Below are 52,835 nucleotides of genomic sequence, written 5' to 3' on the forward strand. Positions count from 1 at the left end.
ATCCGTGCGGACTTTCCGATCCTCGGCATGCAGGTGCACGGCAAGCCGCTGGTCTATCTCGACAACGCGGCGTCGGCGCAGAAGCCGCAGGCCGTACTGGACCGGATGAACCAGGTCTATACGTCCGAATACGCCAACGTGCATCGGGGGCTGCATTATCTCGCCAACGCCGCCACCGAGGCCTATGAGGGCGCCCGCGCCAAGGTGGCGTCGTTCCTGAATGCCGAAAGCCCTGAGCAGATCATCTTCACGCGCGGCGCCACGGAAGCCGTGAACCTGGTCGCGCAGACCTTCGGCCGCGAGCGGATCGGGCCGGGCGATGAGATCGTGCTCTCGATCATGGAGCACCACGCCAACATCATCCCCTGGCATTTCCTCCGGGAGCGCCAGGGCGCGGTGCTCAAATGGGCTCCTGTCGACGACGACGGAAATTTCCTGCTCGACGAATTCGAAAAGCTGCTGACGCCGCGCACCAAGATGGTGGCGATGACGCAGATGTCGAACGTGCTCGGCACGGTCGTGCCGGTCAAGGAGGTCATCCGCATCGCGCATGCGCGCGGCATCCCGGTGCTGATCGACGGCTCGCAGGCCGCCGTGCACATGGAGGTCGACGTCCGCGATCTCGATGCGGATTTCTATTGCATCACCGGCCACAAGATCTACGGCCCGACCGGCATCGGCGCGCTCTATGGCAAGCGCGAGCTCCTGGCGTCGATGCCGCCGTTCAACGGCGGCGGCGAGATGATCCGCGAGGTTTCGCGCGACTGGGTGACCTATGGCGATCCGCCGCACCGCTTCGAGGCCGGCACGCCGCCGATCGTGGAAGCCGCCGGGCTGGGGGCTGCGATCGACTACGTCGCCTCCATCGGCAAGCAGCGCATCGCCGCGCATGAGCATGATCTCGTCGCCTACGCCACCGAGCAGCTGCGCGAGATCAACTCGCTGCGCATCATCGGCAATGCCGCCGACAAGGGGGCGATCGTCTCGTTCGAGATGCAGGGCGCGCATGCGCACGACTTCGCCACCGTCATCGACCGCTCCGGCGTCGCGGTCCGCGCCGGCACCCATTGTGCCATGCCGCTGCTGGAGCGCTTCGGCGTCACCGCGACGTGCCGGGCGTCGTTCGCGATGTACAACACGCGGGAAGAGGTCGACGTGCTGGTGCGGGCGCTGAAGAAGGCGCAGGAATTCTTTTCGTAGAGGCGCCTTTTCCTACCCGCAGTGATCGCGAAGAAGCGCTGCTCGTTGATGCGCCCTCTCCCCTTGTGGGAGAGGGCAGCACCGCTACCAGCCCTGGAATCGCTCGGGTGAGGGGTCGTCTCCGCGAGCCATGACCTTCTGAGTGCGCCGAGAGACCCCTTACCCGGCTGCCTTCGGCCTCCCCCCTCTCCCACAAGGGGAGAGGGTGCACCGAGTTCGCCGCGATACGCGCGATCAATCAAAGCAGCAATCAAACAACCAAACCTACGCTGCCGCCGCGAGCGCCGCCTGGGCGTCGGCTCTGATGCGGCTCACCATCGAGCGGAAGCCGTTGGAGCGCTGCGGGGTCAAATGCTCGCGCAGGCCGAGTTTCTCGAACAGCGCGATCGGATCGGCGGCCAGGATCTCGGATGCGGTGCGGCCGGACACCATCGCGAGCAGGATCGCGACCAGGCCGCGGACGATGTGGGCGTCGCTGTCGCCGATGAAGTCGAGCGCCGGCACTGCGGCGTCGTGCCGCACCGTGGTGGCAAGCCAGACCTGGCTGGTGCAGCCCTGCACCTTGTTGCCATCATTGCGGTCGGTATCGGGTAGCGGCGGCAGGCCGCGGCCCAACTCGATCACGTAACGGTAGCGGTCGTCCCAGTCGTCGAGCAGCGCGAAATTCTCGACGATGTCCTCGATGTCCGGTGCCCCCGGCGTCGCGGTCTGGGTCATCTTCAACATCATCCCCTCCTCGTCATCGGCTGATCTCCGTGGATACCAGGGCCAGCTATGCCGTCAGGCCCGGCTCGCTACCGCGCCGCGCCAGCACGGAATCGACCGCGTGCGTGACGCCGTCGAAGGTGATCGGCTTGGCGATGATGGCTTCCGCGCCCTGCCGCAGGCCGGCCAGCGCGAGCGGCGACTTGGTCGATCCTGCGACCACGATGATGCCGGCCTGATGCATCGTCCTGGCGAGCATGCCGACGGTCTCGGCGCCGTCGTCCTCCAGGATGCTCATCCCGATGAGGACGGCGTCGGGCGTGGTCCGTGCGGCCTTGGTCAATGCGTCGGCGGTCTCCGCGAAGGTGAAGGTCTCGTGACGCTCACTGAGAATGTAGCCGAGCGCCGAGCGGATCACCTGATCGGCTTCAATGACAAAGACGCGCGTCTTGATTGCCATCAATAGTACTCCTGCTGGCCCGTTCGAAAGCGGGTTTGATCTACATCAAGCAAACTCCGTACCGCCGCTCCTGGCCGGCCTCACGCGAGCGCTCCCCGGTGTTCTCTACGGAAGCGCCGCTCGGAGCCGCGGCGGCATGTGTCGTTTCGGACAGCACGGCGCGGCAGCGTCGGGTGAAAACCCCCGATGTCGGATTTGCAACAAGTACATCCTAGCGCCGAGCTTGGCCGCATCTCTTTCAAAACATGGCCTTTTTAACGATTCCAAAGCTCTGGCACAGCCGTTGCAAAACTGGACTCAGGCAAAGGTTGAGGGCTGAGTGCACGCCGACGCTTCGGACGAGCGATGCTCTCCTTCCCAATAACCCGTCTGCCGGTTCTGGAGAGAGGACGCGGTCTCGCGATGCAAGGTGCATGCGAGACATTGGCAATCGGTTGATGGAGAGCATCATGGCAGCGCTGCGACAAATCGCATTCTACGGCAAAGGCGGCATCGGCAAGTCGACGACGTCACAAAACACCCTCGCGGCACTCGCCGAGATGGGACACCGGATCCTGATCGTGGGCTGCGATCCGAAGGCGGATTCGACCCGCCTGATCCTGCACGCCAAGGCGCAGGACACCATCCTCAGCCTGGCCGCTGCCGCGGGCAGCGTCGAGGACCTCGAGATCGAGGAGGTCATGAAGGTCGGCTATCGCGACATCCGTTGCGTCGAGTCCGGTGGTCCGGAGCCGGGCGTCGGTTGCGCCGGCCGCGGCGTCATCACATCGATCAACTTCCTGGAAGAGAACGGCGCCTATGAGGACATCGACTACGTGTCCTACGACGTGCTCGGCGACGTGGTCTGCGGCGGCTTCGCGATGCCGATCCGCGAGAACAAGGCGCAGGAGATCTACATCGTGATGTCCGGCGAGATGATGGCGATGTATGCCGCCAACAACATCTCCAAGGGCATTCTGAAATATGCCAACTCCGGCGGCGTGCGCCTGGGCGGCCTGGTCTGCAACGAGCGCCAGACCGACAAGGAGCTGGAGCTGGCGGAGGCGCTGGCGAAGAAGCTCGGCACCCAGCTGATCTACTTCGTGCCGCGCGACAACATCGTGCAGCACGCCGAGCTGCGCCGCATGACGGTTCTGGAATATGCGCCGGACTCGGTCCAGGCCGGCCACTACCGCTCGCTGGCGCAGAAGATCCACGCCAACGGCGGCAAGGGCATCATCCCGACCCCGATCACGATGGACGAGCTCGAGGACATGCTGATGGAGCACGGCATCATGAAGGCGGTCGACGAGAGCCAGATCGGCAAGACCGCCTCCGAGCTCGCCGCCACGGCGTAACCGCCACCGGTCATCCGGCCCATGATCTCTAAGGGCCGGATGACCCCCGCAACCGATCATCGAGGAAAAGCCAGATGAGCGTCATCGAGAAACAAAGCGTGGCCGAGATCAAGGCACGCAACAAGGAACTGATCGCCGAGGTCTTGAAGGTCTATCCGGAGAAGACTGCCAAGCGTCGCGCCAAGCACCTCAACGTGCACGAGAACGGCAAGTCCGACTGCGGCGTCAAGTCGAACATCAAGTCGATCCCCGGCGTCATGACCATTCGCGGCTGCGCCTACGCCGGCTCCAAGGGCGTGGTGTGGGGCCCGATCAAGGACATGATTCACATCAGCCACGGCCCGGTCGGCTGCGGCCAGTACTCCTGGGCGGCGCGCCGCAACTACTACATCGGCACGACCGGCATCGACACCTTCGTGACGATGCAGTTCACCTCCGACTTCCAGGAGAAGGACATCGTGTTCGGCGGCGACAAGAAGCTCGCCAAGATCATGGACGAGATCCAGGAGCTGTTTCCGCTGAACAACGGCATCACCGTGCAGTCGGAATGCCCGATCGGCCTGATCGGCGACGACATCGAGGCGGTCTCCAAGGTCAAGTCGAAGGAGTATGACGGCAAGACCATCGTTCCCGTCCGCTGCGAAGGCTTCCGCGGCGTGTCGCAGTCGCTCGGCCACCACATCGCCAACGACGCGATCCGGGACTGGGTGTTCGACAAGATCCCGGCCGACGCTGCGCCGCGCTTCGAGCCGTCGGACTATGACGTCGCGATCATCGGCGACTACAACATCGGTGGCGACGCCTGGTCGTCGCGCATCCTGCTCGAGGAGATGGGCCTGCGCGTGATTGCCCAGTGGTCGGGCGACGGCTCGCTGGCCGAGCTCGAGGCAACGCCGAAGGCGAAGCTGAACGTGCTGCACTGCTACCGCTCGATGAACTACATCTCGCGCCACATGGAAGAGAAGTACAACATTCCGTGGTGCGAGTACAATTTCTTCGGGCCGAGCAAGATTGCCGAATCGCTGCGCAAGATCGCCAGCTATTTCGACGACAAGATCAAGGAAGGTGCCGAGCGCGTCATCGCGAAGTACCAGCCCCTGATGGACGCCGTGATCGCCAAGTACCGGCCGCGCCTCGAAGGCAAGACTGTGATGCTGTTCGTCGGCGGTCTGCGTCCGCGCCACGTGATCGGCGCCTATGAAGACCTCGGCATGGAGGTCGTCGGCACCGGCTACGAGTTCGGCCACAACGACGACTATCAGCGCACCGCCCAGCACTACGTCAAGGATGGCACGCTGATCTATGACGACGTGACCGGCTACGAGTTCGAGAAGTTCGTCGAGAAGGTCCAGCCGGACCTGGTCGGCTCGGGCATCAAGGAAAAGTACGTGTTCCAGAAGATGGGCGTGCCGTTCCGCCAGATGCACTCCTGGGACTACTCGGGTCCCTACCATGGCTATGACGGGTTCGCGATCTTTGCCCGCGACATGGACATGGCCATCAACTCGCCGGTCTGGAAGATGGCAAAGGCGCCCTGGAAGCAGGTGCCCAAGCCGTTGCTCCAGGCTGCCGAGTAACACCACCACCCACGGCCTGGCTCTCCTTCGGCGGAGAGCCAGCGCTCCCTGATCGACACAGGAAAATAGAGAGGGTTATCCCATGACGCAGAGTGCCGAACATGTGCTCGATCACTTCGAGCTTTTCCGTGGTCCCGAATACCAGCAGATGCTGGCGAACAAGAAGAAGATGTTCGAGAATCCGCGCGATCCCGCCGAGGTCGAGCGCATCCGCGAATGGGCCAAGACGCCCGAATATCGCGAGAAGAATTTTGCCCGTGAGGCGCTGACGGTCAATCCGGCCAAGGCCTGCCAGCCGCTCGGCGCCGTGTTCGTCGCCGTCGGCTTCGAGAAGACGCTGCCGTTCGTGCACGGCTCGCAGGGCTGCGTGGCCTACTACCGCAGCCATCTGTCGCGCCACTTCAAGGAGCCAAGCTCCTGCGTGTCGTCGTCGATGACCGAGGACGCAGCGGTGTTCGGCGGCCTCAACAACATGATCGACGGCCTCGCCAACGCCTACAACATGTACAAGCCGTCGATGATCGCGGTCTCCACCACCTGCATGGCGGAAGTCATTGGTGACGACCTCAACGCCTTCATCAAGACCTCGAAGGAAAAAGGCTCGGTTCCGGCCGAGTTCGACGTGCCCTTCGCCCACACGCCCGCCTTCGTCGGCAGCCACGTCACCGGCTACGACAACGCGATGAAAGGAATCCTGGAGCACTTTTGGGACGGCAAAGCCGGCACCGCGCCGAAGCTCGAGCGCGTTCCGAACGAGAAGATCAACTTCATCGGCGGCTTCGACGGCTACACCGTGGGCAACATCCGCGAGGTCAAGCACATCTTCGAGGAAATGGGGATCGAATACACGATCCTCGGCGACAACTCGAACGTGTTCGACACCCCGACCGACGGCGAGTTCCGCATGTATGATGGCGGCACGACCTTGGAGGACGCGGCCAACGCCGTCCACGCCAAGGCGACCATCTCGATGCAGCACTATTGCACCGAGAAGACCCTGCCGCTGATCAAGAACCACGGTCAGGAAGTGGTCTCGTTCCACCATCCGGTCGGCGTCACCGGCACCGATGCCTTCGTGATGGCGCTGTCGCGCATCACCGGCAAGGAGATCCCGGAATCGATCGCCCTCGAGCGCGGCCGCCTGGTCGATGCGATCGCCGACTCCAGCGCGCACATCCATGGCAAGAAGTTCGCGATCTACGGCGACCCGGATCTCTGCCTCGGCCTCGCCGCGTTCCTGCTCGAGCTCGGCGCCGAGCCGACCCATGTGCTCGCCACCAACGGCAACAAGGAGTGGGCCGAGAAGGTGCAGGCCGTGTTCGATAGCTCGCCGTTCGGCAAGAACTGCCACGTGTATCCCGGCAAGGATCTGTGGCACATGCGCTCGCTGCTGTTCACCGAGCCGGTCGATTTCCTGATCGGCAACACCTACGGCAAGTATCTGGAGCGCGACACCGGCACCCCGCTGATCCGCATCGGCTTCCCGATCTTCGATCGCCACCACAAGCACCGCTATCCGGTGTGGGGTTATCAAGGCGGCCTGAACGTGCTGGTCACGATCCTCGACAAGATCTTCGACGAGATCGACCGCAACACCAACGTGCCGGCCAAGTCGGACTACAGCTTCGATATCATCCGCTGAGTGACGGCGCGGCGGCCTTCCGGGGCCGCCGCGTTTCGATGTTGGGAGCAGGGCTCAAGGGGAGGCATGTCGTGCCTGAGCCTTGTCTTTCGAAAGACGCGCAATCGGTCGTCAACAGGAGAAGCCAATGAGCTCGCTTTCGGCCACGATCCAGAACGTCTTCAACGAGCCGGGTTGCGGCAAGAACGCCAACAAGTCCGAGGCCGAGCGCAAGAAGGGCTGCACCAAGCAGCTGCAGCCGGGCGGCGCGGCCGGTGGTTGCGCCTTCGACGGCGCCAAGGTCGCATTGCAGCCGCTGACCGACGTCGCGCATCTGGTGCACGGACCGATCGCCTGCGAAGGAAATTCCTGGGACAACCGCGGTGCAGCCTCGTCGGGCTCGCAGATCTGGCGCACTGGTTTCACCACCGACATCAACGAGACCGACGTCGTGTTCGGCGGCGAGAAGCGGCTGTACAAGGCGATCAAGGAAATCATCGAGAAATACGATCCGCCGGCGGTCTTCGTCTACCAGACCTGCGTGCCGGCCATGACCGGCGATGACATCAACGCGGTCTGCAAGGCGGCCTCGGCGAAGTTCGGCAAGCCCTGCATTCCCGTCAATTCGCCCGGCTTCGTCGGCCCGAAGAATCTCGGCAACAAGCTCGCCGGCGAGGCGCTGCTCGATCACGTCATCGGCACCGTCGAGCCTGAGGTCACCACGCCCTACGACCTCAACATCATCGGCGAATACAATCTGTCCGGCGAGCTGTGGCAGGTGAAGCCGCTGTTCGGCGAGCTCGGCATTCGCATCTCCGCCTGCATCTCCGGCGACGGTCGCTACAAGGATGTGGCGTCGTCGCACCGCGCCCGTGCGGCGATGATGGTGTGCTCCAAGGCGATGATCAACGTCGCCCGCAAGATGGAGGAGCGTTACGGCATTCCGTTCTTCGAGGGCTCGTTCTACGGCATCCAGGACTCCTCGGACTCGCTGCGCGAGATCGCGCGCCTGCTGGTCGAGCGCGGCGCGCCGGCCGATCTGCTGGATCGCACCGAGGCCGTCATCGCCCGTGAGGAGGCCAAGGCGTGGGCCGCGATCGAGCCGTTCAAGCAGCGGCTGACGGGCAAGAAGGTGCTCTTGATTACCGGCGGCGTGAAGTCGTGGTCGGTGGTCGCGGCGCTGCAGGAGGCCGGCATGGAGCTGGTCGGCACCTCCGTCAAGAAGTCCACCAAGGAGGACAAGGAGCGCATCAAGGAGCTGATGGGCCAGGACGCGCACATGATCGACGATATGGCGCCGCGCGAGATGTACAAGATGCTCAAGGACGCCAAGGCCGACATCATGCTGTCCGGCGGTAAGTCGCAGTTCGTGGCGCTGAAGGCGGCGATGCCCTGGCTCGACATCAATCAGGAGCGCGCCCACGCCTTCATGGGCTATATCGGCATGGTGAAGCTGGTCGCGGAGATCGACAAGGCGATCTATAACCCGATGTGGGCGCAACTGCGCAAGCGCGCGCCCTGGGAGACCGCGGACAACAACTGGCAGACCAGGGCGATAGCGCAGGCGAATGCGGAAGCAGCGGCACTTGCCGCCGATCCGGTCGCTGCGGAAGCCGCGCGCCGCGCCAAGAAGATCTGCCACTGCAAGTCGGTCGATCTCGGCACCATCGAGGATGCGATCAAAGCGCATTGCCTGACCGACGTCGCCGGCGTCCGCACTCACACCAACGCCTCCGGCGGTTGCGGGGCATGCGCCGGCCGGGTCGAGGACATCCTGGCGGCGCAGAAGGCGCCGGCCGAGCTGCTGCAGGCGGCGGAGTAGGCGACGCTCATGGCCAAGGTCACCATTGGGAAGAAGGCGTGCGCGGTCAACCCGCTCAAGATGAGCCAGCCGATCGGCGGCGCGTTCGCCTTCCTCGGCCTGCGCGGGGCGATGCCGCTGCTGCACGGCTCGCAGGGCTGCACCTCGTTCGGGCTGACGCTGTTCGTGCGCCACTTCAAGGAAGCGGTGCCGATGCAGACGACGGCGATGAGCGAGGTCGCCACCGTGCTCGGCGGCTATGAGAACGTGGAGCAGGCGATCCTCAACATCCATAAGAGGCAGAAGCCGGAGATCATCGGCATCTGCTCGACCGGGGTGACCGAGACCAAGGGGGACGACGTCGACGGCTACATCAGGCTGATCCGCGAGAAGCATCCGGAGCTCGCGACCTACCCGCTGGTCTATGTCTCGACGCCCGATTTCAAGGATGCGTTCCAGGATGGCTGGGACAAGACAGTCGCCAAGATGGTCGAGGTGCTGGTCGACAAGCCGACCTCGACGCGGCGCGATCCGGCCCGCGTCAACGTGCTGCCGGGCTGCCATTTGACGCCGGGCGACATCGAGGAGCTCAGGACGATCTTCGAGGATTTCGGCCTGGAGCCGTCGTTCCTGCCGGATATCGGTGGCTCGCTCGACGGTCACATTCCCGACGAGTTCACGCCGACCACGATCGGCGGCATCGGGCTCGAAGAGATCGCGACCATGGGCAGCGCGGCCTGGACGATTGCGATCGGCGCGCAGATGAAGCGCGCGGCGGAGGCGATGCAGGCCAGGACCGGCGTGCCGTACCGGCTGTTCGAGCGGCTCTGCGGGCTGTTGCCGAACGACGAGTTCATGACGTTCCTGAGCGATATCTCGGGGCGTCCGGTGCCGGCAAAATATCGCCGGCAGCGCGGCCAGCTCGCGGATGCCATGCTGGATGCCCATTTCCACATCGGCGGCCGCAAGCTTGCTGTTGGCGCCGAGCCGGATCTGCTGTTCGATGTCGCCAGCATGCTGCATGACATGGGTGCGCAAATTGCCGTGGCCGTCACCACGACCCAGTCGCCGGTGCTCGAACGCATGCCGTGCGAGGAGGTGCTGATCGGCGATCTCGAGGACCTGGAGACGCTCGCCAAGGCGCGCGACTGCGGTCTCATGATGACGCATTCGCATGGCCGCCAGGCTGCGGCGCGTCTCAAAATCCCGTTCTATCGGATCGGCTTCCCGATGTTCGACCGGCTCGGGGCAGGGCATTTGCTGACGGTCGGCTATCGCGGTACCCGCGACCTCGTCTTCGCGCTGGCCAATCTCATCATCGCCGATCGCGAGGACAACCATCAGCCGACGCCTGACACTTGGCTCGATCCGTGGAAGGACGTCCAGCAGGCATCGATCGACTCCGCCGTCGTGGCGCCACTGCATTGACGTTTCAGGAGAAAGGACCGACGACATGAAAGTCGCATTCGCTACCCAGGATCTGAAACGCGTCGACGCCCATTTCGGCTGGGCCAAGAACATCGCGATCTACGATGTCGACACTGCGGGGCATCGCTTCGTCGAGACCGTCGAGTTCGACGGCGATCTCAAGGAGGACGGCAACGAGGACAAGCTGGCGCCGAAGATCGAGGCAATCAAGGATTGCGCGATCCTCTATGTCGCCGCGATCGGCGGCTCCGGCGCCGCGCGTGTCGTCGCCAACAACATCCATCCGATGAAGGTCAATCAGCCCGAGGAGATCAGCGATCTCCTGGGCAAGCTGCAGGCCGTTCTGGCCGGCACGCCGCCGCCCTGGCTGCGCAAGGCGCTCGCCAAGGGCCAGGAACGCGTTCTCGATTTCGAGGAATGAGGAAACTAACATGTCCGATACCGCGGTAGCAGTCGAAACGGTACCCGCCGAGCAGCGACCCTTCGTCAAGGAACTCATCAAGGTCTGGCGCGCCCAGGACACCCACGGCGCCTGGGAGGGCAAGAAGGACATCGACCTGCTCGAGCCCTACATCCTGGACAAGGAGAAGCGGCGGGCGCTGCCGATCATCGGCGATCCCGATCCGGAGACGATCTGGCGGCTCGAACTGTTCTTCAACGCGATCGCGCTGTCGATCGAGAAGGCCACCGGCGTGATGATCTCGCCGATGCTGAAGATGAGCCACGAGGGCTTTGGCCGCATGGTGCTGATCGGCGGCCGGCTGATCGTGGTCAACAAGCAGCTGCGCGACGTGCACCGCTTCGGCTTCGACAATCTCGGCAAGCTGGCCGACGAGGGCGACAAGTTCGTCAACGCCGGCGTTGAGATGATCGAGAAGTTCAAGGACGTCGCAAACTACTAACGGCGAGGATGGAGACAATGAGCGACCTGGACACCCTGAAGGCCGAGATCAAGAAGCTGTCGGCACGTGCCATGGATGCCAAGATGAACCTGCACGACTTGTCGGAGGAGCTGCCCATCAACTGGGACCAGATCCTGCCGACGGCGCAGAAGGCGCATGAAGCCTTTGCCGAGTTGGAGAAGAAGCGGACCGAGCTGAAGAAGCTCGAGACCGCGTAGGCTTACATAGGACCCGTCATCATGTCCAATTCAACCCGTGACGGCCGCGACTGGCGGCCGGACTATCTGGTCGCCATCGACGCCGGAAAGTGTATCGGCTGCGGCCGCTGCTACAAGGTCTGCGGTCGCGAGGTCATGACCTTGAAGGGCATCAACGACGAGGGCGAGTTCGTCGAGCTCGATGACGACGAGGATGACGAGGTCGAGAAGAAGATCATGGTCATGCACGACACCGGCGCCTGCATCGGCTGCGGCGCCTGCGCCCGGGTCTGCCCGACCAACTGCCAGACCCATTCGCCGGCGGCGTGAGATCAGCGAGCGTGCTGTCATGGAGCGGATGGAGGCAAAGTTCACGATCGGCCAGGTGATACGGCACCGCGTCTACGACCTGCGCGGTGTCGTGTTCGACGTCGACCTGTCATTCTCGGAAGAAGAGGGCTGGCGCGCCATCACCATGGACACCAGGCTCGACAAGGAGCAGCCGTTCTACTACCTGCTCGCCGAATGCGGCGACAGCAGCTACATCGCCTATGTGCCGGAGCAGAACTTGGTTGCCGATGCTTCGGGTGAGCCGGTCAAGCATCCCGATATCGGCGAGCTGTTCGACGTCGATGACGAGGGTAGCTATCGCTACCGCGGGCGGCTTTTTCAGTAGCGTATCCACCGCCAGGGCCGTCATTGCGAGGAGCCGCAGGCGACGAAGCAATCCAGAGTTTTCGCGCTGCCCTGGATCGCGTCGCTGCGCTCGCGATGACGGCGATGGATTGGTAGGGTGGGCAAAGGCGCCTGGGCGGTTTTTCCACGCCGATTCAGCCAATGCGCCGTGCCCACCATTTTTCGGCGTGCGGGACGAAGATGGTGGGCACGCCATCGGACGCCGCTGCGCGTCGCCTGCTGGCTTTGCCCACCCTACGAATCAATGCCTACTCGATCCCCTGTTCCCGCGCCTTCCACATCGCGGCGATCCGGAAGCGCTCGTTGATCGCGGCGGGGTTGGCGAGGATTTCGGCCTGGGCCGCAGCGAACGCACCCTCGACGGTCGCGGCCTCGTCCTTGGTCAAAGTGATGCGGCCGGCCATGTGGGTCGCGTCGGGCGCGGCCTCCCAGATCTTGCGTCGGTTCGGATGCAGCTTGACTTCGACCAGCTCGAACGCCTCGAGCTCGCCTTCGAGACAGATTGCCAGCCCAATCACCTCGACCTTGCGGCCGTCCTGCGTGGTCTTGACCAGGGTTCTTGCCATGCTCGTGCTCCCGTCATTCGTCTGTGCACATCACGCCGCCACCGCCGTGTCGTCGAGCTGGCTCCATTCCGCCCAGGACCCGTCGTAGACGGCAACATCCGGACGTCCCAGCCGATAGAGCGCCAGCGCCAGCATGCATGACGTGATGCCCGAGGCGCAGGTGGTGACGATCGGCTTCTCCAGATCGACGCCGGCACTCGCGAATCGGGCTGCGAGCGCGTCGGGCGCCATGAGCACGCCCGTGTCCGGGTCGACCAGATCGGCCCAGGGCAGATTGATCGCGCCGGGGATGTGGCCCTGGCGCTTGAACGTGAACACGTCCGCTTGGGTGCCATCGAACTTGCCGGGCCCACGGGCGTCGACCAGCTGCGCGCCGCCACTCTGCACGGCGGCCGAGGTGGTCACAAGCTCCGGCCTGAAGCTTGCGCTGAAACTCGCCGGCACCGGGCGCACCGGCGTCATCTCGGCCGGCCTCTTCTCCTTGGTCCATTTGCCGAAGCCGCCGTCGAGCAGGGCGACGTTGTCGTGCCCGAACACGCGGAACATCCACCACACGCGGCCCGCGGCGGAGCCGCCATAGTGGCGGTCATAGACGATGACGCGGTCGGTATTGCTGATGCCGAGCAGCCCGACCTTGTGGGCGAAATCCTCCGCTGACGGCAGCATGTGCGGCAGCGGGCTCGACTTGTCGGCGACCTGGTCGATGTCGAAATGCACCGAGCCCGGCAGATGCCGGCCGCGATATTGCGTACGGCCATCGAGATTGGTGCTCGGATGATGCCAGGTGCAGTCGAGGATCTTGGTGGCGGGATCGGTGAGATGTTGCGCCAGCCATTCGGAGCTGACCAGGGCGTCAGAGAAGTCTGTGCTCATGCATTCGCTCGCGATGTCGTTAAACCAACAGGAGGGACCTGGTCCAAGGCGTGACGGCGTCCGCCGTCACAGCGTCTTCGGCATCGGATAGCCCGGGCGTGGATGCGTGTCGTAGTATTCCGGACGCTCTGGCCAGCCGCCTTCGGCGATGATCTTGAAGGTCGCGACCGTAACCGGCGCGCCGGGCGAGCATGACACTTCGGTGAACTTGATCTCGCGCTCGCCTGGGCCGGCGGAGAAATCGGCGACAGTGGTGCCGTCCGCCTTGCGGGCGCGCGCAAAGCCGGGCGTGCCGACGGTGGCCGCCGGCACGGACGTCGCGACGAAGTTCGGCTGCTCGAGGCCATCCACCGCGGGGCCGAAGGCGGGCGAGCCGAACGTGAAGGTCGCGAGCACGCCGCTGCGGTCGACCGGCTTGTCCGCGGTGATCGGACGCGCCACCGAGTAGACCGTCAGCGTGCCGCCGTCCAATGCCGTCTTGATGTCGTCGAGCGAGCTCTCGACGAATTCCAGTGCCACGTTCATGTCGATCTCCTTACAAAGCCGGACTTGCAGGAGAAATTTTCAAGTTCTGTGCCAGTCTCTCGCAGCAGCGAAGAAAGCCAGGCGGACGGGCGGAGTTGCGCGAATCTTGCAACGCGTTCCGCAGGCGAGCCGACCGCCGCTCCCGCTGCGCTGAAGCGGCCGTGTCGGAGATGCGCCAGACATCGATGAGGCCCGACATGACGACCGACGTCGCTTACGCCATCTGCAGCTTCAACGACATCCCGAGCCGCCGCGCCATGGGCTTTCAGCTTATGATCGTAGCCGAGGACGGAACGCAACGTCCGTGGCCGATCTTCGTGATCCGCTGGGGCAAGCAGGTGTTCGGATATCTGAACATGTGCCCGCACGACAAGGTCAATCTCGACTGGGAGCGAAATCAGTTCCTGGACGGCAACGGCCTGCGCATCCTGTGCGGCAAGCACGGCTCGCTGTTCGAGATCGGCACCGGGCTCTGCGTCGACGGCCCGTGCAAGGGCGAGAGCCTGACGCCGGTGGCGTTGAGCGTCCTCGATGGCGACATCTGCGTGACCGGCGTGACCTTGGTCGAGGATGAAGAGGATGAGGACGAGACCGGCCTGCAATGCGAGGAAGGCTGAGGCTGCGATCCCGGCGAAGTCCCGACGGCAACTGCCGGGACTTCATCTTGCATATGAAGAAAAGGACGATGTCAGACAGGCCGGTTCTCGTTGCGGTTCTTGACCGGCTCCATCCTGGCCAGTGCATCCGCGTAAGGCACGAGATCGTAATTCTCACTGAAGTCCTTGGCGGTGTCGAGCACGTAGTCGAGCTTGCCTGCGGTATCGAGCTTCTTGATATCATTCTTGTCGATCGACAGCAGGTCCAGCATCTCCTTCCACACCGTGGATTCGTCGCAAGGCAGGACATAGAACGTCACGTCGCCCATCTTGATGCGATACTTCGCCAGGAGGTCGATGTTGTTGCAGAACATGAAGTACTTGCCGTTCGGCTGCAGCTGGCTCTTGAGCACCTCGACCGCCGTCTCGAGATAGGCCAGCGAGTGGATGTAGCCGACCAGCACCGGAATGGTCGCCTCGCCGTCGTTGACGATCGTCAGCACCTGCTCGATCGAGAAGTCCGGCGGCCGCTTCTCGTCGGCGACCTGGGTCTGGAATTTCAGCGCGATGTCGCCGCGGAAGCCGAACCGTCCCGGCTTGGTGGTCGGCGCCTTGAGGACGGCGTTGAGCAGCCGTCCTTCCTTGTCGAGCTGCGCGAGCGCGGTGGTCTCGATCGCAACCGTCTTCTCCAATGTCGTCATCAGCAATCCCCTCGCATGTCCTGGTGAGCCGTCTCGCCGCACGGCGCGGTCGAAAAAGGCTGGAATGCAAATTGTCTGCCGATGTGTGCTGCGTCTTGATTTACTTGGTCTTTCGCCCGCGACCTCAGAGCATTGTCGGGTTTCCGCCGCGACATCCTTTCGGCACGTCCGAGGCCGGCGCAAATCATCCGTGTCGGAAACCCGACATGCGTCGGAAACGCCACAGCGACTTTGCGAAAAGCCGTGTCGTTTCAGTTAATTGCTGCATGGCATGAGACTTGCCATTCCTGTTCGCAACAGCCGAATGGGAAAGGCAAGACGATGATGATCAACCTGACCGACAGCGCCATCAATGCGGTTCGCAACGCGATCACGACCTCCGACAAGCCGGTCGACGGCCTCAGGATCATGGTCGAAGCCGGCGGCTGCGCCGGGCTCAAATACAATATGGGCCTCGTCAGCGGCAGCGAGCCGGAGGACACCGTGATCGAGCGCGAGGGCGTGCGCGTGCTGGTCGATCACAAGAGCCTCGAATATCTCGAAGGCACGACGATCGATTTCGTCATCGCGCTGGAAGGCTCCGGCTTCACCTTCGAGAATCCGAATGCCAAGTCAAGCTGTGGCTGCGGCAAGTCGTTCGCTTGATTCTTCGCTCGATCATTCAACACGCGAGAAGTGAAACCATGCTGGTCGAATCCCAGGGCATCGTCGAAGCGCCGTCGCAGATGAGCGAGCGCGAGCGGATCATCCGGGCCGTGATCGAGGAGGTCCGTCCGAACCTCAAGCGCGACGGCGGCGATTGCGAGCTCGTCGAGATTGATGGCAACAAGATCATGGTCAAGCTCGCCGGCGCTTGCATCTTCTGCAAGCTCGCCAGCGCGACGCTCGAGGGCATCCAGGCGCGCATGATCGAAAAGCTCGGCGAGTTCGTTCGCCTCGTTCCGGTGGCCGGCGCAGCCAAGGCGCGGCATTAAGGAGCGGCCTTGCGTCCGGTCTATCTCGACAACAACGCCACGACACGAGCCGATCCCGCAGTCGTCGCGGCGATGTTGCCGTTCTTCTCGGACCAGTTCGGCAATGCCTCGTCCTCGCATGCGTTCGGCAGCGAGGTCGCCGGCGCCGTCCGCCAGGCGCGCAAGAGCCTGCAGGCGCTGCTCGGCGCCACGTTCGATCACGAGATCGTCTTCACCTCGGGCGGCACGGAATCCGACAGCACGGCCATCCTGTCGGCGCTGGAGACGCAGGATGGCCGTGATGAGATCGTCACGACGGCGGTGGAGCATCCCGCAATCCTGTCGCTGGTCGAGTATCTCAGGGATAAGCGCGGCCTCACGGTGCATCTGATCGGCGTCGATGCGGCCGGTTGCCTCGATCTCGAGGCCTACAAGCGCGCGCTCGGGCCCCGCACTGCGATCGCCTCGGTGATGTGGGCCAACAACGAGACCGGCACGCTGTTCCCGATTCCGGAGCTGGCGAAGCTCGCACATGACGCCGGTGCGCTGTTTCATACCGATGCCGTTCAGGCTGTCGGCAAGGTCGCGATCGATTTGAAAGCTGCCGGCGTCGACATGCTGTCGTTGTCGGGCCACAAGCTGCACGGCCCCAAGGGTATCGGTGCGCTGTATGTCAGAAAGGGCACGCCGTTCGCGCCGCTGCTGCGCGGCGGCCCGCAGGAGCGCCGCCGCCGCGGCGGCACCGAGAACGTGCCTGCGATCATCGGTCTCGGCAAGGCGGCCGACCTCGCCGGACAACATCTCGCTGACGAGCAGGGCCGGGTGCGCGCGCTGCGCGACCGGCTGGAGCAGGGCATCATCCAGGGCGTCGGCCATTGCGCCGTGCTGGGCGATATCGAGCACCGACTGCCCAACACGTTGAACATCGCCTTCCAGCATCTCGAAGGTGAGCCGATCGTGATGCGCCTGAATCAGGCGGGCATCGCGGCTTCGCTCGGCTCGGCCTGCGCGTCCGGCTCGATGGAGCCGTCGCATGTGCTGCGCGCGATGAACGTGCCGTCGGATCTGCTTCGCGGCGCCGTCCGCTTCTCGCTATCGCGCGACACCACCGGCGACGACATCACGCGCGTGCTGCAGGTCCTGCCCGACATCGTCGCCAGGCTGCGTGAGACCTCGCCGGCCTGGCTGCAGCATCATCCTTCACAATCGGCGGACCCCCTTCGATCCACGGAGCTCACGTAATGAAAGTCATGATCCGCCGCTCGCCGGAAACGGGCCTGTCGATCTACGTCCCCAAGAAGGACCTCGAGGAACCCATCGTCGAGTCCGAGCACGAGTCCTTGTGGGGTGGCTGGATTCGCATCGCCAATGGCTGGGTGCTCGAACTGCCGCAGATGGCCGCCGACACGCGGCTGCCGATCACGATCAATGCGCGCAAGCGCGGTGGCGAAGGGGACGAGTGATGAATGCGCCGCTTCCTCATATCGACATCGTCAGACAGGCTGATGCCGAAGCCCTGCTCAAGGACGTCGTGGCCCGGCTGAAGGCCGGCAAGGTCGTTCCGTATCTCGGTCCCGGCGTCTCGGAGCAATCCGGCGCGGCGGTGCCGATGAATCCTGAAGCGCTGGCCGCGTTCTTCGGCACCAAGGTGGCGCTGCCGCGCCGCGCCAAGGGCAATGCGTGGGCTTCCGCGCAGCACATCGAGAGCACGCGCCACCGCTCGACGGTGACGGCGCTGATGGCTGAAGCCTTTGCCGCGCCCGTCGCGCCGACACCGCTGCAGCAGTATCTGGCGTCGCTGCCGCTGCCGATGGTCGTCGACAGCTGGTATGACGGCGCGATGCGGACGGCGCTCGCCGGGCGCGGCGATTGGGGCGAGGTGCAGGGCATCACGCGGGCCGGAATCGGCGAGGACCGCTGGTATCGCTTCTACGACGCTGCGGGCGCCGAGAGCGATCGCGAGAAGGCCGGAAGCTGGACCACGCTGCTCTACAAGCCGCATGGCGGGACCACGCCAGCCAAGAACTTCCTGATCACCGACGCCGACTATGTCGAGGTCCTGACCGACATCGACATCCAGACGCCGATACCCGATACGGTCAAGGACCGGCGCACCGACCGAAGCTTCCTGTTCATCGGCTGCCGCTTCAACGACCAGCTGCTGCGCACCTATGGCCGTCAGGTGATCAAGCGCTCCGGCGCCGAGCATTACGTCCTGGTCGAGCCTGACTCATTGTCGAAGAACGAGTTGAAGTTCTTCATCGCCGAGCGGCTGACGCCGATCGCGATTCCGCTGGCCCGCGCGACCGAGATCATCATCGGCGGCTGAGCGAAACCACGACACCGGAAATCGAACAGCGCGGCCGCAAGCTGCGCTGTTTTGTCGTTCGTTCCTGTGTCCCAATTCGAGTCTGTAACGTTTCTAACAACGCCCGAAACGAGAGCCTTTCGCATGTTGGCAAGGCGACAGGCGCGAGGATCTGGCTAAGGCGTTGATAGTCTGACGAAATGATCTTGTCCGCGGCGTGGCACGCGAGTTGCTGAACTCTAGCCCAAGGCGGTTTGCGGCTCGCCAGCAACGTAAGGAGCGGACATGGACGCGTCAGTGCAGCACGAACAGGCGACGATACCGGACGGCGACAAGCTGAGCTCGGTGATGCAGACCATCGCGGAACACAAGGGCTGCGGCACCTCGGGCGGCAGCGGCAAGGCGAGCTGCGGCTCGGGCGCCGGCGAGAACGACCTGCCGCCGGAGATCTGGGAGAAGGTGAAGAACCATCCCTGCTACAGCGAGGAGGCGCATCATCACTACGCGCGCATGCATGTCGCCGTCGCGCCCGCCTGCAACATCCAGTGCAACTACTGCAACCGAAAATATGACTGCGCCAACGAGTCGCGTCCGGGCGTGGTCAGCGAGAAGCTGTCGCCGGAACAGGCCGCCAAGAAAGTGCTCGCTGTCGCCTCGACCATTCCGCAGATGACCGTGCTGGGCATTGCCGGTCCGGGCGATCCGCTCGCCAATCCGGAGAAGACGTTCAAGACCTTCGAGCTGATCGCCCGGACTGCGCCCGACATCAAGCTCTGTCTCTCGACCAACGGCCTCGCACTGCCCGACCATGTCGACACCATCGCCGGCTTCAACGTCGACCACGTCACGATCACCATCAACATGGTCGACCCTGAAGTCGGCGCCAAGATCTATCCCTGGGTGTTCTGGAAGCACAAGCGCTACACCGGCGTCGAAGCCGCCAAGCTGCTCACCGACAGGCAGCTGCAGGGCCTGGAGATGCTGACCGAGCGCGGCATCCTCTGCAAGGTCAACTCGGTGATGATCCCCGGCGTCAACGACAAGCACCTCGTCGAGGTCAACAAGGCGGTGAAGTCGCGTGGCGCCTTCCTGCACAACATCATGCCGCTGATCTCCTCGCCGGAGCACGGCACCGTGTTCGGCCTGACCGGCCAGCGCGGACCGACCGCGCAGGAGCTGAAGGCGCTGCAGGACGAGTGCGAAGGCGAGATGAACATGATGCGGCATTGCCGCCAGTGCCGCGCCGACGCCGTGGGCCTGCTCGGCGAGGACCGCTCCGCCGAATTCACCACCGACAAGATCATGGCGATGGATGTGAACTACGACATCGACAGCCGCAAGGCCTATCAGGAGGCGGTCGAGCAGGAGCGTGTCGCCAAGGTCGTGGCGAAGCAGGAGGAGCTCGCCTCGCTCGCCGGCCAGTCCAGCGACATCAAGCTGCTGATCGCGGTTGCGACCAAGGGCTCGGGCCTGATCAACGAGCATTTCGGACACGCCAAGGAGTTCCAAGTCTACGAGCTTTCCACGGCCGGAGCCAAGTTCGTCGGTCACCGCCGCGTCGACCTGTACTGCCAGGGCGGCTATGGCGACGAGGACAGCCTGGAGACCGTCATCCGCGCCATCAACGACTGCCATGCGGTGTTCGTGGCCAAGATCGGCGGCTGCCCGAAGAGCGACCTGCAGGCCGCGGGCATCGAGCCGGTCGATCAGTTCGCCCATGAGTTCATCGAGAAGTCCGCGATCGCCTGGTTCAAGAGCTACCTCGACAAGGTGAACAGTGGCGAGATCCAGCACGTCGTGCGCGGTGACGCCGAAATTCGCCAGGGCGCCCTGATCTCGGCAGCGTGACATCAGACCCCGGCGGCGCCGTCGCGTCGCCGGGCCCCTTCGACAGGAGCCTTTGATGACCTTGAAGATCATTGCCTCGCAGTGCACGAGCTGCTCGGCCTGTGAACCCGAATGTCCGAACGTGGCGATCTCGGAGAAGAACGGCACCTTCGTGATCGATCCGAAGAAGTGCACGGAATGCATCGGCCATTTCGACGAGCCGCAATGCGCGGCGGTCTGCCCGGTCGACAACACCTGCGTGATCGACAATTCGTTCCCGCGCTATCAGCCGCCGGCTTGAGGGAGACCGAGATGAACTTCACGCTCACGCCAGCCGCGCAGAAGTTCATGCGCATGATGCTGCGGGCTGACGGCACTGCGGGCTCTGGTTTCCGTCTCGCGGTGTCGCCCGGCGGTTGCTCGGGACTTGCCGCCGATATCACCGTCCTCGCGACGCCGCAGCCCGGCGATGCGGTGGTTGAACGCGATGGCGTCAGGCTGTTCCTGCCGGCGGAGAGCCGTTTGCTGCTCGACGGCGTCACCATCGACTTCGCGGATACGGCGACGCAGACCGGCCTCGTGTTTCATGATCCGAAGCAGGTCTCGTGCTCGACCCATGCCTTGAAGGCGCTGGAGCACTAGGACAGCTCGCCATGCCCACCGACGCCCGGCCCAGCTCTCAGACCGCCATCGAGGACGCGCTGCTTGCCGACGCGCTGCTCGGCGGCGGCCTACCGGAGGAGGCCGAGTATCATCTGTGGCAGGCGGGCCAGAGCTATCATCTCGACGATGTCGCGGAGACGCATCTGAAAAAGGCGGAAGCGCTGGCGCCTGGGCATGCGGCGGTCCTGATCGGCTTCTATCGGTTCTATTTCTACAAGGGACGGCTCGCTGACGCGTTGCGCATCGCCAAGCGGTGCCTCGCCAAGGCGGCCGTTGAGAACCGCTTGCCGCCGCATTGGCGCGACGTTCGCGCCGGTCATGCCGAGTTCGGCAGCTATGACAACATGCTGCCGCGTTTCTTCATGTTCACCTTGAAGGGATACGCCTATTTGCAGATGCGCCTCGGCAATCTCGTCGAGGGACGGCTCGCGGTGCAAAAGCTGCTCGAGCTCGATCCCAGCGACAAGATCGGCGCACGCGTCCTGCTCGAGGTGGTCGACCGGGTGGAGCTCGACGATGAATGACGACATCGACGAGGCCATCGACTGGCAGGGCAACGAGATCAGTTGTGCGGGCTGCGAACACGCGCAGCTCAACGCATCGGGTGGCTGTCGCCTTCGGCACGCCTGCGTGCACGACCGCTACGCCCGCCGCATCGACCGCTTCTTCAACTGGAATCCGGCGCTCGCCAACGGCTACGTCAAGCATCCGCACTTCGAGGTGCGTGCGATCGCGGCGAAGCATGCCAGTCCGTTCTTTCTGCCGCCGCTGCTCGATGATCCCGAGGAGACGGTGCGCTGGAATGCCGCGCGGCGGCTGCCGAAGCGGCTGGTGCTGCGGCTGCGCCATGATCCGCATCGCGAGGTCCGCATCCGGATCGCGACGGTGCTCGATCCGGAAGATCTGATGCCGATGATGATGGACGACGACTATTACGTCCGTCTCGTCGTGGCGCGCCGCATCGTGCCGTCCGTGCTGGGCCGCATGATGGGGGACCCGGAGGCCGAGGTCCGCCGCGTCGTCGCGCGGCGCATCCCGAGCGACTGGCTGCTTGGCATGATCAGCGACCCAGATCCGCGGGTGCGGCTCGAGATCGCCGAGCGCCTCGCGCCGGATCTCCTCACCGCGATGCGCAAGGACGCCGATTGGCGGGTGCGTCACGAGGTGGCGAGCCGGATCGCGCTCAGTGAGCTCGCGGAGCTGGTGCGCGACGAGGACCCGCTGGTGCAGGAGATGGCGCGCGGCCGGCTCGCGAGCCGCTTCGGAGCTGCGATGGAGAAACCGGCATGAGCAACATCGTTCGTGACAGCGAGGTCGTGGAGTTGTCGGCGCCGCCGTATTTCACGTTTGGCGAGAAGGTCAAGGCGAAGCGCACGATCCGCAACGACGGCACCTATGCAGGCAAGGAGATCGGCGAGGTCCTCGCGAAGAAGGGCGAGATCGGCTACGTCGTGTCGATCGGGACCTTCCTGCAGCAGTTCTACATCTACGGCGTCGAGTTTCTCGAAAGCGGGAATCGCGTCGGCATGAAACGCAAGGAGCTCGAGTCCACCGTTCCCCGCGGGGAGGCCGAGGACGAGCTGCCGCTGCCGGGAGCATACAAGTCATGATCGAGCCGCGCCTGCCGAAATATCAATGGGGTCAGCGCGTGAAGGCGCTGATCGATCTCGTCAACGACGGTTCGTTCCCGAATGCGCCGGCCGAGGCCAAGCTCGTCGGCGTTGGCGACTTGGGCGAGATCGTCCAGGTCGGCACCCATACGGAAGCGAATATGCCGATCTATCTCGTCGAGTTCGGCGAGCAGCTCGTCGTAGGCTGTCTCGAAGAGGAGATCGTCCCGGTTTGAGGGGCGATGATCAGCCATGGCCGCAACCGCGCTCCAGCCCAGCCTCGTCCTGCCTGCGCATCCCAACGAGCTGGATCGCAAGCGGATCGCGCGCGCGCTGAAGTCGCGCAAGCGCTACCGCTACGTCGAGCCGACGGTGTTGCCGGCGAACGAGGGCTATCACGTCCAGAGTCCGTGCTGCTCGCGCAACATCGACAAGGACGGCGGGGTGATCGACGTCGCGCTGCTGCGTCACGATCCAGCGAATGCGATGTGGAAGCTGTTCTGGAGAGATCACGCTCACGAGACATGGGAGCTGCACAGTGTGCACAGGCGGCTGACCTCGGCGGTCGACGAGCTGAACGCCGACCCTGAACGGATATTCTGGCAGTAGCAAAGAGGACGGGTGGCATGGCGCTTGCCGAGCAGGAACTGAATGAGATCGAGCAGGTCCTCACTGGACCCGATGCCGGCAGCGCGGCGTTCGGCGAATTGCGCCGTCGGTTTCCCAAGCTGGCGCTGACGCGATGCGATGCCTCCGATGTTACCGAGGCGCCGTTCCGCAGCTATCCGGCGTTCGATCTGCATCTGCTCGACGCCAGCGAACATTGCGCTGGGGTGACCGACGATCCGGCGAAGGCCACCGGCCTGATCCTCGCCAAGCGGAGCTGATCATGATCAATCCCGTTCTGGTGCACGATGCCGATCGACAGGAGCAGGACGAGGCCGAACTTACGCCGGTCGGCTCCGGCTTCATTCCGCTGTCCGATCCCGACATCACGACGGCGGAGATCGCGGCCGTCGAGGCGACTTTGCGGTCGCCGCGGCTGTCCTGCGGTCCGCTCGTCGAGGAATTCGAAGCGGCATTCGCGGCCTATCTCGGCCGCAAATATGCCATCGCGGTGCCGAGCGGGACGCTGGGCCTGGTGCTCGTCCTCAAGGCTATGGGGATCGGCCCCGGCGACGAGGTGATCGCGTCGTCCTATTCGTTCCGCGAGGTCGCGCACGCGATCAGTATCGTCGGCGCTAAGCCGGTCTTCGTCGATATCGACTACTATTCGGGCACGCTGGCGCCAAGCAAGATCGGGGCGCGCCTCACTGAGAAGACCAAGGCAATCCTGGCCGGCAACACCAACGGGCATCCGGCCAAATGGTCGGAGCTGCAGGCGATCGCCAAGGCGCACAATCTGCCCCTGATCGAGGATTCGACCGAGGCGATCGGCTCGAAATATCAGGGCGCGCTGGTCGGCACCTTCGGCGTCGCGTCGGTGTTCGACTTCTCGCAGCCTTTTGCATTGACCTGCGGTGAGGGCGGCATGGTCGTCACGGATGACGTCGACATTGCGGTCGCCGTACGCCGCCACCGCTTGCACCGGCTGGACGAGCGCGGTTCGGTCGTGGTCAGCAGCAGCCCGTCCCACCAGGCTGTCATGAGCGACGTGACGGCGGCGCTGGGCCTCGCACAGCTGAGGCGAGTCGACGAGATCCTCGAACGCCGCAAGCTGATCGAGCAGATCTATTATAGCCAAGTGCAATCGTTCGAGGGAATCAAGGATCCCTATGTCGGGCCTGATGTCACCGACGTGAACTGGTTCCTGTATCAGGTGCATCTGGGCACGCGGTTCTCGAAGTCGAGCCGCGATTCGATCGTCGAGGATCTCAGGGTCGAACAGGTCGAGGCGATCGCTTATTCCAATCCGCTGCATCTGCAACGACACTATTTCAACATGGGCTATCGGCGGGGCGACTATCTCGTGACCGAGAAGGTCGCCGATCGCGTCGTAGCCCTGCCGTTCCACGTCCACCTGACCACGGACCAGATCGCCTTCATCGTCGCGACCATGAAGGACGCATCGGTCAATGTCGGAGCGGGCGCGGCGATCTACTGACGAGTTCTGATCTCAAACTGGAAGAGGAGAATCCAAGTGGCGACATTGACGGTAATGCCATCAGGCAAGACGATCGAGGTGGGCGAGGGCACCACCATTCTCGCGGCGCTGCTCGGCGCCGAGGTCGACATCCAGCACAAATGCGAGGGCCAGGCGAAGTGCGGCTCCTGTCACATCTTTCTGCAGGAGGGACGCAAGGGCGTGTCGAAGGTCTCCAAGCTGGAGAACGAGAAGCTCGACACCATCGTCGGCGTCGGCTCGAAATCCCGGCTCGCGTGCCAGGCGACCATCCTGGGCACCGAGAACGTCAAGATCGAGTTGCTCGGCTTTGGCTCGGGTCTGTAACAGGAGGATCAGATGGACAATGTGACGCTCCATGTCCGCTTTGCCAATGACGGCACGGTGGCTGAAATCAGCGAGCGGCCGGTCGGCCTGACGCCGCAGCAATGGTTCGACAAGTTGAGTGAGGCGATCGGAATGAAGGCCTATCAGACCTTCGCCGGCGGTCGCGGCGTATTCAAGGTGGCCCGAGACCAGATCGAGGCCCTGAAGACCGCAGCCGTCTCGTGACGGCAGCGTTGCCGACCTTCGACGCGCGCGGCAGCATGAGCACCGATGCGGGACGGGAGTGTCGATTCTTCGTCTCGTACACGGGCGTCAAGCTGCCGCTGCGGCTGGTCACCGCGATTGCGCCGGAGCAGCTTTCGAACCGCAACACGTTCATCCGCGGCTATTTCGATGCCGCGGGCGTGCTGACCGGATTCGAGAAGATCGTCTATGGCGAGATCGAGCTTACGCACAGCTACAGCTACCATGCCAGCGGGGCGTTGAGCCGGGCCGAGATCGTGATGCTCGACGAGGATCCGGTGACGCTGAATTTTGACGAGACCGGCGCGCCCATCGCCGGTCAGGATGCGTCAGTGAAGGAGGCCTCGTGACTGTCGCCAAGCTGATCGAGGCTCTTGCCAGCATGCCGAAGGACGCTATCGTGTTGATGGACAGCGGCGGCGGATTGTCGCGCGTCGATACGCTGGAGCTTGTGGACGAGCAGGGACCTGGCGCCCCGGCTGAGGTCATCCTGCAGCCGAGCTCGGACGAGTAGAGACAGGAACGGCCGGATGGCGGATGCTGGGACTTCAGAGACTGGAACTCCGGGTGCAGGGCCGGTCGCGACCCCCTATGAGCGGATCGGCGGTGCCGTCGTGGTCGACCGTCTCGTCGAATCCTTCTACCATCGAATGGATACTTTGCCCGATGCCAAGGGCATCCGCGCCATGCACGGCAGCAATCTCGGGCCTATCAAGCAGATCCTGAAGCGCTATCTCTCCGAATGGCTTGGCGGCCCCAAGCTGTACTCGCCGGAGAAAGGCCATCCGCGGCTGCGCCAGCGTCACATGGGCTTTGCCATCGGCAATGCCGAGCGCGACGCCTGGCTGCTGTGCATGCGCGGCGCGCTCGAGGAGACGGTGACCGACGTCCAGGCGCGGCACGACGTCGACGCCGCCATGACGAAGCTCGCCGACTGGATGCGCAACCAGGCCGGCAACCCGCACGATGCTCGCGCGGCGCGGCCATAGGCCTGCGGTTGCGTCATTGCGAGGAGCTAAGGCGACGAAGCAATCCAGAATCGTCGTGTTGCGCTAGATTGCTTCGCTGCGCTCGCAATGACGGAGACTGCGCGGCGCGTAGGGTGGGCAAAGCGAAGCGTGCCCACCGCGACTCCATCAGCCGATGACAGCCGATGGAATGGTAGGCACAGCGAGCTTCGGGCAAGCCTAGCAATTGCCGCCGGTGGCGCCTTTGCCCACCCTACGGCTCTGGAACGGCCGAGCTAATATAATGGCACGCCGAAGAAGTTCTCGTCGTCGCCGCCCCAGGCGCGGTGTAGCGCCAGGGCGTTCTGCCATTGCATCATCTCGGCCTCGCTGGCATTGCGATGCGTGATCCTGCCGTCCGGCACCTCGGCGAGCAGAAAAGGCTTGCCGTTGCGGATGAAGCGGTTGAGATCCTTGGTGTCGTTGGGGCGCACGACGCAACGTGGCCGCTCGTCGATGAGGATGGTGGTCGGCAGCATCGCGGCGCTCTCACTCCATCGGATTGTCAATCAGCCGGCGGCCCCATGTCGTCGTCGGCTTTCTTCTTCTTTTTCTTGTCGGTCTTGGCGAGCGCGTAGGCGCCGGCGTTCTTCAGCGTGATCGGCGGCTGCCCGACGACATATTGCGAGATCCACGCCAGGGTCCGGTCATGTGCCAGCGCAGTTGCGGATTCATCATAAGTCTCGCCGTCACCGTCGAACGCATGCGCGGCATTCGGATAGGAGAACGCGCTGACCTCGGGATGATAGGCGCGGAACATGGTCACCTCCGCGAACGGCACGACGATGTCGGCCTCGCCGAAATGGAGCAGCGTCGGAATCTTGCGCTTGGCGCCGGCCGCGTTGACGACACCCGTCGCGTAGTAACTCACCGCGCAGGCCACACCGGAGACGCGGTTGGCCGCGTCGTAGGCGAGACCGCCCCCGGCGCCGAAGCCGACCACCGCCACCTTGCCGCATTCCTTGACGCTGTCGACCGTTGACTGGATCTCGGCGAGCAGCGGCGCTGCCGGGTCCGGCACGGTCTTGGCCGGCTCGCCCTCCGTTGCCGCGTCGATCGCCGCAGGAGGCGACAGCTCCGGCGCAATCACGACATATCCGCTGGCCGCAAAGGCATCGGCGACCTTGCGCAGCTTGCCGGCAGCGCCGGTGCCATCCGGCAGGACGACGATCGCCCCCTTCGGCGCATCGGCTGGATCGGCACGAAACGCCTGAAAGGTATGGCCGTCGCTGGCGGTCAGCTTGATCGTGCTCTCCGTAGGCATGTGATGCTCCTGCTCCTGTTGGCGCGGCTCGCGCGCGTTACAACAAACCCAGCTCCAGCGCGGTCTCTTCGGACATGCGCGACTTGTCCCATGGCGGCTCGAACACGAGCGCGACTTTCACCGACGCGACGCCGTCGACGGCCTGTACGGCGTCCTCCACCATGCGGACGATCTCGCTCGCGACCGGGCAGCCAGGCGCCGTCAGGGTCATGTCGATCTCGACGACGCCGCCGCCCTCGTGCGCGATTCGATAGACCAGGCCGAGATCGTAGACGTTCACCGGAATTTCCGGGTCGTAGACCGTCCGCAACGCGGCAATCACGCTCTCGGCGGCATTCCGGGAGCCGCTCGCTACGGCGTTCTGTGCCGGGGAAGGAGAGGGCGGGGCGTGCATCGTCATCATGCGTTGGTTCCTCTCATGATCCTGGTTCGCACCGGGGGATGGTCGTTGGAATTCGTGTCATGTTCGCTCTGCTCATGCTTGGCGTCGCCTCAATCCGAACCGAGCCCCTCGGCCAGCGCGGCGACGACCGGCCATCCGACGGCGCCGGCGGGATCGAGTCGCCGCAGCGCCGCGAGCATTTCGGCAGCCCCCTCGGAATCAGTCTTGCGCAGATGAATGAAGGCGAGTGCCTTCAGTGTGTAGAGCGCGAAGCGGCCGGCGCCATCCGGCAGCGGATCATGCGGCGTCCAGTGCCGCCAATCACGTGGCCAGCCGGCTTGGCGCGCCGCTTCCGCAAGGCCCAGCTCGGCGACCGCCTCTGCCTCGTCGAGATGGCCTTGATAGGTGTGAATCTTGTACAGACAGAAGTAGGTCGGCAGCTGCTGCGGAGCGGTCGCCAGCGCCTGGCGAAACAGCCGGTCCGCCTGCGCGTGGTCGCGGCGGTACGCCGCCACGCCCTGTTGCAGCAGCGCATCGATCTCCTGCGGCAGATCGCCGAAGTTGATCGTGTCGGGTTCGCTGACGAGTTCGAGCATCTGCATTGACCTCGATCAAATCACTGCAAGACGCGGACCGTTTTCGAGCGGGTGCAGCGGCGCCAGAGTCGGTACAAGGCGGGTGGAAGAACGGGCCGATGTTGGATTTTGAACGCGGCCTCTTCGCTGCCCCGTGGCTGATGTAGCAAAGACGACGCAACGCGGGCGGTTTGGCCTGGGCAAGTCGTCAGATGCCGACGAGCCGGCGATTGCCGCCCGCAAATGACTGGTTCGGAGCTTGCATGAGGCCTTCATCAATCCAGCGGGAGTGGCAGCGATGGCGATGGCAGCAACGGATATCGAGCGTCTGATCAAGGAGGCGTTCCCGGATGCCGTCGTCCTGATCGAGGATCTGGCAGGCGATGGCGACCATTATTCGGCGCGCGTCACCTCACAGGCTTTCGTTGGAAAGAGCCGGGTGCAACAGCATCAGATGGTCTATTCGGCTCTCAAGGGCCAGATGGGCGGCGTGCTGCATGCGCTGGCGCTCGAGACGTCATTGCCGAAGTGATCGTTGCGATCCGGCTGATCGGTCGCATTCAGGGAAAGGATCCAGTCTATGTCGACATCCGAACGCATTCAGAAGCTGATCGACAGCAATGATGTCGTGCTGTTCATGAAGGGCGTGCCGGCCGCGCCGCAATGCGGCTTCTCCGCCGCGGTGGCGCAGATCCTGGCCAAGCTGGACGTGGCTTACGAGAGCGTCAACGTGCTCGCCGATCCCTTCATTCGCGAGGGCATCAAGGAGTTCTCCAGCTGGCCGACCATTCCGCAGCTTTATGTGAAGGGCGAATTCGTCGGCGGCTGCGACATCGTGCGCGAGATGTTCCAGGCCGGCGAGCTCGCGACGCTGCTCGCCGACAAGGGTATCAAGGCGCCTGCGTCATGAGCGATTCTGATGTTGCCGAGGCGGATGATTCATTCGAGATTCCGCAGCTCTACAAATACCACGCCTTCGTCTGCCTGACGCAGCGTCCGCCCGGACATCCGCGCGGCAGCTGCGGCGCGCTCGGCGTACAGCCGCTGTGGGATCGGCTGACCAAGACCATCGAGGCGCAGCGGCTGACGGACATCGGCGTCACCGCGGCCGGCTGCTTCGGCTTCTGCAGCGCGGGACCGATGATGGTGGTCTATCCAGACGGCGTCTGGTATCGGCCGACCAGGCCCGAGGATATCGACGAGATCGTCGAATCCCACTTCAAGCAGGGCAAGCGCGTCGATCGCCTGGTCATGGTGTTGAAGCGCTGAGCTTGCAGAACGGAGCCGCTCAACGCGGCTCCGGACAAGGTGTCGACCCCTCCGGACGCGTGCAGCCCTGGACATCGTCCAGATCGTCGCCCTGCCGGAGCAGCGAGATCACGGGTTCACGATCGAAGCCGGCGCAGCACCGGCCGCCGGCTTCGATCAATGGCCGACGGATCAGCAGCGGATCCTCGAGCATCAGGTCGATCGCTGCGACGGCTTCGATTGTCTCTGGCTCGATCGCTCCCGATTTCACGCGCGGCGAGGCTGGATTGAACCAGCTCCAGACGGGCGTCCCGGCGAAATACGCCCGCAGCCGCTCGCCGGTCCAGGGCTCGGTCAAGAGATTCCTGGCGACGACATCGTGGCCGGCGCGTGCCAGCATCAGCTTCTGCCGGGCGTTGGTGCCGCAGCCCGGCTTCTCATAGAAGACGACGGTCGTCACGTCAGGCGCCGCCGAGCTGGACCAGCTGCGCGCCGCCGGCGCGGCCGAGAATGGTGTCGACCTTCTTGCGCACCGACTCGATCGTGAGCGGCTTGACCACGGCGCCATGCGCGCCGGCCTTGAGACCTTCGATCGCGATCGCCTCGTCGGCCTTGGCGGTCACGATCAGAATCCGCACGCCTTTGAACTTCGCCAGGATCTCGCGGACGAGCTCGGGGCCGCGTTGCTTCAAGAAGGAAACCCCGAGCAGCACCACGTTCGGTGCCAGCCAATCGACACCCTTCTCATACGCCTCCTCTGGCGTCGCCAATTCATGTGTCTCGATTTCATCGTGCAACATGAACTGCAGGGCCGCGCGCGTGATCTCGTCGTCATCGATCACGAACACGCGCCGCTGGTCCACCGCCTTGGCCGTTTCCACTCCGATCTGCATTGCATCCTCCTCAACGTTGTCAGCGTCTGTGCCGCAGGGCTGCGGAGGGGATCTAGCAAATCTCGTTCCGGGTCCTGCACGGCTGAAGCGGCGCAGCCGTTGTGTCGTTTCAGACAGGGCTGCGTGTCGTCGCATCTTGCGAAGCATTCCGATGTCGGGTTTGCAACAACCCGCAATCGCGTCCGGATTGCTCGGCATCTCCTTTGAAACATGATCGTTTTGGCGCTGTGCGCGTGCTGGCACAGCGGTTGCAAAACTGCGCTCAGGCAATGGTTGAGGGCTGAGTGCACGCCGACGCTTCGGACGAGCGATGCTCTCCTTCCCAACAACCCGTCTGCCGGTTCGGACACAAAGAGGACGCGGTCACGCTCTGCTGCAAGCGGGCGCGACATAGGCAATCGGTTGATGGAGAGCAGAATGTCATCACTGCGACAAATCGCATTCTACGGCAAAGGCGGCATCGGCAAGTCGACGACGTCGCAAAATACCCTGGCCGCGCTGGCCGAGATGGGTCACCGGATCCTGATCGTCGGCTGCGATCCCAAGGCGGATTCGACCCGCCTGATCCTGCACGCCAAGGCGCAGGACACCATCCTGAGTCTGGCCGCTGCCGCGGGCAGCGTCGAGGACCTCGAGATCGAAGAGGTCATGAAGGTCGGCTATCGCGACATTCGCTGCGTCGAGTCCGGCGGTCCGGAGCCGGGCGTCGGCTGCGCCGGCCGCGGCGTCATCACCTCGATCAACTTCCTGGAAGAGAACGGCGCCTATGAGGACATCGACTACGTGTCCTACGACGTGCTCGGCGACGTGGTCTGCGGCGGCTTCGCGATGCCGATCCGCGAGAACAAGGCGCAGGAGATCTACATCGTGATGTCCGGCGAGATGATGGCGATGTATGCCGCCAACAACATCTCCAAGGGCATTCTGAAATATGCCAACTCCGGCGGCGTGCGCCTGGGCGGCCTGGTCTGCAACGAGCGCCAGACCGACAAGGAGCTGGAGCTGGCGGAGGCGCTGGCGAAGAAGCTCGGCACCCAGCTGATCTACTTCGTGCCGCGCGACAACATCGTGCAGCACGCCGAGCTGCGCCGCATGACCGTGCTGGAATATGCGCCGGACTCGGTTCAGGCCGGCCACTACCGCTCGCTGGCGCAGAAGATCCACGCCAACGGCGGCAAGGGCATCATCCCGACGCCGATCACGATGGACGAGCTCGAGGACATGTTGATGGAGCACGGCATCATGAAGGCCGTCGACGAGAGCCAAATCGGAAAGACTGCCGCCGATCTCGCCGCAACGGCTTAAGCAGTCTTGGTACCGGCCTTCCTCCCGTCGGAAGGCCGGTACCTCATTGCATGTCCCGCCGGCAGGCGGCAGGGGATCACGCTATGACCATCGCAATCGTGGGCGTCTCTGAGTCCGTTGCCGCTGGCCTGCAACCGTCGCCGCGCAACGGATCCTTCGAAGAGGACAGGCGGCACCACGGCCGCCAAATTTACCGCCTGCTGACCGGCGTCGATCCCGACGACGCGCTGATCGACAGCGACATCGGTTTCGACCGTCACGTCATCGCATCGATCCTCGCCGTTTCAGCGATGGAGCATGGCGCGCTGGCGGAGCGAGCGGGGCTTTCGACCGTCGAGCTGATCGCACTGCTGGCGCAGCTGTTTCCTGCAGCCTCGATCGACTCCTCATGGCTGCCGATCACCGGGGCCGTGGCCGCGCCGGACGACGACGAGATCGGGATGGTGCGCGATCTGCTCGCCGCGCAGCGCTCCACGGACGGCGAGGTCGGCCGTTGGCTCGCAGCCATGGTGGCGCGTCGCGCGATGGAGCCCAACCATCTCTGGGAAGACCTGGGCCTGCGCGAGCGCTCCGAGCTGTCGCGGCTCCTGACGCGCCATTTCGCGCCGCTCGCAAGCCGCAACACCAAGAACATGCGCTGGAAGCGCTTCTTCTACCGCATGCTGTGCGAGGACGATGGCTTCGTCATGTGCACGACGCCGGTCTGCACCCAGTGCAACGATTTCGCGCTCTGTTTCGGCGAGGAGAGCGGCGAGAGCCGGATGGCCGAGCGGCGACGCGAGGTGGCGCTGCAGGAGGCGGCGGGCGCCGCGATGTGAGTTCGAGGACCGTGACGATGTTGATGGACAGCCAGCTTCGATCCCCGTGCAACTCCGACGGCGGACCTTGTCCCCAGGCAGAGACCTGCGAAGCTGGCGAGATCCTGATGCGTCGATGCGAGGACGCGCTGCGTCGGGCCGGGTTGCGTCCCACCCAGCAGCGTCAGCAACTGAGCCGGATTCTGTTCGGCAGCGGTGACCGCCACATCACCGCCGATGCGCTCTATGGCGCCGCCGTCGCCACCGGCATGAAGATCTCGCAGGCCACCATCTACAACACGCTCAATCAGTTCGTGGAGCTCGGGCTACTGCGGCAGATCGGCGTGGACGGCTCGAAATCGTTCTTCGACACCAATACGACCGTGCATCCGCACTTCTTCTATGAGGACGAAGGCGAGCTCGTCGATGTGCCCGAGCATGTCGCGTTCGAGGAGCTGCCGGAGCCGCTGCCGGGCTATCGCATGGAACGGATTGACATCGTCATCCATCTGCGCCGCAGGCGCCACGCCTGACGGCAGCGCAGGTCGCCGCGGCTTGGCGCTGGGCGACCGAGTCACTTCACCTCGACGTCTGATTCCCGACCCTGTTACGAATCCGACAATCCATTTTCGCGCAAAAAGTAAAGTAAATTCAATTGATTAGATTCGGGTCCGGCGGTGGCATGGCCGTTGCTGAGTGAATTGCTGGCCGTGATGGAGCGTCGTGCTTCTGGCGGCCGCACACAGGTTGCGACGGAGCGAGTGAATGCCAGACGTCTCCGGACAGCGCGGGCCCAGGAATGCCCGAGAGGCTGGCTCTGCCCACGGGGGCACGGTCTCGGGGAGCCCGATGCCCCGGGTCATCCTGAACGATACCACGCTCCGCGACGGCGAGCAGGCGCCGGGCGTCGCCTTCGCCCTCGGAGAGAAGGTCGCGATCGCCCGTGCGCTTGCCCGTGCCGGCGTTCCCGAGATCGAGGCCGGCACCCCGGCGATGGGGGCCGACGAGATCGCTGCGATCAGGGCGATCGTCGAGGCCGGTCTGCCGGCGACCATCATCGGCTGGTGCCGGATGCGCGAGGCGGATGTCGATGCGGCGATCGCGGCGGGCGTCTCGATGGTGAATGTCTCCGTCCCGACATCCGATGTGCAGATCGCCGCCAAGCTCGGCGGCAGCCGCAGCGCCGCGTTGGAGCTGGTCAAGCGCGTGGTCGGCTATGCGCGGAGCCGCGGACTGGCCGTTGCCGTCGGCGGTGAGGATTCGTCGCGCGCCGATGTCGGCTTTCTCGCCGAGGTGATCGCGACCGCGAAGTCGCTCGGCGCCCGGCGCTTCCGCGTCGCCGATACCCTGAGCGTGCTCGATCCCGACGCGACGTCAGCGCTGGTCGGCGCCTTGCGAGCGACCACGGACCTGGAGATCGAGTTTCACGGCCATGATGATCTCGGTCTTGCCACCGCCAACACGCTGGCGGCGGTCAAGGCGGGCGCGACCCATGCATCGGTCACCGTGATCGGCCTCGGCGAGCGCGCCGGAAATGCTCCGCTGGAGGAGGTCGCGGTCGCGCTGCGGCAGCTCTACCGGCGCGAGACCGGCATCGTGCTGGCCGAACTCGATCACGTCGCCAATGTCGTGGCGGCCGCCGCGGCGCGCGCCATTCCACTCAACAAGGCCATTGTCGGCGAGCACGTCTTCACCCATGAATCCGGCATTCACGTCGACGGGCTGCTGAAGGATCAGCGCACCTATCAGGCCCTCGATCCGGGACTGTTCGGCCGCTCCAACCGGATCGTGATCGGGAAGCATTCCGGGCTGTCGGCGATCACCTCGCTGCTGTCGGATCTACGCCTGCCGGCGAGCGTCGACCAGGCCCAGCGCATCCTGGCGCGCGTGCGCAGGCATGCCGTCACTCACAAGGGGCCAGTGCCGAAAGAGGCCGTTGCGGCCATCTGGCGCGAAGTCTGCGATCACCCGCTGGCGAGCTTTGCCTGATCATGAGCGACATCGTCGACACACCCATTGCAAAGCCGATCGTCGCCGAGCTGAGCCGGCCCTCGCTGCTCCGCCTGATCCGCGAGGACATTGCGTGCGTCCGCTCGCGCGATCCGGCGGCGCGCAGCGAAATCGAGACGCTGCTGACCTATCCCGGCATTCACGCGCTGATCTGGCACCGCCTGGCGCATCGGCTGTGGATTCGCGGCTGGCGTTTTCCGGCACGCTTGTTGTCGTGGCTCGGACGTTTCCTGTCGAATGTCGATATCCACCCGGGCGCGGAGATCGGGCGCCGCTTCTTCATCGACCACGGCGCCTGCGTCGTGATCGGCGAGACGGCAGAGGTCGGCGACGACGTCACGCTCTATCATGGCGTCACCCTGGGCGGCACGTCGTGGTCGCCGGGCAAGCGGCATCCGACGCTGGAAAGCGGCGTCGTCGTCGGCGCCGGCGCCAAGATCCTCGGACCGATCACGATCGGACCGCGCACTCGCGTCGGTGCCAACTCCGTCGTCATTCAGAGCACGCCGCCCGATGTCACCGTGGTCGGCATCCCCGCCAAGGTGGTGCGGCCGGAGTTCACCCATCGTCGAACCGTCGGACGCATCGACCTGGATCATCATTTGATGCCTGATCCGGTCGGTGAGGCACTTTCCGTGATGCTGGACCGGATCGAATTCCTCGAAGCGCAGCTCGCTCACATCAGGCAAAAGATGCGCCAGGGACCGCCGCTTCCGGCGCCGACCTCTTTCTGCGAGGTTGATCCGATTTTGAGCCAAGGAGCAAAGCAATGACTGCGGCATCGCCGAACGTTCTGGACGAACTGAAGAAGACCTCCGCTGCCGAGGAGTTCTTCAAGCTGCTCGGTGTCGACTACGATCCCAAGGTGCTCAACGTCTGCCGGCTGCATATCCTCCGGCGAATGGGGCAGTATCTCGTCAGCGAGGACTTCTCCGACGTTTCCAACGAGGATGTCGCAGCCCGCTGCAAGTCGTTCCTGGAGCAGGCCTATCAGGACTTCCTCGTCTCCACGCCGCTCGATCAGCGGGTGTTCAAGGTGCTCAAGGAGGCGGTGGCGCCGCCGAAACCGGCTCCAAAGCCGTTCGTGTCACTGACGACGCTCAAGTAACGGACGAACTGAGGATCACTCCTACGAGCGCCGCCAGCACGACTGGCGGCGCTTCTGCTTTCAGGCGAGCCGTGCGCTTTCAAGCTCCTGTCGCATTCCCGACGCGTGTTGCTTGCGACGTGTCGGGCCTTGGCGGCGAGTTCTCAGCAACAGAGATCAGGTTCATGCGCCAAGGTGTTGAATCCGTGCCGATAATCATTGCGGCCGAAACTGGTACGACAATTGCTGTCCTGATCGCAGACCTACACACCGGAGTGATCGCATGCATATCGTCGTCTGCATCAAGCAGGTTCCGGACTCCGCGCAGATCCGCGTTCATCCGGTGACCAACACCATCATGCGCCAGGGTGTGCCGACCATCATCAATCCCTACGATCTGTTCGCGCTCGAGGCCGCGCTGCAGCTGCGCGACAAGTTCGGCGGTGAAGTGACCGTGCTGACCATGGGACCGCCGTCCGCCGAGGACTCGCTGCGCAGAGCGCTGACCTACGGGGCCGACCGCGCCGTGCTGCTGACCGATCGCTTCTTCGCCGGCGCCGATACGCTGGCGACCACCTATGCGCTGGCGACAGCCATTCGCAAGGTCAGCGAGACCTTTGGCGCGCCCGACATCGTGTTCACCGGCAAGCAGACGATCGACGGCGACACCGCGCAGGTCGGCCCGGGCATCGCCAAGCGGCTGGGCCTGCTGCAACTCACCTATGTGGCGAAGATCAGCGAGGTCGATCCGGTGGCGCGCACGATCGAAGCCGAGCGTCGCTCCGAGGGTGGTGTTCAGGTGCTGAAGACCAAGCTGCCGTGCCTGGTGACGATGCTGGAGGCGACCAACGAGATCCGCCGCGGCGCCATGGCCGATGCGCTCCGTGCAGCGCGCGCGCAGATCGTCACCTGGAGCGCCAAGGACGCCGGCGTCGAGGACATCTCGAAGTGCGGCCTGAAGGGCTCGCCGACCATCGTGAAGCGGGTCTTCGCGCCGTCGGCCCGGGCGGAGAAGGCAACCATGGTTGACTTCTCGAGTCGCGCGCCGGCCGACGCCCTGATCGAGGAATTGTTCAAGCGGCAGCCGAAGCTCGAAGCCGAACTGACGACGTCAGCGCACGGCTTCTGATCCATACGGCTTTTGACGGACCAAGGGACGACGATCATGAGCGAACCCACCAAAGCACCGCCCGCCGCAGCCGGTCGCGCCGCGACCAAGAAGGAGCTGCCGGAGCATTTCAAGGCCTACAAGCACGTCTGGGTATTCATCGAGCAGGAGCGCGGGCAGGTTCACCCGGTGTCCTGGGAGCTGATGGGCGCCGGACGCAAGCTTGCGGACAAGCTGAAGGTCGATCTCGCGGCCGTCGTGATCGGGCCACCCGGAGAAGCCGTGCAGCACGCTGCCGCGGAGTCGTTCTGCTATGGCGCCGATCTCGCCTACATCGTCGCGGACAGCGTTCTCACCGACTATCGCAACGAAGCCTACACCAAGGCGCTGACCGACGTCGTCAACACCTTCAAGCCTGAGATCCTGCTGCTCGGCGCCACCACGCTCGGCCGCGACCTCGCAGGCTCCGTTGCGACGACGCTGCTCACCGGTCTGACCGCCGACTGCACCGAGCTCGACGTCGATGCCGACGGCTCCCTGGCCGCAACGCGGCCGACCTTCGGCGGCTCGCTGCTCTGCACGATCTACACGCTGAACTATCGGCCACAGATGGCGACCGTCCGCCCGCGCGTGATGCCGATGCCGGACCGCGTCGAGAAGCCCGCGAGCCGTATCATCGAGCACAAGCTCGGTCTCGTGGAAGAGGACATCGTCACCAAGGTGCTGTCCTTCATTCCGGATCGCGATTCCGCCAAGTCCAATCTTGCCTATGCCGACATCGTCGTGGCCGGCGGGCTCGGGCTTGGCTCGCCGGAGAACTTCCAGCTCGTCAAGGGGCTCGCTTCGGTGCTCGGCGCCGAATTCGGCTGCTCGCGGCCGCTGGTGCAGAAGGGTTGGGTGACCTCCGATCGGCAGATAGGCCAGACCGGCAAGACCATCCGGCCCAAGCTCTACATCGCCGCAGGCATCTCCGGCGCGATCCAGCATCGGGTCGGTGTGGAGGGCGCCGACCTGATCGTTGCCATCAACACCGACAAGAACGCGCCGATCTTCGACTTCGCGCATGTCGGCATCGTCACCGATGCGATCCGGCTGCTGCCGGCGCTCACCGAGGCATTCCGCGCACGTCTGTCGCCGCATTCGCGCGACCGCATCGCGAGCTAGGCACCAGAGAGGGAGCAGGGCAATGATCGAGGAACGGTTCGACGCGATCGTCGTGGGGGCCGGCATGGCCGGCAATGCTGCTGCGCTGACCATGGCCAAGCGCGGCATGAAGGTGCTGCAACTCGAGCGCGGCGAGTATTCCGGCTCGAAGAACGTGCAGGGCGCGATCCTCTACGCCGACATGCTGGAGAAGCTGATTCCGGACTTCCGCGAGGAAGCACCGCTGGAGCGGCATCTGGTCGAGCAGCGCTTCTGGATGCTCGACGACAAGTCGCATGTCGGCCTGCACTACAAGTCGGACGACTTCAATGAGGAGAAGCCGAACCGTTACACGATCATCCGTGCCCAGTTCGACAAATGGTTCTCGTCCAAGGTCAAGGAAGCCGGCGCCACCGTGCTGTGCGAGACGACCGTAACCGAGCTGGCGCAGGATGCCTATGGCAAGGTGATCGGCGTCAAGACCGACCGGCGCGATGGCGAGATCCATGCCGACGTGGTCGTGCTCGCGGAAGGGGTCAACGGCCTGCTCGGGACTCGCGCCGGCCTGCGTGAGCGGCCGAAGCCGGAGAACGTCGCGCTGGCTGTGAAGGAGATGCACTTCCTGCCGCGCGAGACGATCGAGGCGCGCTTCAACCTGAAGGGCGACGAAGGCGCCGTCATCGAGGCCGTCGGCACGATTTCCCGCGGCATGACCGGCATGGGCTTCATCTATTCCAACAAGGAGTGCATTTCGCTCGGCATCGGCTGCCTCGTCTCCGACTTCCAGAAGACCGGCGAGACGCCATACGGCCTGCTCGAGCGGTTCAAGCAGCATCCGTCGGTGGCGCCGCTGATCGAGGGGTCTGAGGTCAAGGAGTACTCGGCGCACCTGATTCCCGAGGGCGGCTATAATGCGATCCCGCAGCTCTGCGGCGATGGCTGGGTCGTGGTCGGCGATGCCGCCCAGCTCAACAATGCTGTTCACCGCGAGGGCTCCAATCTCGCGATGACTTCCGGACGCATCGCGGCTGAGGCGATCTTCCAGGTCAAGTCGCGCCGCGATCCGATGACCAAGGAGAACCTCTCACTTTACAAGAAGATGCTGGAGGACTCCTTCGTCATCAAGGATCTGAAGAAATACAAGGACATGCCGGCGCTGCTGCACAACCAGTCGCAGAACTTCTTCCTGACCTATCCGCAGCTCGTCTCCAAGGCGATGCAGAACTTCGTGCGCGTCGACGGGACGCCGAAGAAAGAGAAGGAGAGCAGCACCGTGCGCTCCTTCGTGAATGCAAGGTCATGGACCGGCCTGTTCGGCGACGCCTTCAGATTTGCTCGGGCGTGGCGATGATTGGTGAATGAACGAAACAGCCTAGGCGAGGGAGATCAGACATGAGCACGGACGTCGCAGTCAGGGTCGAAGACAAGCTGTTCTACAATCGCTATCAGGTCGATCCCGGCCGGGCCCATATCAAGGTCCGTCCGCATACGACGCCGACGCCGCAGCTAAAGGCGCTTCTCAAGGCCTGCCCGGCACGTTGCTACGAGCTCAACGACAAGGGCCAGGTCGAGATCACGGTGGACGGCTGCATCGAATGCGGCACCTGCCGGGTCATCGGCGAGGCCAGCGGCGATATCGAGTGGAGCTATCCGCGCGGTGGCTACGGGGTGCTGTTCAAGTTCGGCTGATGTCCGGCCGCCTGAGAGCGCCCCCGGGGCGGCGTGCTGTCGCAAATGCGACAAACGTGCCGCCGGTCGTCAATGCTATATCGTGACTGATATAGATCATTGAGTTCGGTCGAGCTTTCTGTTTACATCTCGTTGCAGCAACGACGCTGCAATGGATGAGGAACAGCACGTGAAGCTGAGTGCACGAAACGTCTTGCCGGGAAAAATCATCTCTGTTGAGAAGGGCGCGACCACGGCCCACGTCAAGGTGGAGCTCGCCCCTGGACTCACGGTCTTCTCGGCGATCACCAACGAGGCGGTGGAGGAGCTCGCGCTTGCCGTCGGCGACAGCGTCTCCGCCGTCATCAAGTCGTCGGATGTGATGATCGGTAAATAGGAACGTGGTGCCGAATCGCTGTGCCGATCAGCCGGTCGACGCGTGGCGCGCGCGCAGGTCGAGCCACCAGGTTTCCATCGCGGAACGTGACGGCTGCAGCAGCGTGCCGAAGTCGCCCGCAAAGGTCCGCCAGTCGTCGATGCATTTCTGCGGCACGGCCGTCAGCACCGGAATCCCCGACGTGATTGCGTCGGCCAGCTCGCCACGCAACCCGCTTCCCGAAGCCTCCTGCTTGGAGAACTTGTTGATCACGATGAGGTCGGCGTGGGCCGCGATGGCGCGGTGAACGGCCATGCCGGCTTCGGCAAGGCCCGCAGTGTCGAGCTTGCAGGCGGTCGATCCGGTGCCGAGGTCCTGACAGATCGAGATCGTGTCGCCATTGGCGAGATCGATCACGTCCATTCCGCTTTTCTTGCCGACTTCGTCTCTCGTATTGCGCTGAACGATGCCTCCGACGCGGACGCCCCGTTGCAGCAGCTCCTGGGCAAAGGCGTCCAGCAAGGCATCGGCATCGTCGCCCGGTCCGTAGAGAATGGCGGCGAGACGGGGCTGATTGGGCTCAGCGGAAGCAGGAAGATCGTGCGGGATCATACGGGGCCTGGCGATCGGGGGCGGGCGGCGACCAGGGTTTATATAGAGAATGCAGCCTGTGGAGAAAGAGCAGATGTCGCGCGCGCCGACCACCGCTACGCACCATGATCTGGAAGCGCTGCTCCGCGACGATGTCCCCTATGGCGATCTGACGACGGAGACGCTCGGGATCGGCGCCGAGCCGGGCCTGATGCACTTCGCTGCGCGCGACCGCATGGTATTGGCCCTGGCCGAGGATGCGGCGGCCTTGATCGAGCTCACGGGCTGCCATGTCGAACTGTTCGCCGGCAGCGGAACGGTGCTGGAGGAGGGGGCCCCGATCCTCCGTGCAGAGGGCGCGGCGGCAGGTCTGCTGCGGAGCTGGAAGGTGGCGCAGACGCTCATCGAGATCTGGTCCGGCGTCGCCACCGGGGCGGCTGCGATCGTCGGCGCGGCGCGCGCGATCAGGCCTGGTATCGCGGTCGCCTGCACGCGCAAGAGCGTCCCCGGAACCAAGCCGTTCGCCGTTGCCGCGGTGAAGGCGGGTGGCGCGGTGATGCATCGGCTTGGCCTGTCGGAGACGGTGCTGGTGTTTCCGGAACACCGGGCGTTTCTCGGCGATGCGCCGCTTGCCGATGTCGCTGAGCGGTTGCGGCGGAGTGCGCCGGAGAAGCGGCTCGTGATCGAGATCACCACGGTCGAGCAGGCCGTCGCCGCCGCCGTGGCCGGCTTCGACGTCATCCAGGCCGAGAAATTTTCGCCTGCCGACATCGCTGCGCTGACGGAGCGTATCGCCATCAGCGCGGCGCTGCCGCGGCGGCCGATCATTGCGGCCGCGGGTGGCGTGAATGCGCAGAACGCCGCTGCCTATGCTGCGGCGGGGGCAGACGTGCTGGTCACCTCGGCGCCCTACCTCGCGCGTCCCTGCGACGTGCAGGTGCGGATCAGCCCTGCCTCGGCCACGGCTTGACCGCGCGACCCGGCTACTGTGGGTGCCGCGGAGCGGCGCGCTTCTGGCGGTTGGCTCGCCATTCCATGAATTCACGGAACAGCCGGGGATCGGCCGAAACGCCGCTCGCCTGCAGATCGTTGGCCTGTGCATTCGCCCCCAGCATCTGGGCGGGCGGTGTATTGCGATCGAGCCAGTCCTGTGCCGTCTTGAATCTTGTCCAGCCCGCGATCGGCGCCAGCGGCGCCACCTCCTGCCATTTCGGGTGGTATGGCGGCCGTTGCAGCGCCTGCATGTTGCTGAAGAAGGCCTCGACCAGCAGAGACAGCCGGCGGTGACGGTCGCTGCCGGCCGGCCAGTTGAACGACGCCAGCACGGCCTCGGCCGCGATCGTGTTCACCGGCGCCGAGGCGCCGACGAGGTTCGGATAGTCCTCGGCGGACAATTGCGCCGGCAGATAGTCGTCGTGCAGAGCCTTGTCGTAGTCGACGGGCACGAGATGCAGATTGGGATCGCTGACCTGGCTCAGCCATTGCACTGGCTTGCCCTCGACCGTGATGATCGCGTCGATGTCGCCCTTGCGCAGCATGTCCAGCGCCAGCCGCGGCTCGATATAGAGCAGATGCGGCCTGATCCCGAGGCGCTCGAACACGTTGATCGAGGTGACGAAGGTGCCGCCGTCGGGCAGGTCGACGGCGATGGTCTTGCCGTCGAGCTCGTTCAGGCTGGTGATCGATCTCGGCGCCAGCACGTGCATCTCCTCGTTGAACAGCTTGGCGACATAGACCAGTTGTTCGCGGATGTTGTTGGCGAAGTCCTTGCGCTCGAGAAAGGCCAGGGTGTCCTTGCGGATGATGCCGGCGTCGACGCCGCGCAGCAGCAGGATGTCGGCGACCGATTGCACCGAGCCGCGGCCGATCACGGGAAGGATGCGCAGCTCCGTCCCCTTGTCGAGCGCGGATGCGAGGTCCGCGCCCATGTTGGCGTAGGTGCTGCCGAACGAGCCGGTCATCAGCGTGACGGTATTGGCATTCAGCTGGTTGGCCAGATCGCGCTTCGCCGTGCCGTAACGGAAGATGGTCTTGAAGGAATCGCTGACGCTGCCGGGATCGATACCGCTCCGGACCGGACCGAAGCGCTGCCACTTGCCGCCGGTGAACTGCATCATCTGCATCTGCTCCAGCGGCGCGTGATCATGGGTGCTGGTGTTGACGGTGATGCCGGGCGTCAGCATCGGCAATTTGAGGCTCTTCAGGGATGCCGCCTGCTTCATGATATTGTCGCGCGACAGGTCGTCGCCGCAACTCCGCAGCACTGCGACCATCGCGTTTGCGGCGAGGTAGCCGAAGGTCGCAAGACCATTGCTTCTCGGTACGTCGGGCAAATAGCGGTCCATGAAGGTGGACCATTCGCGGTAGGATGGATCGCCTGCAGCCGCGGCCTCCTCGCCCTCGTAGTAATAGCCCGCGGACAAGATGCCTTCGGCATTCTGCAGGCCGGCCGGCTGCATCACGGCGGAGACCGATTCCGAGACCGTCGAGATGATGTGGTCCGGACGCCAGCCGAGCTCGGCCGCGCGGCGGATCGCCATCACGGCGAACTTGGGCGTGGTCACGTCGAAGAAGATGTCGGCGCCGGATGCCTTCAACGTGGCGATCTGCTGATTGACGTTGGCGTCCGTCACCTTGTAGGTGGCTTCCGCGACGATCGGAAGCTTGCCACCCAGGCCGTCCTTCAATCCCTTGACGTAATCCTTGCCGAAATCATCGTCCTGATAGAGAAGCGCGATCTTGCCGCGGCTGTGGGTCTCCAGCAGGTACTGGGCATAGACGTGCGCCTCGGCCTGGTAGCTCGGCTGAAAGCCCATGGTCCACGGAAAGTCGTGGGGCTGGTCCCATTGCGAGGAGCCGGATGCCACGAACAATTGCGGAACTTTGTTGGCGTTGAGATAAGGGCGGACCGCCAGGTTGGGAGCCGTGCCCAGGCTGGCGAACATCAGGAGGACATTGTCCTCCTCGACGAGCTTGCGGGTCATCTCGACCGTCTTCTGCGGCGCATAGCCGTCGTCGTAGGAAATGAAGTTGACGCGCCGGCCGTTGATGCCGCCTTCGGCATTGATCTTGTTGAAGTAGGCCGCGATCGTCTTGCCGATGACGCCATAGGCGAGAGCCGGGCCGCTGTAGGGCATAGTGTTGCCGATGCGGATCTCGTTGTCCGCGGCGACCGCTTGATGTCCGGTCAGCGCCAGCGGAGCGGACAGAGCCAGCGCGAGGCATACGGCTGCTCGAGGGGGGCTGTTCTTTGCATCCCGTGGTCTGCGACGTCGGCTCCATCTGGCGGCCAAGCAGGCGCGAACTGCGGCATGGATGCCGTGCATCATCAGTCCTCCCATCGATATTTGGTTCTCGGGCGCAGCAGATCGCGGCCGACCGTCTCGCAGGGAGCGGTCCGGGTCGCGTCTCGAGCGCTTCGAGATTTATGCGTTAGCGCGCAGCCGAGATGCGTCGGCTGGCTTCCGGCGATCCTTGCTCCGCAGCCCTGAGATACCAGGCGCGCGCCTTGGCTGCGTCGGGAACGGCACCGAGCAACCGCGATTTCGTCAGTTCGGCCGGGTCATAGGTGCGCGCGAGCAGGAGGGAGGCGTCCGCAATCCCGGCGTCGGAAAGCCGCGTCAGGATCAGGCGCGCGCTGGCGACGTCGCCCGCGGCGAGCAGGTCGCGTCCGCGCTTCATCAGCGCATCGACCTCGTCTCGCGGCAACGGAACGGTCGGGCGAGGCGAGGCCATCGGGAGCGCAGGGGAGGGGGGCGAGACCGCCGGTGCTGCCGCGGCCGGCGCAGGCGACGTGGGCGCCGAGGGCCATGGCCGCATCGCCAGTTCTGTACTGCTGGGAGCCGCGAGCGCGGCGACCGTCTGCGGCGGGTCTTCCTGGGCGACCTTGGCTTCCGCGGGATCGATCTGGGCCAGGCTTTCCAGCACGGCGGTCGGCATGATCGGGCTCTTGCCGCCCGGCGTCGGCCCGCCGTTCTCGAAGGAGACCATGTTGACCACCATCAGGGCAATGGAGGCCGCGATGCCGACGGCGGCGCCGATCTTGATGATGCTGCCCAGCCGCAACGATTTGTCCGGATCCTCCGGCGGCAGGGGCATCACCACGGGATCGAGCTTCGCGCTCCAGGCGCGGTGCACCTCCTCATCGTCGAGGTCAAGGGCCGCTGGCCGCGCCGGCAGGAAGCTTGGCCGGGACACCAGATGATGCGGCAGGGGGACGCCGTCGGCGGGCGGATCGAATGCCGTCGGGCCGGCCTCCGTCTGGTGGCGGCGCGGCGCATATCTGCGGAGCTCTTCGTTCGCCCAGGGCGGCGCTGGTTTCGCCGGATCGTTCTGATCTGGAGCACTCATCACTAGCCTCCTGTCTCCGACGAACGTGTCGTGGGAGATAGCTTCAGGACGTCGGGCGCGCGCGGTCCAACCGAAGCGCGCATGATGCGACATCGGGGACATTGCATCAACGCTTCCGTCGAGACCGACAGGTCCGGTTTCCTTCCGACATGCACGCCATCGTTTTCGCGCGCCCTGGTCACAATCGATGTTGCTTGGTCCCTAAGCTGATCAATGTTCTTGTCGGGAAGGGTGAGTAGGTAAGGCTATTTGATGGAAATTTCCCGGCGCGCCGCATCGGTGATTGCTCGCGATGCGCGAGACCGAGGCCGAGTTCTGCGCTTTGCGGAAAGATCGGCTGGAGTATCAGGATGCCGCAGTCATCTCGACTTTGCCGCGAGGTCAGGGGCTTAGCTGACCGAGGAGTTGCAGGCGCGCCGCGAAACTCTGCAACTCAGGCGAGAAATGGCGAAAAACAAATGCGGCCGGACAATGCCGGCCGCATTCACATATCCGATCGATTTTTATTCCGCCGCCAACGCGACGGACACACAAGCGGCTTCGATCGCAACGGCAACCGACTGGATGATGGCGGCAAAGCGTACGGCGGTCTGGATCGTGGCCGCGGGCACGCCCGCGTCCTGCAGGACCTTCTCGTGCGAATCGATGCAGGTGCCGCAGCCGTTGATGGCGGACACCGCGAGCGACCACAGCTCGAAATCGGCCTTGTCGATGCCGGGGTTGGCGATGACGTTCATCCGCAGCCGGGCCGGCATCGTCGCGTACTCCTTGTTCGAGGCAAGGTGCACGAAGCGGTAGTAGACGTTGTTCATGGCCATGATCGCGGCGGCCGATTTCGCCGCCGCCAAAGCGGCGGGCGACAGCTGCGCGGCCGCAACCGATTCCAACGCCGCCACGACGCTCGGATTGCGAGTCGCAATCGCGCACGCGACGAACAGGCCATATTTGGCCTGCGGCGACAGCGTCTCGTCGGAGGCCATGGACGACAGGTTGAGCCTGACGTCCTTGGCGAAGTCCGGGATCTGGTCCTTCAGTTGCTCGATCGACATGATCAGGCGACCTTCAGGGTCTCGCCGCCGACTTCGCGGTTGCACGGGCAGAGCTCGTCGGTCTGCAGCGCGTCGAGCACGCGCAGCGTATCCTTCGGAGCGCGGCCGACATTCAGGTTGGTCGCATAGACGTGCTGGATCGTGTTGTCGGGATCGACGATGAAGGTGTAGCGGTAGGCGACGCCGTCGGGCGAGCGGACGCCGAGGCCGTCGACCAATGCGCCCTTGGTGTCGGCGAATTGCCAGATCGGCAGCTTGTGCAGATCCTTGTGGTCGCGCCGCCAAGCCAGCTTGCAGAACTCGTTGTCGGTCGAGCCGCCGAGCACGACGGCGTCACGATCCGCGAAATCCTTCGCAAGGCGCGCGAACTCGGCGATCTCGGTCGGGCAGACGAAGGTGAAGTCCTTCGGATAGAAGAAGATGATCTTCCATTTTCCGGGGAAGCTGGTCTCGGTCAGGGTCTCGAAGGCGCTCTCGCCCTTCTCTTCCTGAAGATGAAAGCCGGGTTTCACGCCGACGATTTCAAACGATGGCAGCTTGCTTCCGATTCCGAGCATTGGGGCACTCCAAGAAAATTATTGCGCTGCAATAGCGAGGCTCATTGTGCATTGCAAGCGATATGCCATTCGTTTTTAGTAGCAGTGGATTGTCGAAAACCCGACACTTGGCGGCAACATGCTGCAAGTGCAAGGTCGTGGCGATGGGGAGCTTGTGGATGGAGCTGGCTTAGACCGTCGGCTTCGTGACATTGCGATCGGGCATCGAGCGACGACAGCCGGAGCGTGCGCGTCGTCGCCACGGCAAAAGGAAGTTGATATCCCGCTGGGTCGGAGTGCCGTGCGACCTCGTGTTGACGGTCTCGACTGCGACCGATGTGCAATTTCTCTGTGCGGCCGAAGTGGCAAAATTGACATTATCGCCTTAGTAGAGATGCACGTTTGACCACGGCGGCGCGGCACGATGCAAGGTGTTGCACAGCGCACAGTGTTGTCAGCTTTTCAGCAGATCGCGTCTGTTATTTCGCCTTGCTGCGCGATGACCTGACCATAGTCTCCTCGCAGATTTTCATCGGCCTGGATGCGCCGCAGGCCTGGATCTGCGCTGCGAGGTGCGCGAGAAGCTGATTGCATTCCTGCAGCGGGAGATGCGCGAAGCCTTGCCGCGCGAGCGGGCCGACATCGCCCCGCCGCTCTCGGTGTTCGGCCGCGAGGCGCCGCCGCACCATGCAGCCATGCCGAACTGACGCCGCTAGCTGCCTTGGACGGCCGTGAGCGGCCAGTCTCCGATGATGCGGAAACGCTGGTGGGCACTGGGCTGGCGGAACAACACAATCCTGTCGATCCGGAGCTCTGTCAGTAACAGTACCGCGAATCTCTCCTGCAGCATCGTCAGGATCGGCCGGCGCCGTTCGTCGGACAGCCGGCAGGTCAGCGTCATGTGGAAGCGGAAATCCTCCATGACATAGGGATAACCCCAACGATCGAGATGATCGCGCTGCCGTGGTGTCAGCAGATCCGGCTTGCGCCGAGCACGGTCGTCGGCGGTCATCGGTGCGCGAAACGGCTCGAAGGCCTGGACACAATCGGCCGCGAACTGCTGCAGGATGGGGGACGGCTCGCCAGGGATCATCGCGATGAATCCGCTGATCGCGTCCACGATCGGACGGATGGCCGGGACGGCTCGCGGCGTGGCCGCGAACTCAGCACAAGCGGCGCAGAGCGCGGCTTCGCTCTCCGCATCCGCCAGCTCGAACGGAGCCTTCAAGGTCGCGTGAAAGCCGTATTTGCGCGGGTCTGCGGTCAGCTCAGCCCAGTCTGGAACCGTGCGGACGATCTCGCTCGGAAAGCTGCGGTCATCGCCGCTCCACGCGTCGTAACCGAGCAGGCGCGCGCCGAATTCCGCCAGGTCGGCTGTTGCTGGTGGAGCATAGTAGATCGCATAGCGCGGAAATTTGGCCATGGTTCGCTACTCCGCCGCCATGGCACGCGCCGGCCGGGCATTCAGCCGGTCCGTCTCGGTGAGATAGACCAGCCGGCCGGACGCGATCACAGCGACGACGCGGGGGCGCAACGGTACGCGGTCGTCGACCAGAATGATATCGGCGCGGCGGCCCTCGGCGAGCATGCCGCGGTCCGCCAGCCCGGCTGCGCGTGCAGGGCCGCCCGAGATCAGATCCCAGGCGCGCGCCAGCGGAAGAACGCCGTCGGCCGCAAGCCGGTACGCTGCCAGCAGTGGCGCGGGATAGTAGTAGTCGGAGGCCAGCACCGAGCAGAGGCCCTTGGCGATCATGTCGCTCGCCTTCGTCCACCCGGTATGGCTGCCGCCACGGACGACGTTGGGCGCGCCGAATACGATCGCGTCGCCCCCTTGAGCGGCCTCGCGCGCGGTCTCCTCGTTGACCGGAAACTCTGCGATGGTCACCCCCTGGCTGCGAAACGCCTTGCGCATGGCCGGGCTGTCGTCGTCATGCGACAGCATGCGGACACCAGCCTTGCGTGCGATGTCGGCCAGCCGCGCGATCGAGGCCGGAACGGCATCGGCGCGAGCGGCGATGCGCGCAACCAACCGGTCGAACTCCGCGCCGGGCAAGCCGGTGCGGTCGACCATGCGCTGGCGCTTGTGCGGCTTGTCCAGACTCGCCACCGTCGAATCCATGTGGTCGTTGAAGGCGAACAGGTCGACGCGCCGGTCGGCGAGCCACCGCCCGACCTCCTCCTCGTCGTCGAGATTGAAGGTCTCGTGGCGCAGATGGAAGCGCGTGTCGGCTGCGAGCCGCGGGCGCAGCGCTTCGATCGATTCGAGTAGGCGCCGCGCATTGTCGGCGCTGCGCAGGCCCGGCTCCCATGACCAGGTCGTCGCGTGAAAGACCGTGGTGATGCCATTGCTGATGGCCTGGCGGTCGCTGTCGATCAGCGCAACGTCTGTCGGGAAATCGACCCCGGCGCGCGGCATCATCTGGCGCTCGAACGCATCGCCGTGGATGTCGACGATGCCGGGGAGCACGGTGAGCCCCTCCACATCGAGTTCGAGACCCGACCGGCGTCCCGGTGTCCCGATGCCAGCGATCACGCCGCCGGATATGATCAAGGAAGTGTCTACGAGGTCGGTATCGACGAGGCAGCGGCCCCGCGAGATGGAGATATCGGTCATGGGGCGGCACTCTGCCGCACCGCGACGCGCGCGTCGAGGGCAGCCTCGTATTTGTCGAGAAACGCAGTGATCGCGAGCTTGCGGAAATCCGGCAGCGCCGCGCGCAGCGCCTCGTGATTCCAATCCCACCACGCCAGATCCAGCAGCCGCTGCTCGACCTCGCGCGGAAACCGGCGCTTGATCGGCCGCGCCGGATTGCCGGCGACGATGGTATAGGCCGGAACGTCCTTGGTCACGATGGCTCCGGCCGCCACGACCGCGCCGGTGCCGATGTTGCGGCCCGGCAGCACGATCGCGCCATGGCCGATCCAGACATCGTGTCCGATCTGGACATGATGCTCTCTCCGCCAGGCGAAGAACTCCACATCGTCCGGCTCTCCTGGAAAATAGGCGCTGGCGCGATAGGTGAAATGGGCCTGCGTCGCCCGCTGCATCGGGTGGTTGCCCGGATTGATCCGGGTCATCGCCGCGATCGAGCAGAACTTCCCGATCGTCGTGTAGGTGATCTGGGAATCGTTGACCACATAGGAGTAGTCGCCCATCGTCACCTCCTGCAGGATGGTGCGGGCGCCGACCTCACAATAGGCGCCAAGCGTCACGTCCTGGAGCTTGGCCGAAGGGTCAACGGTTGGTTCAATTGAAAGCGACTTGCCGGCCATCTCACGTCCTGACTCTACTCTCTACATCTGTGAAGGTGTCGGATCTCCCCTATGACAGGCGCGTGACATCTGCATGACTGCAACCGGCGTGTGGACGAGTGCGGCGCTGCGGTGTCGCTGTCACATAACTGTAGAATCCAGACGCTAGCGATAGGCCAGAGCGAGGCGTCTGGAGAATTCAATGCTGGTGGTGGATGGCCTGACGTGCCGTTTTGGCATGAAAGCCGCAGTCGACAATGCATCCTTCTCAGTTGCACCCGGCAGCTTCGTCGGCGTGATCGGGCGTTCCGGAGCCGGCAAGTCGACCCTGCTGCGGTCCATCAATCGTCTGAGCCCGGTGAGCGGCGGCCGCATCCTCTTCAAGGATCTCGATGTGACGGCGCTGCGCGGCCGCGATCTGCGGCAGTGGCGTGCGCGCTCGGCGATGATCTTCCAGCAGTTCAATCTGGTCGGCCGATTGGACGTGCTGACGAACGTGCTGATGGGGCGACTCGCCGAAATCCCGTCGTGGCGCTCGCTGGCGCAGCTCTGGCCGGCGGAGGATGTCGCCATGGCGCTGTCCGCGCTCGAGCAGTTCGACATGGCCTCCCTCGCAGCGCAGCGCGCCGATCAGCTCTCGGGCGGGCAGCAGCAGCGCGTCGCGATTGCGCGCGCGATGGTGCAGAACCCCGAGATCATTCTCGCAGACGAGCCGATCGCCTCGCTCGATCCCCGTAACACCAAGATCGTGATGGACGCGCTGCTGCGCATCAACAAGCATTTCGGCATCACCGTCGTCTGCAATCTGCATTCGCTCGATCTGGCGCGCAGCTATTGCGATCGCCTGATCGGCATGGCGACCGGACGGATCGTGTTCGACGACGTGCCGTCGGCGCTGACGGCGCAGATCGCACGTGAACTCTATGATCTCGAGGCGGACGAGGTGATGGGTTCGATCCATCCGGCACCGGCGGCAACGGTGCCGGCACTCGGCGAAGCCGCCGTAGCCTGAGATGCGGATTTCTGCAAGCTCGAGCTTCCGCATGGCGCGGGGGCGAGACCTGTTACTTACTGCAACAAGAGGGCATGTTATGATCAATCGTCGCATCGTTCTGGCGGGCGTCGCTGCGCTGGCTTTCACGGCCTCGGCGTCAGCCGAGGACTGGAAGGCGAAGTATCCTGAGCTGACCTTCGCCGTGGTCCCGGCAGAGAACGCCTCGGGTGTCACCGAGCGCTGGACGCCTTTCGTGAACTATCTCTCGAAAGAGCTGGGCGTGAAGGTGACGCTGCGTATCGCCAACGATTACGCGGCCGTGATCGAAGGCCAGCGCGCCGGCAACATCCACATCGCGAGCTATGGCTCGGCGTCGTTTGCCCGCGCCCGGCTCACCGGCGTCAAGACCGATGCCTTCGCCAACGACATCAACTCCGACGGCAGCACCGGCTACTATTCGGTGTTCTTCGTCAAGGCGAGCAGCCCGTACCGGAAGGTCGAAGACCTCAAGGGCAAGAATCTCGGCCTCGTCGATCCGAACTCAACGTCGGGCAACAACGTGCCCCGCTTCGAGCTCAACAAGATGGGCGTGACCGACGCCGAGACGTATTTTGGCAAGGTTGTCTTCACCGGCAGCCACGAGAACGCGGTGCTGGCCCTGTCTCAGGGGACTGTCGACATCGCGGCCAACCAATGGACGAGCGACAACGATTCGACGTTGGCCCAGATGCTGACCAAGGGCATGCTGAAGAACGCTGACGGTTCGCCGATGAAGAAGGACGACTTCCGCATCATTCACAAGTCGGCGCCGATCATCAACGGCCCCTACGCCTACAACACGGACCTGCCGGACGATCTGAAATCGGCGATCGCCAAGGCCTTCTTCGATGCGCCGATCAAGGACAAGGCCGCCTTCGACCGTCTCTCCGACGGCCAGAAGAAGGGCTTCCACCCTGCCACGACGAAGGACTGGGACGGCACGATCGACCTGATCAAATTCGTCGACAGCCTGCGCAAGAAGGCGTCCTGATCGACGATCCATCGATGGTGAGCCGGGTCCCGTGGGGCCCGGCTCGTCCGTTGAAGAATCCCTCACACGTCCGAACCAAGAGCAGCACGAAGCCGATGGCTGTTGCCGTTTCGATCCTTCCGAGCCAGCAGCTTGCGGCTCTGAACGAGACCTATCGGCGGGCCGTTTCGCGCCGTCGATTGCGTCTTGCCCTGTCCGCCATGGTATTCCTGGCGGTGCTCTTCGCCGCGGCCATCGGTGCCGAGGTCAATCTGCGGACGTTCTATACCTACTTCGGCAACTTCATCAGCTACTTCGATCGCATCTTCACGCTCGACGACGGGCAGCGGGTCTGGACCAATCTGCCCGAATGGTTCTGGGGCTTCAAGAAGTGGATCAAGCTGCTGGCAGAGACGCTGCTGATCAGCTACGTCGGCACGATGGCCGGAATGCTCGTCGCATTCGGTCTCAACTTCCTCGCCGCCGAGAACACCTCGCCCGCGCCGTGGATCCGCTTCACGGTGCGCCGGCTCCTGGAATTCGCCCGCACCGTTCCGAGCGTCGTGTTCGCCCTGATCTTCGTCATTGCTTTCGGGCTTGGGCCGATCCCGGGCGTGCTCGCCATCGCCCTTCATTCGAGCGGTGCGCTCGGCAAGCTGTTCTCCGAGGTCGTTGAGAATGTCGACATGAAGCCGGTCGAGGGCGTGCGCGCCACCGGCGCGAGCTGGCTGTCTTGCATGCGATTTGCCGTGCTCCCTCAGGTTATTGCGGGTTTCTCCAGCTACACCTTGCTGCGCTTCGAGATCAACGTGCGCGAGGCTTCCGTGATGGGCTTCGTCGGCGCCGGCGGCATCGGCCAGGAGCTCGTGGTCGCGATCCGCAAGTTCTACTATTCCGACGTCAGCGCCATCCTCGTCATGATCGTGGTCACGGTGTTCCTGATCGATATCGGC

Annotated in this window: 71 protein-coding genes (2 of these 71 running past the window's edge); 51 read left to right on the top strand and 20 right to left on the bottom strand. The window is 64.2% G+C overall.

The features are described 5' to 3' along the window. Positions 1-1,200: the 3' portion of a cysteine desulfurase gene (locus QX121_RS05505; RefSeq protein ID WP_315771564.1), read on the top strand. Its footprint begins 42 nt before the window's first position; 1,200 of the gene's 1,242 nt are visible here — the last part of the coding sequence; its start codon lies off the left edge, out of view; the stop codon is at positions 1,198-1,200. 264 nt (positions 1,201-1,464) lie between these two features. On the opposite strand, the gene QX121_RS05510 is transcribed toward QX121_RS05505, so the two are convergent. Both QX121_RS05510 and QX121_RS05515 read right to left on the bottom strand, forming a co-directional pair. After that, positions 1,465-1,926, bottom strand: coding sequence for a SufE family protein (locus tag QX121_RS05510; protein WP_315740947.1), 462 nt, complete (start codon positions 1,924-1,926; stop codon positions 1,465-1,467). Between the two features lie 46 nt (positions 1,927-1,972). Continuing rightward, entirely contained in the window at positions 1,973-2,365 is a 393-nt protein-coding gene (locus QX121_RS05515) for a response regulator (RefSeq protein WP_315811380.1), read from the bottom strand. Between the two features lie 449 nt (positions 2,366-2,814). On the opposite strand from QX121_RS05515, the gene nifH (QX121_RS05520) reads away from it, so the two are divergent. The 10 genes from nifH (QX121_RS05520) to hspQ all read left to right on the top strand — a co-directional run bounded on the left by nifH (QX121_RS05520) (position 2,815) and on the right by hspQ (position 11,904). Beyond that, positions 2,815-3,702 carry a nitrogenase iron protein gene (gene nifH, locus QX121_RS05520; protein WP_315740949.1) on the top strand — a complete coding sequence of 296 codons (888 nt, stop codon included), beginning with the start codon at positions 2,815-2,817 and terminating at the stop codon, positions 3,700-3,702. A 74-nt stretch (positions 3,703-3,776) separates the two neighbouring features. After that, complete coding sequence (gene nifD / locus QX121_RS05525) at positions 3,777-5,279, top strand: nitrogenase molybdenum-iron protein alpha chain (protein ID WP_315740950.1); 1,503 nt, start codon at positions 3,777-3,779, stop codon at positions 5,277-5,279. Between the two features lie 82 nt (positions 5,280-5,361). Then, a complete protein-coding gene (gene nifK / locus QX121_RS05530; protein ID WP_315740951.1) occupies positions 5,362-6,921 on the top strand; it encodes a nitrogenase molybdenum-iron protein subunit beta in 1,560 nt (519 codons plus the stop codon). Between the two features lie 127 nt (positions 6,922-7,048). Further along, the gene (nifE, locus tag QX121_RS05535; RefSeq protein ID WP_315811381.1) at positions 7,049-8,722 is read left to right on the top strand and encodes a nitrogenase iron-molybdenum cofactor biosynthesis protein NifE; all 1,674 of its coding nucleotides are present in this window, start codon (positions 7,049-7,051) and stop codon (positions 8,720-8,722) included. A gap of 9 nt (positions 8,723-8,731) precedes the next feature. Continuing rightward, entirely contained in the window at positions 8,732-10,129 is a 1,398-nt protein-coding gene (nifN, locus tag QX121_RS05540; protein WP_315811382.1) for a nitrogenase iron-molybdenum cofactor biosynthesis protein NifN, read from the top strand. 25 nt (positions 10,130-10,154) lie between these two features. Next, positions 10,155-10,550: a nitrogen fixation protein NifX gene (gene nifX / locus QX121_RS05545; protein WP_315756230.1), complete on the top strand. Its 396-nt coding sequence runs from the start codon at positions 10,155-10,157 to the stop codon at positions 10,548-10,550. Positions 10,551-10,560: 10 nt separating this feature from the next. Next, positions 10,561-11,031: a NifX-associated nitrogen fixation protein gene (locus QX121_RS05550; RefSeq protein WP_315756229.1), complete on the top strand. Its 471-nt coding sequence runs from the start codon at positions 10,561-10,563 to the stop codon at positions 11,029-11,031. 17 nt (positions 11,032-11,048) lie between these two features. Continuing rightward, on the top strand, positions 11,049-11,249 hold the full coding sequence (locus QX121_RS05555; RefSeq protein WP_315811383.1) for a CCE_0567 family metalloprotein: 201 nt from the start codon (positions 11,049-11,051) through the stop codon (positions 11,247-11,249). A 21-nt stretch (positions 11,250-11,270) separates the two neighbouring features. After that, positions 11,271-11,558 (top strand): ferredoxin III, nif-specific, encoded by a 288-nt coding sequence (gene fdxB, locus QX121_RS05560; protein ID WP_015665404.1) that lies wholly within the window; start codon positions 11,271-11,273, stop codon positions 11,556-11,558. A gap of 19 nt (positions 11,559-11,577) precedes the next feature. Next, positions 11,578-11,904, top strand: coding sequence for a heat shock protein HspQ (gene hspQ, locus QX121_RS05565; protein WP_315811384.1), 327 nt, complete (start codon positions 11,578-11,580; stop codon positions 11,902-11,904). Between the two features lie 268 nt (positions 11,905-12,172). Here the strand turns inward: hspQ and QX121_RS05570 are convergent, their stop codons facing one another. The 3 genes from QX121_RS05570 to QX121_RS05580 form a co-directional block, all read right to left on the bottom strand. Beyond that, on the bottom strand, positions 12,173-12,490 hold the full coding sequence (locus QX121_RS05570) for a hypothetical protein (protein WP_315740957.1): 318 nt from the start codon (positions 12,488-12,490) through the stop codon (positions 12,173-12,175). A gap of 30 nt (positions 12,491-12,520) precedes the next feature. Beyond that, positions 12,521-13,363 carry a sulfurtransferase gene (locus QX121_RS05575; protein ID WP_315811385.1) on the bottom strand — a complete coding sequence of 281 codons (843 nt, stop codon included), beginning with the start codon at positions 13,361-13,363 and terminating at the stop codon, positions 12,521-12,523. A 66-nt stretch (positions 13,364-13,429) separates the two neighbouring features. After that, complete coding sequence (locus QX121_RS05580) at positions 13,430-13,888, bottom strand: hypothetical protein (protein WP_315811386.1); 459 nt, start codon at positions 13,886-13,888, stop codon at positions 13,430-13,432. Between the two features lie 197 nt (positions 13,889-14,085). Between QX121_RS05580 and QX121_RS05585 the strand changes: the two genes are divergently transcribed. Further along, the gene (locus tag QX121_RS05585) at positions 14,086-14,505 is read left to right on the top strand and encodes a Rieske (2Fe-2S) protein (protein ID WP_315756225.1); all 420 of its coding nucleotides are present in this window, start codon (positions 14,086-14,088) and stop codon (positions 14,503-14,505) included. 71 nt (positions 14,506-14,576) lie between these two features. On the opposite strand, the gene QX121_RS05590 is transcribed toward QX121_RS05585, so the two are convergent. Continuing rightward, positions 14,577-15,185, bottom strand: coding sequence for a hypothetical protein (locus QX121_RS05590; RefSeq protein ID WP_315811387.1), 609 nt, complete (start codon positions 15,183-15,185; stop codon positions 14,577-14,579). Between the two features lie 324 nt (positions 15,186-15,509). On the opposite strand from QX121_RS05590, the gene QX121_RS05595 reads away from it, so the two are divergent. From QX121_RS05595 to QX121_RS05690, 20 genes are all read left to right on the top strand, one after another. After that, on the top strand, positions 15,510-15,830 hold the full coding sequence (locus tag QX121_RS05595) for a HesB/IscA family protein (protein ID WP_257170758.1): 321 nt from the start codon (positions 15,510-15,512) through the stop codon (positions 15,828-15,830). Positions 15,831-15,868: 38 nt separating this feature from the next. Continuing rightward, the gene (locus tag QX121_RS05600) at positions 15,869-16,159 is read left to right on the top strand and encodes a NifU family protein (RefSeq protein ID WP_315713137.1); all 291 of its coding nucleotides are present in this window, start codon (positions 15,869-15,871) and stop codon (positions 16,157-16,159) included. A gap of 9 nt (positions 16,160-16,168) precedes the next feature. Further along, the gene (gene nifS / locus QX121_RS05605) at positions 16,169-17,380 is read left to right on the top strand and encodes a cysteine desulfurase NifS (RefSeq protein WP_315811388.1); all 1,212 of its coding nucleotides are present in this window, start codon (positions 16,169-16,171) and stop codon (positions 17,378-17,380) included. Beyond that, the gene (nifT, locus tag QX121_RS05610; protein ID WP_315713133.1) at positions 17,380-17,601 is read left to right on the top strand and encodes a putative nitrogen fixation protein NifT; all 222 of its coding nucleotides are present in this window, start codon (positions 17,380-17,382) and stop codon (positions 17,599-17,601) included. The genes nifS and nifT overlap by 1 nt, the downstream gene beginning before the upstream one ends. Further along, positions 17,601-18,467, top strand: coding sequence for an SIR2 family protein (locus QX121_RS05615; RefSeq protein WP_315740964.1), 867 nt, complete (start codon positions 17,601-17,603; stop codon positions 18,465-18,467). The genes nifT and QX121_RS05615 overlap by 1 nt, the downstream gene beginning before the upstream one ends. Before the next feature lie 264 nt (positions 18,468-18,731). Further along, positions 18,732-20,294 (top strand): nitrogenase cofactor biosynthesis protein NifB, encoded by a 1,563-nt coding sequence (nifB, locus tag QX121_RS05620; protein ID WP_315811389.1) that lies wholly within the window; start codon positions 18,732-18,734, stop codon positions 20,292-20,294. A gap of 55 nt (positions 20,295-20,349) precedes the next feature. Continuing rightward, entirely contained in the window at positions 20,350-20,574 is a 225-nt protein-coding gene (locus tag QX121_RS05625) for a YfhL family 4Fe-4S dicluster ferredoxin (RefSeq protein ID WP_006609676.1), read from the top strand. 11 nt (positions 20,575-20,585) lie between these two features. Continuing rightward, a complete protein-coding gene (locus QX121_RS05630) occupies positions 20,586-20,915 on the top strand; it encodes an iron-sulfur cluster assembly accessory protein (protein ID WP_315740966.1) in 330 nt (109 codons plus the stop codon). Positions 20,916-20,926: 11 nt separating this feature from the next. Further along, positions 20,927-21,460 carry a hypothetical protein gene (locus tag QX121_RS05635; protein ID WP_315740967.1) on the top strand — a complete coding sequence of 178 codons (534 nt, stop codon included), beginning with the start codon at positions 20,927-20,929 and terminating at the stop codon, positions 21,458-21,460. Beyond that, positions 21,453-22,226, top strand: a complete 774-nt coding sequence (locus tag QX121_RS05640; protein WP_315740968.1) for a 4Fe4S-binding leucine-rich repeat protein — start codon at positions 21,453-21,455, stop codon at positions 22,224-22,226. Before QX121_RS05635 ends, QX121_RS05640 begins: the two co-directional genes overlap by 8 nt. Beyond that, the gene (locus tag QX121_RS05645; protein ID WP_315740969.1) at positions 22,223-22,546 is read left to right on the top strand and encodes a nitrogen fixation protein NifZ; all 324 of its coding nucleotides are present in this window, start codon (positions 22,223-22,225) and stop codon (positions 22,544-22,546) included. Before QX121_RS05640 ends, QX121_RS05645 begins: the two co-directional genes overlap by 4 nt. Next, the gene (locus QX121_RS05650; protein WP_315740970.1) at positions 22,543-22,782 is read left to right on the top strand and encodes a nitrogen fixation protein NifZ; all 240 of its coding nucleotides are present in this window, start codon (positions 22,543-22,545) and stop codon (positions 22,780-22,782) included. The genes QX121_RS05645 and QX121_RS05650 overlap by 4 nt, the downstream gene beginning before the upstream one ends. Before the next feature lie 16 nt (positions 22,783-22,798). Next, on the top strand, positions 22,799-23,155 hold the full coding sequence (locus QX121_RS05655; protein ID WP_315811390.1) for a DUF3024 domain-containing protein: 357 nt from the start codon (positions 22,799-22,801) through the stop codon (positions 23,153-23,155). A 17-nt stretch (positions 23,156-23,172) separates the two neighbouring features. Beyond that, positions 23,173-23,433: a hypothetical protein gene (locus QX121_RS05660; protein ID WP_315811391.1), complete on the top strand. Its 261-nt coding sequence runs from the start codon at positions 23,173-23,175 to the stop codon at positions 23,431-23,433. A gap of 2 nt (positions 23,434-23,435) precedes the next feature. Further along, complete coding sequence (locus QX121_RS05665; protein ID WP_315811392.1) at positions 23,436-24,650, top strand: DegT/DnrJ/EryC1/StrS family aminotransferase; 1,215 nt, start codon at positions 23,436-23,438, stop codon at positions 24,648-24,650. A gap of 36 nt (positions 24,651-24,686) precedes the next feature. After that, positions 24,687-24,995, top strand: coding sequence for a 2Fe-2S iron-sulfur cluster-binding protein (locus QX121_RS05670; protein ID WP_315740974.1), 309 nt, complete (start codon positions 24,687-24,689; stop codon positions 24,993-24,995). A 12-nt stretch (positions 24,996-25,007) separates the two neighbouring features. Next, positions 25,008-25,220, top strand: coding sequence for a hypothetical protein (locus QX121_RS05675; RefSeq protein WP_284423618.1), 213 nt, complete (start codon positions 25,008-25,010; stop codon positions 25,218-25,220). A 35-nt stretch (positions 25,221-25,255) separates the two neighbouring features. Beyond that, on the top strand, positions 25,256-25,588 hold the full coding sequence (locus QX121_RS05680; RefSeq protein WP_315811422.1) for a DUF6156 family protein: 333 nt from the start codon (positions 25,256-25,258) through the stop codon (positions 25,586-25,588). Continuing rightward, on the top strand, positions 25,585-25,752 hold the full coding sequence (locus tag QX121_RS05685; RefSeq protein WP_315811393.1) for a hypothetical protein: 168 nt from the start codon (positions 25,585-25,587) through the stop codon (positions 25,750-25,752). Before QX121_RS05680 ends, QX121_RS05685 begins: the two co-directional genes overlap by 4 nt. A gap of 16 nt (positions 25,753-25,768) precedes the next feature. Next, positions 25,769-26,227, top strand: a complete 459-nt coding sequence (locus QX121_RS05690; protein WP_315811394.1) for a group II truncated hemoglobin — start codon at positions 25,769-25,771, stop codon at positions 26,225-26,227. Positions 26,228-26,481: 254 nt separating this feature from the next. Here the strand turns inward: QX121_RS05690 and QX121_RS05695 are convergent, their stop codons facing one another. The 4 genes from QX121_RS05695 to QX121_RS05710 form a co-directional block, all read right to left on the bottom strand. Continuing rightward, a complete protein-coding gene (locus QX121_RS05695; protein WP_315740978.1) occupies positions 26,482-26,724 on the bottom strand; it encodes a hypothetical protein in 243 nt (80 codons plus the stop codon). 26 nt (positions 26,725-26,750) lie between these two features. Next, a complete protein-coding gene (locus tag QX121_RS05700) occupies positions 26,751-27,509 on the bottom strand; it encodes a dienelactone hydrolase family protein (protein WP_315771540.1) in 759 nt (252 codons plus the stop codon). Positions 27,510-27,546: 37 nt separating this feature from the next. Further along, a complete protein-coding gene (locus QX121_RS05705) occupies positions 27,547-27,909 on the bottom strand; it encodes an iron-sulfur cluster assembly protein (RefSeq protein WP_315811423.1) in 363 nt (120 codons plus the stop codon). 92 nt (positions 27,910-28,001) lie between these two features. Next, positions 28,002-28,493 (bottom strand): hypothetical protein, encoded by a 492-nt coding sequence (locus QX121_RS05710; RefSeq protein WP_315740980.1) that lies wholly within the window; start codon positions 28,491-28,493, stop codon positions 28,002-28,004. 271 nt (positions 28,494-28,764) lie between these two features. Between QX121_RS05710 and QX121_RS05715 the strand changes: the two genes are divergently transcribed. From QX121_RS05715 to QX121_RS05725, 3 genes are read left to right on the top strand one after another with little or no spacing between them, the layout of a single operon-like run. Further along, positions 28,765-28,998 (top strand): BolA family transcriptional regulator, encoded by a 234-nt coding sequence (locus tag QX121_RS05715; protein WP_315740981.1) that lies wholly within the window; start codon positions 28,765-28,767, stop codon positions 28,996-28,998. A 48-nt stretch (positions 28,999-29,046) separates the two neighbouring features. Next, positions 29,047-29,376 (top strand): Grx4 family monothiol glutaredoxin, encoded by a 330-nt coding sequence (gene grxD / locus QX121_RS05720; protein ID WP_315785929.1) that lies wholly within the window; start codon positions 29,047-29,049, stop codon positions 29,374-29,376. After that, on the top strand, positions 29,373-29,735 hold the full coding sequence (locus QX121_RS05725; RefSeq protein WP_315785926.1) for a (2Fe-2S) ferredoxin domain-containing protein: 363 nt from the start codon (positions 29,373-29,375) through the stop codon (positions 29,733-29,735). Before grxD ends, QX121_RS05725 begins: the two co-directional genes overlap by 4 nt. A 19-nt stretch (positions 29,736-29,754) precedes the next feature. On the opposite strand, the gene QX121_RS05730 is transcribed toward QX121_RS05725, so the two are convergent. Beyond that, entirely contained in the window at positions 29,755-30,282 is a 528-nt protein-coding gene (locus QX121_RS05730) for an ArsC/Spx/MgsR family protein (RefSeq protein WP_409998851.1), read from the bottom strand. Continuing rightward, a complete protein-coding gene (locus QX121_RS05735; protein WP_315741025.1) occupies positions 30,176-30,607 on the bottom strand; it encodes a response regulator transcription factor in 432 nt (143 codons plus the stop codon). The genes QX121_RS05730 and QX121_RS05735 overlap by 107 nt, the downstream gene beginning before the upstream one ends. Positions 30,608-31,024: 417 nt before the next feature. Between QX121_RS05735 and nifH (QX121_RS05740) the strand changes: the two genes are divergently transcribed. From nifH (QX121_RS05740) to QX121_RS05790, 11 genes are all read left to right on the top strand, one after another. Further along, positions 31,025-31,912, top strand: coding sequence for a nitrogenase iron protein (nifH, locus tag QX121_RS05740; RefSeq protein ID WP_315740985.1), 888 nt, complete (start codon positions 31,025-31,027; stop codon positions 31,910-31,912). A gap of 83 nt (positions 31,913-31,995) precedes the next feature. Next, complete coding sequence (locus tag QX121_RS05745; protein ID WP_315811395.1) at positions 31,996-32,730, top strand: nitrogen fixation protein NifQ; 735 nt, start codon at positions 31,996-31,998, stop codon at positions 32,728-32,730. A gap of 17 nt (positions 32,731-32,747) precedes the next feature. Next, the gene (gene irrA, locus QX121_RS05750) at positions 32,748-33,242 is read left to right on the top strand and encodes an iron response transcriptional regulator IrrA (protein WP_315811396.1); all 495 of its coding nucleotides are present in this window, start codon (positions 32,748-32,750) and stop codon (positions 33,240-33,242) included. Between the two features lie 316 nt (positions 33,243-33,558). Next, a complete protein-coding gene (nifV, locus tag QX121_RS05755) occupies positions 33,559-34,698 on the top strand; it encodes a homocitrate synthase (RefSeq protein WP_315740988.1) in 1,140 nt (379 codons plus the stop codon). A 2-nt stretch (positions 34,699-34,700) separates the two neighbouring features. Then, a complete protein-coding gene (gene cysE / locus QX121_RS05760; RefSeq protein WP_315740989.1) occupies positions 34,701-35,492 on the top strand; it encodes a serine O-acetyltransferase in 792 nt (263 codons plus the stop codon). Further along, on the top strand, positions 35,489-35,827 hold the full coding sequence (nifW, locus tag QX121_RS05765) for a nitrogenase stabilizing/protective protein NifW (RefSeq protein ID WP_315740990.1): 339 nt from the start codon (positions 35,489-35,491) through the stop codon (positions 35,825-35,827). Before cysE ends, nifW begins: the two co-directional genes overlap by 4 nt. A gap of 262 nt (positions 35,828-36,089) precedes the next feature. Continuing rightward, positions 36,090-36,935, top strand: a complete 846-nt coding sequence (locus QX121_RS05770) for an electron transfer flavoprotein subunit beta/FixA family protein (protein ID WP_315740991.1) — start codon at positions 36,090-36,092, stop codon at positions 36,933-36,935. Positions 36,936-36,971: 36 nt separating this feature from the next. Further along, the gene (locus QX121_RS05775; protein ID WP_315756198.1) at positions 36,972-38,078 is read left to right on the top strand and encodes an electron transfer flavoprotein subunit alpha/FixB family protein; all 1,107 of its coding nucleotides are present in this window, start codon (positions 36,972-36,974) and stop codon (positions 38,076-38,078) included. A gap of 22 nt (positions 38,079-38,100) precedes the next feature. Further along, positions 38,101-39,408, top strand: coding sequence for an FAD-dependent monooxygenase (locus QX121_RS05780; RefSeq protein ID WP_315740993.1), 1,308 nt, complete (start codon positions 38,101-38,103; stop codon positions 39,406-39,408). Positions 39,409-39,449: 41 nt separating this feature from the next. Further along, positions 39,450-39,746, top strand: coding sequence for a ferredoxin family protein (locus QX121_RS05785; RefSeq protein ID WP_172112536.1), 297 nt, complete (start codon positions 39,450-39,452; stop codon positions 39,744-39,746). Positions 39,747-39,915: 169 nt separating this feature from the next. After that, complete coding sequence (locus QX121_RS05790; RefSeq protein WP_315741026.1) at positions 39,916-40,122, top strand: molybdopterin-binding protein; 207 nt, start codon at positions 39,916-39,918, stop codon at positions 40,120-40,122. Between the two features lie 27 nt (positions 40,123-40,149). On the opposite strand, the gene QX121_RS05795 is transcribed toward QX121_RS05790, so the two are convergent. Further along, positions 40,150-40,713 carry a DUF2478 domain-containing protein gene (locus tag QX121_RS05795; protein ID WP_315756197.1) on the bottom strand — a complete coding sequence of 188 codons (564 nt, stop codon included), beginning with the start codon at positions 40,711-40,713 and terminating at the stop codon, positions 40,150-40,152. Between the two features lie 73 nt (positions 40,714-40,786). On the opposite strand from QX121_RS05795, the gene modD reads away from it, so the two are divergent. Continuing rightward, on the top strand, positions 40,787-41,662 hold the full coding sequence (modD, locus tag QX121_RS05800; protein ID WP_315785919.1) for a ModD protein: 876 nt from the start codon (positions 40,787-40,789) through the stop codon (positions 41,660-41,662). Between the two features lie 13 nt (positions 41,663-41,675). Here the strand turns inward: modD and QX121_RS05805 are convergent, their stop codons facing one another. The 4 genes from QX121_RS05805 to QX121_RS05820 form a co-directional block, all read right to left on the bottom strand. After that, positions 41,676-44,018, bottom strand: a complete 2,343-nt coding sequence (locus QX121_RS05805; protein WP_409999315.1) for an ABC transporter substrate-binding protein — start codon at positions 44,016-44,018, stop codon at positions 41,676-41,678. Positions 44,019-44,124: 106 nt separating this feature from the next. Further along, positions 44,125-45,042 (bottom strand): sel1 repeat family protein, encoded by a 918-nt coding sequence (locus QX121_RS05810; RefSeq protein WP_315811398.1) that lies wholly within the window; start codon positions 45,040-45,042, stop codon positions 44,125-44,127. 503 nt (positions 45,043-45,545) lie between these two features. Further along, positions 45,546-46,091 carry a carboxymuconolactone decarboxylase family protein gene (locus tag QX121_RS05815; RefSeq protein ID WP_315796499.1) on the bottom strand — a complete coding sequence of 182 codons (546 nt, stop codon included), beginning with the start codon at positions 46,089-46,091 and terminating at the stop codon, positions 45,546-45,548. Between the two features lie 2 nt (positions 46,092-46,093). Continuing rightward, positions 46,094-46,648, bottom strand: coding sequence for a peroxiredoxin (locus QX121_RS05820; protein WP_315713058.1), 555 nt, complete (start codon positions 46,646-46,648; stop codon positions 46,094-46,096). 551 nt (positions 46,649-47,199) lie between these two features. Between QX121_RS05820 and QX121_RS05825 the strand changes: the two genes are divergently transcribed. Next, positions 47,200-47,334 (top strand): hypothetical protein, encoded by a 135-nt coding sequence (locus tag QX121_RS05825; RefSeq protein ID WP_409999314.1) that lies wholly within the window; start codon positions 47,200-47,202, stop codon positions 47,332-47,334. A gap of 5 nt (positions 47,335-47,339) precedes the next feature. Here QX121_RS05825 and QX121_RS05830 read toward each other — a convergent pair whose 3' ends face one another. Genes QX121_RS05830 through QX121_RS05840 form a run of 3 tightly spaced genes read right to left on the bottom strand, consistent with a single transcriptional unit; the run spans position 47,340 to position 49,900 of the window. Further along, positions 47,340-48,050: a DUF1045 domain-containing protein gene (locus QX121_RS05830; RefSeq protein ID WP_315811399.1), complete on the bottom strand. Its 711-nt coding sequence runs from the start codon at positions 48,048-48,050 to the stop codon at positions 47,340-47,342. A gap of 6 nt (positions 48,051-48,056) precedes the next feature. Next, on the bottom strand, positions 48,057-49,241 hold the full coding sequence (locus QX121_RS05835) for an alpha-D-ribose 1-methylphosphonate 5-triphosphate diphosphatase (RefSeq protein WP_315811400.1): 1,185 nt from the start codon (positions 49,239-49,241) through the stop codon (positions 48,057-48,059). Beyond that, the gene (locus QX121_RS05840; protein ID WP_315741000.1) at positions 49,238-49,900 is read right to left on the bottom strand and encodes a chloramphenicol acetyltransferase; all 663 of its coding nucleotides are present in this window, start codon (positions 49,898-49,900) and stop codon (positions 49,238-49,240) included. Before QX121_RS05840 ends, QX121_RS05835 begins: the two co-directional genes overlap by 4 nt. Before the next feature lie 181 nt (positions 49,901-50,081). On the opposite strand from QX121_RS05840, the gene phnC reads away from it, so the two are divergent. From phnC to phnE, 3 genes are all read left to right on the top strand, one after another. Then, positions 50,082-50,891, top strand: a complete 810-nt coding sequence (gene phnC / locus QX121_RS05845; protein WP_315741001.1) for a phosphonate ABC transporter ATP-binding protein — start codon at positions 50,082-50,084, stop codon at positions 50,889-50,891. A gap of 79 nt (positions 50,892-50,970) precedes the next feature. Further along, positions 50,971-51,903, top strand: a complete 933-nt coding sequence (gene phnD, locus QX121_RS05850) for a phosphonate ABC transporter substrate-binding protein (RefSeq protein WP_315741002.1) — start codon at positions 50,971-50,973, stop codon at positions 51,901-51,903. Positions 51,904-51,998: 95 nt separating this feature from the next. Continuing rightward, a protein-coding gene (phnE, locus tag QX121_RS05855) for a phosphonate ABC transporter, permease protein PhnE (RefSeq protein WP_315811401.1) crosses the window boundary here: on the top strand, positions 51,999-52,835 show its 5' portion. It continues 48 nt past the right edge of the window; only the first 837 of its 885 coding nucleotides appear in the window; its start codon is at positions 51,999-52,001; its stop codon lies beyond the right edge, outside the window.

Origin of the sequence: Bradyrhizobium sp. SZCCHNR2028 (assembly GCF_032380995.1) — a bacterium.
Taxonomy (GTDB): domain Bacteria; phylum Pseudomonadota; class Alphaproteobacteria; order Rhizobiales; family Xanthobacteraceae; genus Bradyrhizobium.

Coding starts and splice junctions, on each gene's coding strand:
- QX121_RS05705 (WP_315811423.1), bottom strand. CDS start 27,909: ATGACGATGCACGCCCCGCCCTCTCCTTCCCCGGCACAGAACGCCGTA.
- hspQ (WP_315811384.1), top strand. CDS start 11,578: ATGGAGCGGATGGAGGCAAAGTTCACGATCGGCCAGGTGATACGGCAC.
- cysE (WP_315740989.1), top strand. CDS start 34,701: ATGAGCGACATCGTCGACACACCCATTGCAAAGCCGATCGTCGCCGAG.
- QX121_RS05805 (WP_409999315.1), bottom strand. CDS start 44,018: ATGCACGGCATCCATGCCGCAGTTCGCGCCTGCTTGGCCGCCAGATGG.
- QX121_RS05660 (WP_315811391.1), top strand. CDS start 23,173: ATGGCGCTTGCCGAGCAGGAACTGAATGAGATCGAGCAGGTCCTCACT.
- QX121_RS05625 (WP_006609676.1), top strand. CDS start 20,350: ATGACCTTGAAGATCATTGCCTCGCAGTGCACGAGCTGCTCGGCCTGT.
- QX121_RS05615 (WP_315740964.1), top strand. CDS start 17,601: ATGAATGCGCCGCTTCCTCATATCGACATCGTCAGACAGGCTGATGCC.
- nifB (WP_315811389.1), top strand. CDS start 18,732: ATGGACGCGTCAGTGCAGCACGAACAGGCGACGATACCGGACGGCGAC.
- QX121_RS05585 (WP_315756225.1), top strand. CDS start 14,086: ATGACGACCGACGTCGCTTACGCCATCTGCAGCTTCAACGACATCCCG.
- QX121_RS05830 (WP_315811399.1), bottom strand. CDS start 48,050: ATGGCCAAATTTCCGCGCTATGCGATCTACTATGCTCCACCAGCAACA.
- QX121_RS05735 (WP_315741025.1), bottom strand. CDS start 30,607: ATGCAGATCGGAGTGGAAACGGCCAAGGCGGTGGACCAGCGGCGCGTG.
- QX121_RS05730 (WP_409998851.1), bottom strand. CDS start 30,282: ATGGCGCCGTGGTCAAGCCGCTCACGATCGAGTCGGTGCGCAAGAAGG.
- QX121_RS05510 (WP_315740947.1), bottom strand. CDS start 1,926: ATGTTGAAGATGACCCAGACCGCGACGCCGGGGGCACCGGACATCGAG.
- QX121_RS05635 (WP_315740967.1), top strand. CDS start 20,927: ATGCCCACCGACGCCCGGCCCAGCTCTCAGACCGCCATCGAGGACGCG.
- QX121_RS05780 (WP_315740993.1), top strand. CDS start 38,101: ATGATCGAGGAACGGTTCGACGCGATCGTCGTGGGGGCCGGCATGGCC.
- nifK (WP_315740951.1), top strand. CDS start 5,362: ATGACGCAGAGTGCCGAACATGTGCTCGATCACTTCGAGCTTTTCCGT.
- QX121_RS05665 (WP_315811392.1), top strand. CDS start 23,436: ATGATCAATCCCGTTCTGGTGCACGATGCCGATCGACAGGAGCAGGAC.
- QX121_RS05810 (WP_315811398.1), bottom strand. CDS start 45,042: ATGAGTGCTCCAGATCAGAACGATCCGGCGAAACCAGCGCCGCCCTGG.
- QX121_RS05700 (WP_315771540.1), bottom strand. CDS start 27,509: ATGCCTACGGAGAGCACGATCAAGCTGACCGCCAGCGACGGCCATACC.
- QX121_RS05645 (WP_315740969.1), top strand. CDS start 22,223: ATGAGCAACATCGTTCGTGACAGCGAGGTCGTGGAGTTGTCGGCGCCG.
- grxD (WP_315785929.1), top strand. CDS start 29,047: ATGTCGACATCCGAACGCATTCAGAAGCTGATCGACAGCAATGATGTC.
- QX121_RS05770 (WP_315740991.1), top strand. CDS start 36,090: ATGCATATCGTCGTCTGCATCAAGCAGGTTCCGGACTCCGCGCAGATC.
- QX121_RS05775 (WP_315756198.1), top strand. CDS start 36,972: ATGAGCGAACCCACCAAAGCACCGCCCGCCGCAGCCGGTCGCGCCGCG.
- QX121_RS05680 (WP_315811422.1), top strand. CDS start 25,256: ATGAGCACCGATGCGGGACGGGAGTGTCGATTCTTCGTCTCGTACACG.
- phnC (WP_315741001.1), top strand. CDS start 50,082: ATGCTGGTGGTGGATGGCCTGACGTGCCGTTTTGGCATGAAAGCCGCA.
- irrA (WP_315811396.1), top strand. CDS start 32,748: ATGTTGATGGACAGCCAGCTTCGATCCCCGTGCAACTCCGACGGCGGA.
- QX121_RS05745 (WP_315811395.1), top strand. CDS start 31,996: ATGACCATCGCAATCGTGGGCGTCTCTGAGTCCGTTGCCGCTGGCCTG.
- QX121_RS05840 (WP_315741000.1), bottom strand. CDS start 49,900: ATGGCCGGCAAGTCGCTTTCAATTGAACCAACCGTTGACCCTTCGGCC.
- QX121_RS05600 (WP_315713137.1), top strand. CDS start 15,869: ATGCTGGTCGAATCCCAGGGCATCGTCGAAGCGCCGTCGCAGATGAGC.
- QX121_RS05815 (WP_315796499.1), bottom strand. CDS start 46,091: ATGTCGATCGAGCAACTGAAGGACCAGATCCCGGACTTCGCCAAGGAC.
- QX121_RS05570 (WP_315740957.1), bottom strand. CDS start 12,490: ATGGCAAGAACCCTGGTCAAGACCACGCAGGACGGCCGCAAGGTCGAG.
- QX121_RS05715 (WP_315740981.1), top strand. CDS start 28,765: ATGGCGATGGCAGCAACGGATATCGAGCGTCTGATCAAGGAGGCGTTC.
- nifN (WP_315811382.1), top strand. CDS start 8,732: ATGGCCAAGGTCACCATTGGGAAGAAGGCGTGCGCGGTCAACCCGCTC.
- QX121_RS05835 (WP_315811400.1), bottom strand. CDS start 49,241: ATGACCGATATCTCCATCTCGCGGGGCCGCTGCCTCGTCGATACCGAC.
- nifV (WP_315740988.1), top strand. CDS start 33,559: ATGCCCCGGGTCATCCTGAACGATACCACGCTCCGCGACGGCGAGCAG.
- QX121_RS05785 (WP_172112536.1), top strand. CDS start 39,450: ATGAGCACGGACGTCGCAGTCAGGGTCGAAGACAAGCTGTTCTACAAT.
- nifT (WP_315713133.1), top strand. CDS start 17,380: ATGAAAGTCATGATCCGCCGCTCGCCGGAAACGGGCCTGTCGATCTAC.
- QX121_RS05595 (WP_257170758.1), top strand. CDS start 15,510: ATGATCAACCTGACCGACAGCGCCATCAATGCGGTTCGCAACGCGATC.
- QX121_RS05655 (WP_315811390.1), top strand. CDS start 22,799: ATGGCCGCAACCGCGCTCCAGCCCAGCCTCGTCCTGCCTGCGCATCCC.
- QX121_RS05575 (WP_315811385.1), bottom strand. CDS start 13,363: ATGAGCACAGACTTCTCTGACGCCCTGGTCAGCTCCGAATGGCTGGCG.
- QX121_RS05695 (WP_315740978.1), bottom strand. CDS start 26,724: ATGCTGCCGACCACCATCCTCATCGACGAGCGGCCACGTTGCGTCGTG.
- QX121_RS05590 (WP_315811387.1), bottom strand. CDS start 15,185: ATGACGACATTGGAGAAGACGGTTGCGATCGAGACCACCGCGCTCGCG.
- nifH (WP_315740949.1), top strand. CDS start 2,815: ATGGCAGCGCTGCGACAAATCGCATTCTACGGCAAAGGCGGCATCGGC.
- modD (WP_315785919.1), top strand. CDS start 40,787: ATGTCGCGCGCGCCGACCACCGCTACGCACCATGATCTGGAAGCGCTG.
- fdxB (WP_015665404.1), top strand. CDS start 11,271: ATGTCCAATTCAACCCGTGACGGCCGCGACTGGCGGCCGGACTATCTG.
- nifE (WP_315811381.1), top strand. CDS start 7,049: ATGAGCTCGCTTTCGGCCACGATCCAGAACGTCTTCAACGAGCCGGGT.
- QX121_RS05690 (WP_315811394.1), top strand. CDS start 25,769: ATGGCGGATGCTGGGACTTCAGAGACTGGAACTCCGGGTGCAGGGCCG.
- QX121_RS05675 (WP_284423618.1), top strand. CDS start 25,008: ATGGACAATGTGACGCTCCATGTCCGCTTTGCCAATGACGGCACGGTG.
- QX121_RS05630 (WP_315740966.1), top strand. CDS start 20,586: ATGAACTTCACGCTCACGCCAGCCGCGCAGAAGTTCATGCGCATGATG.
- QX121_RS05555 (WP_315811383.1), top strand. CDS start 11,049: ATGAGCGACCTGGACACCCTGAAGGCCGAGATCAAGAAGCTGTCGGCA.
- QX121_RS05640 (WP_315740968.1), top strand. CDS start 21,453: ATGAATGACGACATCGACGAGGCCATCGACTGGCAGGGCAACGAGATC.
- nifD (WP_315740950.1), top strand. CDS start 3,777: ATGAGCGTCATCGAGAAACAAAGCGTGGCCGAGATCAAGGCACGCAAC.
- QX121_RS05725 (WP_315785926.1), top strand. CDS start 29,373: ATGAGCGATTCTGATGTTGCCGAGGCGGATGATTCATTCGAGATTCCG.
- QX121_RS05580 (WP_315811386.1), bottom strand. CDS start 13,888: ATGAACGTGGCACTGGAATTCGTCGAGAGCTCGCTCGACGACATCAAG.
- QX121_RS05710 (WP_315740980.1), bottom strand. CDS start 28,493: ATGCAGATGCTCGAACTCGTCAGCGAACCCGACACGATCAACTTCGGC.
- nifW (WP_315740990.1), top strand. CDS start 35,489: ATGACTGCGGCATCGCCGAACGTTCTGGACGAACTGAAGAAGACCTCC.
- QX121_RS05820 (WP_315713058.1), bottom strand. CDS start 46,648: ATGCTCGGAATCGGAAGCAAGCTGCCATCGTTTGAAATCGTCGGCGTG.
- QX121_RS05550 (WP_315756229.1), top strand. CDS start 10,561: ATGTCCGATACCGCGGTAGCAGTCGAAACGGTACCCGCCGAGCAGCGA.
- QX121_RS05795 (WP_315756197.1), bottom strand. CDS start 40,713: ATGATCCCGCACGATCTTCCTGCTTCCGCTGAGCCCAATCAGCCCCGT.
- nifH (WP_315740985.1), top strand. CDS start 31,025: ATGTCATCACTGCGACAAATCGCATTCTACGGCAAAGGCGGCATCGGC.
- QX121_RS05515 (WP_315811380.1), bottom strand. CDS start 2,365: ATGGCAATCAAGACGCGCGTCTTTGTCATTGAAGCCGATCAGGTGATC.
- nifX (WP_315756230.1), top strand. CDS start 10,155: ATGAAAGTCGCATTCGCTACCCAGGATCTGAAACGCGTCGACGCCCAT.
- QX121_RS05650 (WP_315740970.1), top strand. CDS start 22,543: ATGATCGAGCCGCGCCTGCCGAAATATCAATGGGGTCAGCGCGTGAAG.
- phnD (WP_315741002.1), top strand. CDS start 50,971: ATGATCAATCGTCGCATCGTTCTGGCGGGCGTCGCTGCGCTGGCTTTC.